The sequence below is a fragment of the Stenotrophomonas sp. FW305-C-20-S1 genome (genome assembly GCF_058783335.1).
This window is the reverse complement of the sequence record NZ_JBYTEK010000040.1, coordinates 1-42,037: the sequence shown is the minus strand read 5'-3', so window position 1 is coordinate 42,037 and position 42,037 is coordinate 1. Positions and strand designations below refer to the sequence as shown.

The window sequence follows — 42,037 nt, the reverse complement described above, 5'->3', positions numbered from 1 at the left end:
CCCCCCCCCCCCCCCCCCCCCCCCCCCCCCCCCCCCCCCCCCCCCCCCCCCCCCCCCCCCCCCCCCACTACCGCAGGGCGGCTAACCGCCCTGCTTTGCCGCATAGTCCTGCGCCTGGCGCATCACCCGCAGCAGGTTGCCGCCCCAGATGGCGGCGATCTGTTGTTCGCTGTACCCCTTGCGCAGCAGCCACGCGGTGATCTTCGGCAGCTGGCTGACATCGGGCAGGTCGCTCAGACCACCACCGCCATCCCAGTCCAGACCGATGCCGACGTGCTCGGGGCCGACCACCTTCAGGATGTGCTCGAAATGGGCGAAGAAGTCGTCCAGGCTGGCGTGGCGCACCGGGTGTTCGTGGTCCAGTGCCTGCTCGGCCTTCTGCAGCGCCACGCCCTGTTCGATGGTCATGCCTTCCCAGCCACCCAGCTGCTTGCTCAGGGCTTCTTCGGCCTGCTTGCGCTCGGGCGACTTGGCGGTGTCGATCAGGTAGCCGCCATACGCGTTCACCTGGATCACCCCGCCAGCCTTGGCCAGCTTGCGCAGGCGCGCGTCATCAAGATTGCGTGGGTGGTCGTAGACCGCCTTGGCCGAGCTGTGCGACAGCACGAACGGCACCGGCATCATCGCCAGCAGATCGTCGAACACGGCATCGGAGGCGTGCGACTGGTCGATGACGATGCCCAGCTTCACCGCCTCGCGCACCAGGTCCTTGCCAGCCGGGCTCAGGCCCTTCCATTCAGCCCCCTTGGGATCGGTGGCCGAATCGGCGAACTCGTTGTTGGCGAAGTGCACGGTGCTGAGCAGGCGCAGGCCCGCACGGTGATAGAACGACAGCAGGCTGGGGTCGGCCACCAGCGGACTGGCGTTCTCCATGCTGATGTAGACCACGCGCTTGCCGGCCACCTTGATCCGCGCCGCGTCATCGGCGGTCAGCGCCAATGCGAAGCGCTCGGGATTGGCGGCCAGCATCTGCCGGATCTCCAGCAACCGCTGCAGGCCGTGGTCGCGCTCGGCCAGATGCGCGGCGGCCGTGCGGTCGCCCTGGTCGGTATAGATCGCCCAGAAGCCGCCATCAAGCGCACCTTCGACCATGCGCGGGTAGTCCACCTGCGAGAGTGCGTTGCGGTCGTGCCGCTGCTCGATGTCGAAGCCGTCGCGGCCGAAGTTGGCCGGCGTATCCAAGTGGCTGTCCAGGGTCAGCAGGCGCTGCTGCAGTGCCTTGGCACGGGCCAGCTCCTGCGTGCTGAAGTCGATGGCATGGGCGGACAGCGGCGCACTCAGCGCCAGGGCGAGCAGCAGGGACAGGCGACGCAACGACGGCATGGGCATCCACCGGCAATGGGAAGGACACGACCATAGCGCCGCGACGGCCAACGCCGGTAGTGCCGTATTGATCCGCCAGCTCCATTACACTCGCCGGCAGCCGATAAATCAGCGTGCAGCACCGCGTGCTGCGTCGACCATGGAATGGAAGCATCGATGTCGAACTCCCAGCCTCCGGCGCTGCCCGTGCAGGGCCAGGCGCCTGTCCCCGCCAACACGGTCACCGTCGAGCAGCTCAAGCGTGATGTGCTGCCAACGTTGTTTGCCGGGCGTACCGACATCGGCCGCTATGGCCCGGCCGACCTGGCCAGCGCCAGCGCCGAGCCGGCCTGGCAGGATGGCAGCGCCAACGCACTGGCCCAGGCGCTTGCCGAACTGGTCAGCCGGCTGTCCGAACACGATCCCAATGCGCTGCTGCAGCGCGCGGGATGGTGGGAGCGGTTCACCGGTGCCGATATCGAAGAACGCCTGCGCCGTCGCATTGCCATGGGCAGCAACGGCGATGTCCTGGCCAGGATCGAGCGCGAAGCCATTGCCGTGCGGGCCAGCGTCGATCGACTGGATGCGCAGCTGCTCGAGCATGACGTGCAGGGGGTGCGACTGCAGGTGTACATCGATGCAGGCGTGCAGTTCCTGCAGGAGCTGCCAGCGGCCGTCGACAGCGACGATGGCGCGCCGGTGCTCGACCGTCCGGTCGAGCGGCTGCAACGCCGCGTAGCCAACCTGACCGCGCTGCTGGCCAGCCATTCGATGAGCCGGATGCAGGTGCAGCTGGCACGCAGCCATGCCATCGACCTGCTGGACCGTTACAGCGAGACGGTGCAGATCCTGCTGCCGATCTGGCGCCAGACCATCCAGGCGCTGCACAACAGCGACAACGCCAGCCCGCAGATGATCGCCAGCGCGGCCCAGGCACAGGACCAGCTGAAACAGGCCCTGCAGCAGTTGCTGCGCACATCGACGGTGCCGGCATGAGCGCGCCGGTACGCGATCCGCTGCAGATCCCGCCGGATCTGCAGGCGCGGGTGGAAGCTGTTCCGGGCCTGCGCGCGTTCTACCGGCGGGCCTCGCTGCTGCGGGTCTTCGGCCTGGCCTGCCTTCCGCTGGCGGCAACGGCGCTGTCCTACATGGCGCTGGCATTTACCGGCACCGAGCTGGGCCCCCCGTCGTGGGCACAGGTGCCGGCCGGCTATGGGTCGAAGGACACGGGCAGGCAGTTGCTCATCCTGCTGGTCATGACCCCCTTGCTGCTGGTGTGGATGTTCTTCGGCGTGCGCGACCTGCTCAGCCGCCATCGCCTTCGCCGCTTCGCCTGGTCATTCGCGCTGGGTTCGATGCTGCTGTGCGGTGCCTGGGGAAGCATGGGCATCACCGCACCCGCCATCGGCCAGGGCGATCGCCTCGACCATCGCCAGCTGGACGCGCTGATCGCCAGTCCAGACTTCAGCGGCTTCAGCCCCCAGTGGCAGGCCTATCTGCGTGCACAGCAGGAGCTTCCCTACGGCGTCGCCTCGTCGGCCGTGGTCGCCACTGCCCGTGCGTTGGCCAATGGCGAAGACATCGGTGTTCCGGTATCGCCGGCAATGCAGTCCCGCTTCGAGAAGGCAGCAGGGCTGCCCCGCTCTGAACGGTCGCAGCGATGGCATCGCCAGCGTCTGCTGGGCTGGCTTCTGTTCGACGTCGGCTGGGTGCTCGCGCTGCTCGCGGTACCGGCGCTGCTTGCATTGGGTGCGGTGGCGATCGTGCTCGGCCACCATCTGCGGCGCAGGTCCGAAGTGATCAACGGGTTGCTGCAGCAGCTGCAGCCGGTTCCTGCGCCGCCACGCGCGCAGCCCTGAGGCTGGCGCGCGGGGGCAGTCTTCGGCGCAGTGTGGGGGAGCCGGGCATCGCCCGGCTCCTCACCCCGTAGGTCAGTCCACCACGCGGCAGAACACGGCCTTCAGGTAACGCGATTCCTGCACGTGGGCCATGAACGGATGGTCCGGGCCGGCGCCGGCCACCTTCAGGATCTGGATGGTGCGGCCGGAGAAGTACGCCGCACGACGCAGCATGTCCAGGAACTGGTCCTCGGCCACCAGGCCGGTGCAGGAGAACGTGGCGAACAGGCCACCGGGCTTGACCACGCCCAGCGCCAGCTTGTTCATGTCCAGGTACTTCTTCAGCGCGGTGATCACCTGGTCGCGGTCGCGGGTCATCTTCGCCGGGTCCAGGATCACCACGTCGTACTGCTCACCGCGGTTGGCCGCATCGCGCAGCCACGGGAAGATGTCGGACTGGACGAACTTCGGGCGCACGTTGTTCAGACGTGAATTGCCCTTGGCGATCTGGATGACGTCCTCATCGATGTCGATGCCGACCACTTCCGATGCACCGCGCGCGGCCGCGTACACGGCGAAACCGCCGGTGTTGCAGCACAGGTCGAGCACGCTCTTGCCTTCCACCTGCTGGCTCAGCCACTCACGGTTCTCGCGCTGGTCGGCGAAGAAACCGGTCTTGTGCGCACCGGCCGGGTCGGCGCGGAACTTGATGCCGTACTCGGTGATCACCGACGCTTCGGTGGTGGTGTTGCCGTGGAAATCGAAGCTTTCCTGCTTCTGCACGTGTTCGTCGGCGAAGCTGTGGAAGCGGCAACCCGGGAACTGTTCACGCAGGGCTTCGTAGATCCATTCGCGGTGGCGGAACATGCCGGCGGCGAAGAACTCCACCACTACCAGGTCGCCGTAGCGGTCGACCACCAGACCGGACAGGCCATCGCCCTCGCTGTGCACCACGCGCCAGGCGTCGGACACCGCATCGAGCTTCAGCACCTCACGACGCAGCGACACCGCCTGGGCGATCTTGCGCGAGAACCAGCCGGCATCCAGCGGGATCTGCGGGTCGGTTTCGAGGATGCGTACGGCAATACGCGAATGCCCGTTGTAGAAGCCACGGCCGATGAACTCGCCATCCACGCCGACGACATCGACGAGGGAGCCGGGCTTGGGCCGGACGGTCGGCTTCTCGACCAGTTTCTGGAAGATCCACGGGTGGCTGGAACGCCACGCGTTCTTGAGGCGGACAACGGGAAGGGGGGTATTCATCCACCTATTGTAAACCGGGCGCCGGGGTCAGATCCCCACAGGGGCTCTGACCCCTTGGTCGTTGTGGGAATGGGGTCGGAGCCCCCTGCGGGGATCCGACCCCGGCCAGCATTTGACGCCGGCCCGGCCAGGCCGCAGAATCGGCGGCAGAAGGGGAGTAGCTCCCAGACGTTGTCGCCGTCAATTCGAGCCCGCAGGCTCCGGTGCAACGGCAGTTCCGGCCCATCGGAACTGCGAGCGAGACCTTCGCCGTACTGGCGAAGCTCTGTCCCTGGATCCCCTCCCGATCCTCCGTTGCAGATCCTCGCCGTCCGGCTTGAGGCATTTTTCATTTCCCAACGGACAAACCCATGCAGACGATCGGTAATTTGTGGTTGTGGGGCGGCTTCGCAGCGGTGGTGGTCATCGCCCTGCTGGTCGACCTCGTATTGATGCGCCACGGTGGCCCGCACAAGGTCACTTTCAAGGAAGCCCTGTGGTGGTCCATCGGCTGGGTCGCGCTGGCGCTGGCCTTCAACGGCGGCCTCTGGTTCTACCTGAACGAGACCGCCGGCCAAGTCGTGGCCAACAAGGTCGGCCTGGAGTTCCTGACCGGCTATCTGGTCGAGAAGGCGCTGGCGGTGGACAACATCTTTGTCTTCCTGATGATCATGAGCTACTTCGCGGTGCCGGAGGAACAGCGCCAGAAGGTGCTGATCATCGGCATCCTGGGTGCGATCGTGCTGCGTACGATCATGATCTTCGCCGGTAGCGTGCTGATCACCCAGTTCCACTGGCTGCTCTATGTATTCGGCGCCTTCCTGCTCTTCACCGGCTGGAAGATGTGGTTCGCCGCGGGCCAGGAGCCTGACCTGGAAGCCAACCCGGCCCTGCGCTGGATGCGCAAGCACCTGCGCCTGCTGCCGGACTACGAAGGCAACGCGATGAGCGTCAAGCGCGACGGCGTGCGCTGGTTCACCCCGCTGTTCGCGGTGCTGATCCTGATCGCGGTGACCGACGTGATCTTCGCGGTGGACAGCATCCCGGCGATCTTCGCGATCACCACCGACCCGTTCATCGTGCTGACCTCCAACGTGTTCGCGGTGCTCGGCCTGCGTGCGATGTTCTTCCTGCTGGCCGGCATGGCCGACCGCTTCCACCTGCTGCCGTACGGCCTGGCCCTGGTGCTGGCCTTCATCGGCATCAAGATGATGATCATCGACCTGTTCAAGATCCCGACCCCGATCTCGCTGGGCGTGGTCGCGGTGATCATCGCCGCCACGGTGGTACTGAGCCTGAAGAACCCGCCGAAGGAAGGCGGCGCCTGATCCTGGCCGATTGAACGCTGCGGCCGGTGGATTGTCCCGCCGGTCGCAGCCACTCTCCCGCGGCGGTGGCCTTGGTTTCGCGCCGGCCACCGCCATTGCTGAGGGTATGAACACGAACGCGCCCCTGCCCGCCGGCGACGCGCCGGCCGCCCGCAACGACCGCACGCGCATCCTGCGCGCCTTCAATGCCAGCCTGGCCGCCGTGCTGGTGCTGGTGGCCGTGTTCGCCCTGCAGGACCATTTCGACTGGCGGCCCTGGGCGGTCGCACCGTTGGAAGCCAAGGGCCTGCTTGGCCTGATCGGCGGACCGCTGCTGCATGGCTCGGTCGAACACATCGCCGCCAACAGCTTCGCCATCCTGATCCTCGGCACCCTGGCCGGCAGCGTCTATCCCAAAGCCACGCTGCGCGCCCTGCCCCTGCTGTGGCTGGGCTCGGGCATCGGTGCGTGGATGCTCGGCAACCCCGGCAGCTTCCATCTCGGCGCCAGTGGCGTCACCCACGGCCTGATGTTCCTGCTGGCCAGCCTTGGCCTGCTGCGCCGCGACCGCGCGGCGATCGCCACCGGGCTGATCGGCATGCTGTTCTACGGCGGCATGTTGATGACCGTGCTGCCGCATGCCGACGGTGTGTCCTGGCAGTCGCACATGGGCGGAGCCTTCGCCGGCATCATCGCCGCGCTGCTGTTCCGCAACGCCGACCCGCTGCCGCCGCGCCCGCGTTACAGCTGGGAGGACGAGGAAGACGAGGTCGAGCCGCTGGCCGATGACGAACTCGAGCCGCCGTCGCCGCAGCGCGTGCCGGTGCTGTGGCAGCCGCGCGAAGGGCAGGACTATGTGGTGATCCCGTTCCGCCGGCCGGAAGACCCGCGCGGTTGATCGGGTGGATACGCCGGGCATGGCCCGGCGCTACCGCTTCTGGATGCCTCTGGTAGCGCCGGGCCATGCCCGGCGGCATTGACGCCGGTCAGTCCGCCGCGTTCGCCGCCGCGCCCATTCCATCCACCGCCTGCCGGCCCAATGCCGGGTCATCGGTGAAGAAGGCATCGATGCCGGTCGCCAGGTAGGCACGCATCTCCGCGATCGACCCCTCCGCGTTGCGCGCATTGTCCGCGCCCTTGCGCAGGTTGCTGGCCTGGAAGTGGTTCTCCGGGCGGAAGGTGTACGGGATCACCATCAGGCCCACCGCATGCGCATCACGCACCAGCGCCGTCGGCGTGCCCAGCGCACCGTTGGCATCCAGCGGGATGATCGAGCGCAGCTCCGGGCCGATGCCGTCGGCATAGGCCGCGATGTCCTTCAGCCCCGCCGGGGTCATCATCTGCGCATAGGTCAGCGCGCCGCCGGCCTTGGCGATGTCGGCCGGCTGGGTATCGCCCTTCCACAGCAGCTGCAACAGGCGGATGTTGCTGCCACGCGGGATCTTGCCGCGCAGGTAGCGCAGGTTGGCCGTCTCGAACGACTGGATGGTGACCGGGCCGACGTTGGTATAGGCGTTGCCGCGCAGCGCGGCCAGCAGCGTGTCTTCCATCGGCAGGCCGATCGACTGGAAGTAGGTCGGGTGCTTGATCTCCGGCACCAGGCCGATGCCACGGTTGGCACGACCGGCCTGCTGGACCAGGAACGCCAGGATCTCGTCCAGGCTGGCAATGCGGAACTGGCCGTCGTAGGCAGTGCTGCGGAACTCCGGCAGGCGCTCGCGGGCGTACAGCGTCTTCAGCTCGGCCAGGGTGAAGTCTTCGGTGAACCAGCCTTCGACCGTCTGCCCGTCGATGACCTTGCGGGTCTTCCGCTTCGCGAATTCCTTGTGCTCGGCCACATCGGTTGTGCCACCGATCTCGTTCTCATGGCGGGCCACCATCACCCCGTCCTTGGTCATCACCAGGTCCGGTTCGATGTAATCGGCACCGTCGGCGATGGCCTGCGCATAGGCCGCCAGCGTGTGCTCGGGCAGCAGCGCGCTTGCACCGCGGTGGCCGTAGACCGACACCTTGTGTGCGGCCGGAGGGGAGGATTCAGCACTCATGGCCACCGATGGTGCCACGGCCAGCGACAACAGCAACGCACGACCCCACGACTTCACTGCGACTTCCCCAAGCGGTTTGTGATGGGCGTCAGTATGCGGCGGGAATGTGACAGGTTGGGGGAGCTGATTTCCCTGGATTGCCGGCCAGCGGCCGGCACTACCAAGGCCTACTTGCCGATGCAGAAGCTGGAGAAAATCCTGCCCAGCAGATCATCGGCACTCATCTGCCCGGTGATTTCGCCCAGCGCGTCGTGCGCCAGACGCAGCTCCTCGGCCGCCAGCTCCAGGTGCTCGTGCACCAGCTCGCCATCCGCCCGCTGCGCGTGTTCCTGTGCGCGTTCGATCGCATCGACGTGGCGGGTGCGTGCGGAGAATTCGCCCTCCACCTGCTCCCCTGCCCCGGCCGAAGCGATCGAACGCAGGCGCGCATGCAGCTCGTCCAGTCCCGCGCCGGTGGCAGCGGAGACGAACACGCGGTCCGGGTCGTCCCGCACCGGCATCGCATCCAACAGATCCGACTTGTTGTGGATGTAGACCTTGTGCGGCACCGCCAGTACCGCTTCGCCGATCGCGGCTTCGCCGGCTGCCGGATCGCGTGCATCCAGCACGATCAACGCCAGGTCGGTGCGCTCGATCTCCGCGCGCGCGCGACGCATGCCTTCGCGTTCGATGGCATCGCCACCGTCGCGCAGGCCGGCGGTATCGACCAGGGTCAGTTCCAGCCCATCCAGGCGGATGGTCTCGCGCAGCGTGTCACGGGTCGTGCCGGCGATGTCGGTGACGATGGCACGCTCGCTACCGGCCAGCGCGTTCAACAGCGAACTCTTGCCGGCATTCGGTGGGCCGATCAGCACCGCATGCAGGCCATCGCGCAGACGACGGCCACGCTCTGCGTCGCGACGCAGCAGGGCCAGATCGCTGCGCGCCTGTTCCAGGCCACGCCGCACCTGTGCACCGCCGAGTGTGTCCAGCGATTCGTCGGCGAAATCGATGGCTGCTTCCACATGGATGCGCAGCAGCACCAGCTGTTCGACCACCGCCTCGATGCGGCGCGAGAACACGCCGTCCAGTGAACGTCGTGCCGCGCGCGCCGCGCGGTTGTCCCCGGCCGCGATCAGATCGGCGATGGCTTCGGCCTGTGCCAGGTCGAGCTTGCCGTTGAGAAACGCGCGCTCACTGAACTCGCCGGGCCGCGCCTGCCGCGCCCCCAATGCGATGCAGCGTGCGACCAGCTGCTGCAGCAGTACCGGGCTGCCATGGCCCTGCAGTTCCACCACTTCTTCGCCGGTGAAGCTGTTCGGCGCCGGGAACCACAGCACGATGCCATCGTCGATCACCTCACCGTCTGCATCGCGCAGGCGCGCGTAGTGCGCATGCCGCGGGCGCAACGTCGGTGCGCCGAGCGCGTTGGAAATCGCTGCGGCGCGTGGGCCTGACAGGCGCAGCAGGCCGACGCCGCCCGCACCGGGTGCGCTGGCAATGGCCACGATGGTTTCGGTGCGCTTCATATCGTTCATCGCTCAGAGCTTCTCCAGCTGCGCGCGGGCCTGCGCCGCACCACTGCCCTGCGGCTGCAGCGCCAGGTAGGTGGTGTAGGCCTGCTTCGCCTTGGCCTTGTCGCCTGCGTGGAAGTACGCGTCACCCAGATTCAGATGGGCCACCGCGCGTGACGGATCGATCTTCAGTGTGTTCTCCAGCCAACGCGCCGCTTCGGCGTAGCGTTGCTGGCGGTAGTAGACGAAGCCGAGGTTGTTGGCCGCCTGGGCAAAATCCGGGCGCAGCTTCAGCGCCTCGGCGAACTGCACGGCGGCTTCGTCGTAGCGCTTCTCGCGGTACAGCTGCAGGCCACGGTCGTTGGCCTGCTGCGAGCGCTGGCGGTCCGAGGCCGGTCCGGCCGTCGGCACCACCAGCTTGGCCTTGCCGCCCTGCAGGTCGGCCACGGTCACTGGCGCTTCACTGTTCTTGGCGTCCTGGGCAGCGTCGACCTTGTTGTTCAGGGCGATCGCATCGGCAGTCAGCTGGCGCGTATCGGCGTTGAGGTATTCCTGGCTGTCCGGCACCTGGAACACGAACTCGCCCCCCTGCGAGCCGGGCAGGCTGCCGAACGCCGGCGTCTGCTGCGACACCGCCGACACCGCCGGCGCCACATAGGCGGCCAGCTCGGTACCGGTGATCAGGCCATCGCCATTGAGATCGCCCTTGCCAGCCAATGCCTGCAGCAACACCCAGGTGAACACCGAGTGGCCGTTCGGGCCGGCATCGGCCACCTGCTGGTCGGCACCGCCGGCGGTCAGCATCTGCCGCGCGCTGCGGCGTGCGTTCTCGCGCAGGAACGACGATGACGACGGGCCGCCGCGGGTCAGGCCCAGACCGCTGTAGCAGGCATCCATCACGAACATCACATGCTTGGCCTGCATGCTCTCGGCGATGTTCTGGATGTCGGTCATCGCGATGGCATCGGTGGCGAATTCCTTCGGGTCCGAATCAACCGGAATGATGTAGCCGAGGTCGCGCCCGGATGCCAGCTGACGGGTAGCACCGTGGCCGGCGAAGAACACGAACACGCGATCATTCCTGCCGGTGCGGTCGTCGGACAGCCGGTCGTGGAAGGCGGCCAGGATGTTGTTGCGGGTGGCCTGCTCGTTCTTCAGCACGATCACCTGCGAGGACGGGAAGCCGAACTGCCCGGTCAGCGTATCGGCCACGGCCTGGGCATCGTGGCTGGCGTATTCCAGCTTCGGCCACTTGGCGTAGTTGTCGATGCCGACCACGATCGCCCACGATTTTTCATAGCCGGTGGTGACGGTGGCATCGCGGTCGCTGCCCTTGCGCGGTCGGGCGACGCTGAAGTCGCGGCCATTCCAGCCGGCGAACTGGTAGCCGTCGGCGATCAGCCGGTCCAGGATCTGCGGCAGTGCCTTCACCGCGCGGTCGTGGATATCGTGGAACAGGATGATGCCGCGCTGCTCCTTGTTCACCTGGTCGAGCACGCGCTGCACGATCGATTCAGGCACCGGGTCGGCCCAGTCCATCGAATCGATGTTCCACATGATCGACTTCAGGCCCGCCTCGTTGAGCAGCTGCAGGCCTTCGGCGTTGCGTGCGCCATACGGGAAGCGGAACAGCGGCGCGCGCTTGCTGTCCACGTCCTTCAGCAGGGTGTCGGTGTCCAGCACCTGCTGGCGCAGCGCATCGCCGGTGGTGCGCGACAGCTGCGCATGGGTCAGGCTGTGGTTGCCGACGGCGTAGCCCTCTTCCATCAGGTTGCGGCTGATCTTCGCCATCGGCCCGAGGCTGACCTTGCCGTCGGTGTCGACCTTGCCCAGGTTGCGACCGACCTCGAAGAACACGCCCGGTACGTCGTAGCGCTTGAGGATGGCCACCACTTCATCGGTATAGGCCTTGTGCGGGCCATCGTCGAAGGTCAGCACCACCGTCTTCGGCGGCAGGTCGCGGCCGAAAATCTCGCGGTCGCTGTCCTTCATCGACATCGGGTACGGCTCGATCACGCCGTAGTCGCGCAGGATCGCTTCGCGGCTGTAGTCCTTGTGCAGGTGCGCGATGTAGTCGTCCCACTTCTCGCGCTTCAGTTCGATGGCACGGGTGCGCTCGAAGCGGCTGAAGATGCGGGTCAGTTCCTGGTTGTAGTTGCGCTCGATCTCGTCCAGCGCCTCCAGATCTTCACCGATGCGCTGGTGCAGCTTCACCGCCGGCAACGAGGAATCGGCGCCGATGCGTTCGTGCAGGTCACGCAGCACCTCGCGGAACGCCAGGCGATCGGCATCGAACAGTTCGGGCGCCGACTCGATGTAATCCAGCACCGTGCCCAGGGTAGCGAAGCGCTGCGGCCTGGTGCCGCGCAGCAGGGTGTCGAACTGCGTGGCAATGGCGCCGCGCTGTTCCAGGCCATCGTGGAACAGCTGCTGGCCGATGCGGGTGGAGGTGGTGCGATCGGCCGCGGACTGCTGTTCCTCATCGGCCAGCAGCACGATGATCCGTCGATAGCCGTCGAGCTGCTTCTGCAATGCGCCCAGCAACGGCGCGGCGGCCGGGTCGGCGGCAGCGGCAGCCTGTGCGCTCGGCTGGGTAACCGCCGCCGGTGCCTGCGCGTCCTTGTCGCCACAGCCAGCCACGAGCAGGGTCAACAGCAGGCTGGGCAGAAACAGGCGGAACGACGGCGCACGCGGCATGGCGGACTCGAACAAAGGGGAATGGTGTGCCGGCGATTCTAACGCCGCATGCGAAAAGCCCGCCTTGCGGCGGGCCTTTGCTGGGTCAGCCGGCCAGCGGCCGGCGCTACCCGTCGGCGCAGACGCGCCTTACTTTTTCTTGGCCGGAGCGGTGGCTGCCGTGGCCGGCACCGGATCGCTGCCGTGGCGCTTGGTCATCCACCACTGCTGCAGCAGGCCCAGGCCACCGTTGACCACCCAGTACAGGACCAGGCCGGACGGCATGAAGGCCATCATGACGCCGAACACCAGCGGCATGAACTGCATCATCTTCTGCTGCATCGGGTCCATGCCCGGTGCCGGCGTCAGCTTCTGGGTGAACCACATCACCGCTACGTTGATTACCGGCAGGATGAAGTACGGGTCACGGGCGGTCAGGTCCTGGATCCAGCCGAACCAGGGCGCCTGGCGCAGTTCGACCGATTCCACCAGCACCCAGTACAGGGCGAAGAAGATCGGCATCTGGATGAGGATCGGCAGACAGCCGCCCATCGGATTGATCTTTTCCTTCTTGTACAGCTCCATCATCGCGGTCTGGAACTTCTGGCGGTCATCGCCATAGCGTTCCTTCAGCTGTGCGATGCGCGGCTGGAAGCGACGCATTTTGGCGCCACTCTTGTACTGCGTCGCCGACAGCGGGTACAGCACGATCTTCAGCAGCACCACCAGGCCGACGATGGCCCAGCCCCAGTTGCCCACCAGCTTGTGCACCTGGTTGAGCACCCAGAACAGGCCCTGGCCGATCACCGCCATCATCGAGAAGCGGCTGTAGTCGACCACACGGTCCAGACCCGGCACGTCTTCCTTGGCGATCAGGTTGACCAGCTTCGGGCCGACCCACAGGCGAGCCTCGGTGCTGGTGGACTGGCCCGGGGCCACGGTGAAGGCCGGGCCACGCGCTTCGATCAGGTCACGACCGGCCACCTGCGACAGCACGTAGTGTGCGGTCTGGTCCTTCTGCGGGATCCAGGCGGTGAAGAAGTGGTGCTGCAGCATCGCCAGCCAGCCGCCGGTGATGTTCTGGTTCAGCGCGCCATCGTCCAGGTAATCCTTGAACGCACGACGCTGGTACTTCTTGTCGTTGTCGTACCAGGTGGCACCGTTGAAGCTGAACGAGTCCGGATTGGTCATGCTCCGCGACAGGATCGTCGGGCTGCGGTCCAGGGTGCGATAGACGTAGCCGTTCCACGGCGCGGCGCCGGCATTGCTGACTTCATCCTTGAAGCGGATCGCATACTCGTTGCGGCCCACGATCAGGGTGCGCTTGATGGTCACGCCGTTGTCGGCGGTCCATACGAACGGAACCTGCAGTTCGTTCTGGCCCTTGGCCAGCACGAAGTCGCGGGTGTCACCGACCAGCTTGAAGCCGTCGGCACCCGGCACCGGGGTGTTCTTGTCTTCGCTGGCCCAGCCGCTGATCGCGCTGTAGGGATGCGCGGGATCTTCGGTCAGCAGGCGCACCGGCGGGCTGCCTTCGTCCTTGCTCTGCGGGAACTGCAGCAGTTCGGCGTCGAGCACGCGGCCGCCATCGAGCTTCAGGCGCAGCACGTCGGTGGTGATGGTCACGGTCTGTGCGGACGGGGTGGCGCTGGCCTGGGCCTGTGCAGCGGCCTGACCCGGGGCACCGGGAACCTGCGCGCTGGGGATGCTGCCCGGGGACGCGCCGGGGACGCTCTGGGCGGCGGCCGGGGCCGAGCTGGTCGTCGGCGCCGGGGTCGGGGCGGACTTCTCACGGCTCCACTCCATCCACAGCAGCACGGCCACCATCAGCCAGGCAAAGATCAGGAAAACACGGGTCTGGTTCATCAGCAGGCAGGCTCAGCGGGGCCGGGACGCGGTGCCGGCTCGGTGACGGAGGAAATGGCAATGCCATCAGGCGGCGGCATTGTGCCGTCCACGCCCGGCGCGGGCAATGCGCGCAGGCGCCGCAGCAGGCGCAGGAAGGCCTGGCGGATATCTTCGTTGCTGGCATGACGCGCAGCAGTACGAGCCACGACGACGAAGTCGCCTGGCTGTATGTCGGTTCGTGTCTGACGCAAGGCGTCGCGCAGGACGCGCTTGATCCGGTTACGCCCAACGGCGTGAGGATCGACCTTGCGGGAAACCGCCAGACCCAGCCTGGCCGGCCGGTCAGCCGGTAGCCAGTGCAGGGTCATCAGCGGATCGGACACACGGCGGGCGCCGTTGAAGACCGTTGAATATTCGGCACGCGTGCGAACCCGCGCAGAGCGAGGGAATCGCTTGCGCGGGTCTGCAGTATTCACTGTCGAATGGATTGCGTCTGCCGCTGGATGCGGCATGGCAATCAGGCGCTCAGGACTTTGCGGCCCTTGGCGCGGCGACGCGACAGGATCTTGCGGCCGTCAGCGGTCTTCATACGGGCACGGAAGCCGTGGTCGCGCTTACGCTTGAGGTTGCTGGGCTGGAAGGTGCGCTTGGTGGCCATGTGGGCCTCTCGTATGAATGGGACGGAAAGAACCGGAAATTTTAGAGAGGTGTCCCCCCTCCCGTCAACCCCTGTCTGCTACGCCAATTCACCGGGCTGTGCAATAGCTGTGGATCTTTTTGTGAATAAGTAGGGGACAAGCATTCCGAAGGCGGGCGCTCGGTGGTAGGCTGAGCCATCCATTTCCCCCCTTTCAGGCCTGTGTTTGGGCGCCTTTTCGCGCCTATGCATCGGCCACCGGACAATTATTGCTGATGGATGCCTGGTCACGTAGTCTCGAGCGACTCGAGGCGGAGTTCCCGCCCGAGGATGTTCACACCTGGTTGAAGCCGCTGCAGGCAGATCTGCGCGCTGACAGCCTGGTGCTGTATGCACCGAATGCCTTCATTGTCGATCAGGTGCGCGAACTGTACCTGCCGCGGATCCGCGAGCTGGTCACCCACTTTGCCGGTTTCGGCGACGTATTTCTTGAAATCGGCTCGCGTCCGCGGCCCGTGGACGCGCAGATCGCGCCGGTTTCCAGCCATTCGGCGCAGGCGCCGGTGCAGCCGCAGGTCCCCTTTGCCGGCAACCTGGACAACCACTACACCTTCGCCAACTTCGTGGAAGGCCGCAGCAACCAGTTGGGCCTGGCCGCAGCATTCCAGGCGGCGCAGAAGCCGGGCGACCGCGCGCACAATCCGCTGCTGCTGTACGGGGGCACAGGCCTGGGCAAGACCCACCTGATGTTCGCCGCCGGCAACGCGATGCGTCAGGCCAATCCGGCCGCCAAGGTGCTGTACCTGCGTTCGGAACAGTTCTTCAGCGCGATGATCCGGGCCTTGCAGGAAAAGACCATGGATCAGTTCAAGCGCCAGTTCCAGCAGGTCGACGCGCTGCTGATCGATGACATCCAGTTCTTCGCCGGCAAGGATCGCACCCAGGAAGAGTTCTTCCACACCTTCAACGCGTTGTTCGATGGCAAGCAGCAGATCATCCTGACCTGCGACCGCTATCCGCGCGAAGTCGAAGGCCTGGAAGCGCGCCTGAAGTCGCGGCTTGCCTGGGGCCTGTCGGTCGCCATCGAGCCGCCGGACTTCGAGACCCGCGCTGCGATCGTGCTGGCCAAGGCCCGCGAGCGTGGTGCCGAGATTCCCGATGACGTTGCGTTCCTGATTGCCAAGAAGATGCGCTCCAATGTGCGCGACCTCGAGGGTGCGCTGAATACCCTGACCGCCCGCGCCAATTTCACCGGCCGTGCGATCACCACCGAATTCGCCCAGGAAACCCTGCGCGACCTGCTGCGCGCTCAGCAGCAGGCGATCAGCATTCCCAACATCCAGAAAACCGTTGCCGATTACTACGGGCTGCAGATCAAGGATCTGCTGTCCAAGCGTCGGACCCGGTCGCTGGCCCGTCCGCGCCAGGTTGCAATGGCGCTGACCAAGGAACTGACCGAACACAGCCTGCCCGAAATCGGCGACGCCTTTGCCGGTCGCGATCACACCACGGTGCTGCATGCCTGCCGGCAGATCCGCACCCTGATGGAAGCCGACGGCAAGCTCCGCGAGGACTGGGACAAGCTGATCCGGAAGCTGAGCGAATGATGCACGTACGCCGATGAGGCGTCACCGCATAAAACGGTGCAGAATCCGGTAGCAAGCGCGGGACAGGGTGTGGATAAAAATGCCGTTGGATTTCCCGGAAGATTTATCCACAGCTTTCCCCACCCCTTGGGGGCTGGTAATGCAGAGGGTTTCGAAGCCTGAAACCCATTTGTTTACAAAGACTTAGCTGTGTTTTCCAGCGATTCTGGCTCTACCAGCACCACCAAGCTTTTGATTTATTCCACATTTTTTTAAAGCATAGGGGCACGGAACCACATGCGTTTCACACTGCAGCGCGAAGCCTTTCTCAAGCCGTTGGCACAGGTCGTCAACGTGGTCGAACGCCGCCAGACCCTTCCGGTTCTGGCCAATTTCCTGGTGCAGGTGCAGAACGGCCAGCTGTCGCTGACCGGTACCGACCTGGAAGTGGAGATGGTGTCGCGGATCGCGGTTGAAGATGCCCAGGACGGCGAAACCACCATTCCCGCCCGCAAGCTGTTCGAGATCATCCGCGCCCTGCCTGATGGCAGCCGGATCACCGTCTCGCAGACCGGTGACAAGATCACCGTGCAGGCAGGACGCAGCCGCTTCACCCTGGCCACCCTGCCCTCCAACGACTTCCCGTCGGTGGACGAAGTGGAAGCCACCGAGCGTGTTGCGATCGGCGAAGCAACCCTGAAGGAGCTGATCGAGCGCACTGCGTTCGCGATGGCCCAGCAGGACGTGCGCTATTACCTCAACGGCCTGCTGTTCGACCTGCGCGGAGATGCGCTGCGCACTGTCGCCACCGACGGTCATCGGCTGGCCCTGTGCGAAACCGATCTGGCCAAGCCCAGCGGTTCCAAGCGCCAGATCATCGTGCCGCGCAAGGGCGTGACCGAGTTGCAGCGCCTGCTGGAAAGCGGTGATCGCGAGATCGAACTGGAAGTCGGCCGTAGCCACGTTCGCGTGAAGCGCGACGATGTGACCTTCACTTCGAAGCTGATCGACGGTCGCTTCCCGGATTACGAGGCAGTGATTCCGATTGGTGCCGACCGCGAGGTGAAGGTTGATCGCGAAGCACTGCGTGCCTCGCTGCAGCGTGCTGCGATCCTGTCCAACGAGAAGTACCGCGGCATCCGCGTGGAAGTTTCGCCGGGCAACCTGAAGATCAGCGCGCACAACCCGGAGCAGGAAGAAGCCCAGGAAGAGATCGAGGCCGACACCACGGTTAGCGACCTGGCCATCGGCTTCAACGTGAACTACCTGCTGGATGCCCTCTCCGCCCTGCGCGACGAAGAAGTGATCATCCAGCTGCGCGATTCCAATTCCTCGGCGCTGGTGCGCGAATCCAGCAGCGAGAAGTCGCGTCATGTGGTGATGCCGTTGCGTCTCTGACAGCTGCGCCGTTCCACGTGGAACACATGGACGCCCGGGATCTCCCGGGCGTCTTTTTTTTGTTCCACGTGGAGCATCGTTGCGAATGCTACCGCCTCCCTCGTCGCTCCTTGCCGATGAGAGCATCCGCGTTGCCCTGATGGGTTGTCGGCGCATGGAACCCACGGTCCCGCGAAGCCAGCTGTGGAATCCACATGCTGAGATGACGAGACACGTTGGATATGAGCGCGCAGCGGGATCCGATCCAGCGGCTTCCGCTTGCGTGCTGACCTCTCTGTCCACAGGCCTCGTTCGTAGGAAGTCGGCGCTTCCCTAGCTTCTAAATCTGGGTATAAATCAAAAGCTTGGTGGTGATGGTAGGGCCAGATTTCATGTAAAAGTAGGCTATGTGTCTGTTTTAAAAAGCTTTTATAGGGTTGAAACCCCCTGTATATAGGCCATCAAGCCTGGGGGGGAACCTGTGGATAGTTTTACAGCCGAGGAAAAGTGCCTTTTTTATCCACAGTTCGCCCACACCTTGTGTATAAGTCATACAGACCCGCTGTGGATTGCGTGGAACTGCCGCTTTGAATTTCTTGAAATCTGTGGAACCTGGCAGGGGCCTTGGTCGCAGATTTCAAGAAATCTGGGGAGCACTGACTGCAATTTCGGTGTGGAGTCAGGCCATGAGCCGGGGAAACCGTCTTCGGAATGGCGAAATCTGGACGCCTTGAGCCTTGGCTTCCTGCCGGATTTGAACGATTTCGGCCACTGTCTCCGGCCGCCTGCATGCCGACAGGCCTCCGCCACGTGGAACCCGTGTTCTCCAAGGCTGCAACGCCCCGCTGATGCCGGTCCACGTCCGATCCACGCTGGCTGGCTTGACCAATGCAGTAAGCTGGGTGATTCCCCGCCCCTCTACCGCCATGTGCGGATGGTCTGTCGCATCCCATGCAGATTCGTCGTCTTGCCCTCCACCACTTGCGTCGTTTCGATGCGGTGGAGCTGTCGCCCCAGCCAGGGGTGAATCTGCTGACCGGTGACAACGGCGCTGGCAAGACCAGCGTCCTGGAAGCGTTGCATCTGATGGCCTATGGGCGGAGTTTCCGCGGGCGGGTACGCGATGGCTTGGTGCGTCAGGGCCATGAAGCCCTGGAAGTCTTCGTGGAATGGGACGAGCAACGCGGTGATCTGCCCGTGCAGAGGCGAAAAGCCGGGTTGCGGCATAGCGGGCAGGAGTGGAAGGGGCGGCTGGATGGCGAAGACGTCGCCCAACTCGGAAACCTGTGTGCCGCCCTGGCTGTGGTGACCTTTGAACCGGGCAGTCACGCCTTGGTGAGTGGTGGTGGCGAGCCGCGTCGGCGCTTTCTGGATTGGGGCCTGTTCCACGTGGAACCAGACTTCCTATCCTTGTGGCGGCGCTACTCGCGCGCGTTGAAGCAGCGCAATGCCCTGCTCAAGCAGGGCGGGCCGTCGCGGATGCTCGATACCTGGGATCACGAGCTGGCCGAGGCGGGAGAACCGCTGACCAGTCGTCGGCAGCACTACCTGGAGCGGCTGCAGTCCCGAACCATCGCCCTGGCCGAGGCACTGGCTCCGCAACTGGGAATCGTGGGCCTGAATCTGAATCCCGGCTGGCGCCGGCACGAGGTTCCGCTGGCAGATGCCCTTCTGCTGGCGCGCGATCGCGACCGTCAGGCGGGTTACACCTCGCTGGGCCCACACCGGGCGGACTGGAGCGTGGCGTTCCAGAGCATCCCGGGGCGCGATGCGCTGTCACGCGGCCAGGCCAAGCTCACCGCCCTCGCCTGTCTACTGGCCCAGGCGGAGGATTACGCCGAGCAGCGTGGCGAGTGGCCCGTCATCGCGCTCGACGATCTGGCCTCGGAGCTGGATCGCACACACCAGGCCCGGGTACTGCACCGCCTGTTGTCGGCACCGGCGCAGATATTCATCACTTCAACAGAAACGCCTGCAGCACTGGAGACTCTGAGCAACATCACCCGGTTCCACGTGGAACATGCACAGATCGTGGCTGTGCCATAGTGGGCACGGCAAGGCCGCTCAGCCCCGGCTGGTATAATTCAGGCTGCTATCCCTTCATTCTCGGCACATCGCTCAAAGCGGTGTCCGACCTGCGGAGCCTACGGCAAGCGCAATGACCGACGAACAGAACACCCCGGCAAACAACGGCAACTACGACGCCAACAGCATTACGGCCCTGGAAGGCCTGGAGGCTGTCCGCAAGCGCCCAGGTATGTACATCGGCGACGTCCATGACGGCACCGGCCTGCATCACATGGTGTTCGAGGTCGTCGACAACTCGATCGACGAAGCCCTCGCCGGCCATGCCGACCACGTGTCGGTGACGATCCATGCCGACGGCTCGGTCGGAGTGTCCGACAACGGTCGCGGCATTCCGACGGGCAAGCACGAGCAGATGAGCAAGAAGCTCGACCGCGACGTGTCTGCAGCCGAAGTCGTGATGACGGTCCTGCACGCAGGCGGCAAGTTCGACGACAACAGCTACAAGGTTTCCGGCGGCCTGCATGGCGTGGGCGTCAGCGTGGTCAACGCGCTGTCGCAGAAGCTGGTCCTGGATATCTACCAGGGCGGTTTCCACTACCAGCAGGAATACGCCGACGGCGCAGCACTGCATCCGCTCAAGCAGGTCGGTCCCAGCACCAAGCGCGGTACCACCCTGCGCTTCTGGCCGTCGGTAAAGGCTTTCCACGACAACGTGGAATTCCACTACGACATCCTGGCCCGTCGCCTGCGCGAACTGTCCTTCCTCAATTCCGGCGTCAAGATTGTGCTGGTGGACGAGCGTGGTGATGGCCGCCGCGACGACTTCCATTACGAGGGCGGCATCCGCAGCTTCGTGGAGCATCTGGCGCAGTTGAAGACGCCGTTGCACCCGAACGTGATCTCGGTAACCGGCGAATCCAACGGCATCACCGTGGAAGTGGCGCTGCAGTGGACCGACTCCTACCAGGAGACGATGTACTGCTTCACCAACAACATTCCGCAGAAGGACGGCGGTACGCACCTGGCCGGCTTCCGTGGCGCGTTGACCCGTGTGCTCAACAACTACATCGAGCAGAACGGCATCGCCAAGCAGGCCAAGATCAACCTGACCGGCGATGACATGCGCGAAGGCATGATCGCGGTGCTGTCGGTGAAGGTGCCGGACCCGAGCTTCTCCAGCCAGACCAAGGAAAAGCTGGTCAGCTCGGATGTGCGTCCGGCCGTGGAAAGCGCATTCGGCCAGCGCCTGGAAGAGTTCCTGCAGGAAAACCCGAACGAAGCCAAGGCCATCGCCGGCAAGATCGTCGACGCTGCCCGTGCCCGCGAAGCCGCGCGCAAGGCCCGCGACCTGACCCGCCGCAAGGGTGCGCTGGATATCGCCGGCCTGCCGGGCAAGCTGGCCGACTGCCAGGAAAAGGATCCGGCGCTGTCCGAACTGTTCATCGTCGAGGGTGACTCGGCAGGTGGTTCGGCCAAGCAGGGTCGTAACCGCAAGAACCAGGCGGTGCTGCCGCTGCGCGGCAAGATCCTCAACGTGGAACGTGCACGCTTCGACCGCATGCTGGCGTCCGACCAGGTGGGTACGCTGATCACCGCGCTGGGCACCGGCATCGGTCGCGACGAGTACAACCCGGACAAGCTGCGTTACCACAAGATCATCATCATGACCGACGCCGACGTCGACGGCGCGCACATCCGCACCCTGCTGCTGACGTTCTTCTACCGTCAGATGCCGGAGCTGATCGAGCGTGGTTATGTCTATATCGGCCTGCCGCCGTTGTACAAGATCAAGCAGGGCAAGCAGGAGCTGTACCTGAAGGACGATCCGGCGCTGGACAGCTATCTGGCCAGCAGCGCAGTGGAGAACGCGGGGCTGGTGCCGGCCAGCGGCGAGCCGCCGATCGATGGCGTGGCGCTGGAAAAGCTGCTGCTTGCCTACGCTGCCGCGCAGGACACGATCAACCGCAATACCCATCGTTACGACCGCAACCTGCTCGAAGCGCTGGTCGACTTCATGCCGTTGGAGCTGGAAAACCTGCGCAACGCAGGTCCCGGCGAAGGCCTGGACGCGCTGGCCAAGCACCTCAACCAGGGCAACCTCGGCAGCGCCCGTTTCACCCTGGAACTGCAGGAACCCAACGAGCAGCGTCCGGCTGCGGTGCTGGTCACGCGCAGCCACATGGGCGAACAGCACATCCAGGTGCTGCCGCTGTCCGCGCTTGAAAGCGGCGAGCTGCGTGGCATCCACCAGGCAGCGCAGCTGCTGCACGGTCTGGTCCGCGAAGGCGCGGTCATCACCCGTGGCGCCAAGTCGATCGAGATCGAGTCGTTCGCGCAGGCCCGCAACTGGCTGCTGGACGAAGCCAAGCGCGGCCGTCAGATCCAGCGATTCAAGGGTCTGGGCGAAATGAATCCGGAACAGCTGTGGGACACCACCGTCAATCCCGATACCCGTCGCCTGCTGCAGGTGCGTATCGAAGATGCGGTGGCCGCTGACCAGATCTTCAGCACCCTGATGGGTGATGTGGTCGAACCGCGCCGCGACTTCATCGAAGACAACGCGCTGAAGGTCGCCAACCTGGATATCTGACACAATCGGATGGTGGCCGGCGCGCGGGGAGGCGCGCCGGCTTTTGTCCCTTGATCGCAGGTAATCGATGTCCGCTTCCGCCCCGGTTTCCGCTCCGCCGCCGGTTCCACCGGCTACTGTCACGCCCCGCGCCTCCTCGCCGCTGGCGGGCTTCTTCATCGATCTGGGAATCGCGACAGTCGCCTTGTTCGGTCTGAGTGTCGTCTGCGGGGCGATATGGGGGCTCTACCGCAGCCTGCAGATCAGCGCGGCCAATGCGCAAGGCGCTGCCGCCGGTACTATCGCCTCTGTTGGCCAACCCGGTGCGCTGGGGCAGATCCTGATGGCATTGATCGCCACCGGTGGTGCGGCCCTGCTGGTCTATTTCTGGCGTCGCCCTGCCAATGCCGCCGAGCGCCAGCATTCGCGCCAGGCTCTGCAGCGACCTTCCACTTGGGGCTGGACTCTGCTGGTCGCCTTGCTGATCGTGCTGGGAAGCAACGGCATTGCCTTCCTTGCCAAGCAGATGGGCATCGAGCCGGTTCCCACCAATCTCGAACTGATGCAGAACGCGATTGCGCGTTTCCCTGTATTCCTGGCGCTGTTTGCAATCGTGCTGGCACCCGCCTACGAGGAACTGCTGTTCCGTCGCGTCCTGTTCGGGCGCCTCTGGCAGGCCGGGCGTCCATGGCTTGGCATTGTCCTCAGCAGCCTGGCCTTTGCCTTGGTCCATGAAGTGCCCGGGGTCAGCAAGAACTCCCTGCTCGGTACTGCCCAGCTATGGCTGGTCTATGGCGGCATGGGCGCCGCGTTCTGCTGGCTGTACCGCCGCACCGGCACCTTGTGGGCGGCGATCGCCGCCCATGCACTGAACAATGCCGTGGCGCTTGCGGCCCTGGTGTTTTTCGGGGCAACGTAAGGCTCTGTCCGCTTGACGAAAGATTAAGCAGACCCGTTACACACTGGGCTTCTGAACACGGGGGTGGGTCCATGAAACAACTGCTGCTGGCCATCGTCATCACCACTCTGGTCAGCGCCTGCGCGACCACCACTTCACCCACCGGCCGTCGGCAGATGGTGGGCGGTGTGTCGCAGGCGCAGCTGGACCAGCTGGGGGCGCAGGCGTTCGCCGAAACCAAGCAGAAAGAGAAGATCAGCAGCGACGGCCGCCAGAACGGCTACGTGCAATGCGTGGTCAACGCGCTCGTCGCACAACTGCCGCCTCAGTACCGTGGCGTACGGTGGGAAACGGCGGTGTTCGTCGACAAGGAACCAAACGCCTTCGCCCTGCCCGGCGGCAAGGTCGGGGTCAACACCGGCATCTTCAGCGTTGCCAAGAACCAGGATCAGCTGGCAGCGGTGATCGGCCATGAAATCGGCCACGTGATCGCCCGCCACCACGAAGAACGCATCACCCGGCAGATGGGCGCGCAGACCGGATTGGCGGTGCTGGGGGCGCTGGCCGGCGCCTATGGCGGCGAAGGCGCAGCCAGTACGGTCAACCAGCTGGGCGGGATGGGGGCGCAGACCGCGTTCCTGTTGCCCGGCTCACGCACCCAGGAGAGCGAGGCTGACGTGATCGGTCAGCGGTTGATGGCCGAGGCCGGATTCAACCCCGCCCAGGCCGTCGATCTGTGGCAGAACATGATGGCCGCCAGTGGCGGTCGCAGCCCGCAATGGTTGTCGACCCATCCCGATCCAGCCAATCGGATCAGGGAGTTGCAGCGTGATGTGCCGGCGCTCGGCCCCGTCTACCAGCAGGCGCAGGCGGCCGGACGCCGGCCAAAGTGTGGCTGAGTGCGCAGATTCATGCTGTATTGCAGCACATAAAACGATTTCTCACGCCATCTGTTTCTGATACGTTTGGCGGCTCAGATTTTTCTGACAGTCCGACTTTGCCGCTACCGGCGGTTCGATCGAGGTGAACGATGATTTTCCGTAACCACAAAGCTGTGCTTTCCGTCCTCATCGCCACTGCCCTGACCGGCGCCGTGGTCACCGACGCGTTCGCGCAGTCCTCGCGTTCGTCCGAGCGTGGCAACCGTGGCGGCAAGCAGGCCAAGGCCGAAGTGCTGTTCCCGAACGCGACCCGCCAGGAACCGGCAGCGAAGTCGTCGGCCAAGCTGGGCAGCAAGCTTCAGAAGATGATTGACAGCTACAACAAGGAAAAGTTCCCGGAGACCCGCACGCTGGCCGACGAGATCTTGGCCACCGACGGCGCCAACGAGTACGACAAGTCGCTGGCCGCGCAGCTGGCATCGCAGGCCGCCTACCAGACCGACGACACCGCAGCCGCCATCGCCTACCTCAAGCAGGTGCTGCAGTTCAACGGCCTCGACAACAACGGCCACTTCCAGTCGATGCTGATGCTGGGCCAGCTGCAGATCCAGGAAGACCAGACCGCTGAAGGCCTGGCGACCCTGGACAAGTACTTCGCCGAGAGCAAGTCGACCAAGCCGGAAGAGCTGATCATCAAGGGCCAGGCGCTGTACCAGCTGGAGCGCTACCAGGAAGCGATCCCGGTGCTGAAGCAGGCCATTGCCGGCGCTGCCGAGCCGAAGGACAACTGGAACCAGCTGCTGATGGCCGCACTGTCCGAAGCGGGCCAGACCGGTGAGGCCGTGCAGGCCGCCGAAGCGCTGGCGGCCAAGAACCCGAACGACAAGAAAGCGCAGCTGAACCTGGCCAACATGTACATGCAGGCCGACCAGATGCCGAAGGCCGCCGCGGTGATGGACAAGCTGCGCAGCAGCGGCCAGCTCACCGAAGAGCGCGAGTACAAGCAGCTGTACTCGATCTATGCCAACACCGAGAACAAGGAAAAGGACGTCATCGCGGTCATCAACGAGGGGTTGCAGAAGGGCATCCTGAAGCCGGATTACCAGGTCTACCTGGCACTGGCCCAGTCCTACTACTACTCCGACCAGGTGCCGCAGGCGATCGATGCGTGGCAGAAGGCCGCCCCGCTCTCCAAGGACGGTGAGACCTACCTGAATCTGGCACGCGTTTTGCACAGTGAAGGTCGTGTCCCGGAGGCCAAGCAGGCCGCCCAGCAGGCGCTGGCGAAGGGCGTGAAGAACCAGGCGGATGCCAAGAAAATCATCAACCTGAAGTAAGTAGGAATAACGCCTGAACGCCTGCCCAGTTGATGCGCAAGCGCTCAGGATTGGTATAAGCTTGGAGGTTCCTGCGGTGTCATGCACCGCTGATCAGGGATCCCGCCCCCGGGATTCCGGCCCCACTATTGAGCTCTTGGCGCATGACGGAACAACTAGTCGTTCACCGGTACGAACAACCCGATGACAAGGGGCTGAGCTGGCCTCGCATCGTCGGTATCGCGTTTGTAATCGCCCTGCATCTGGCCGCCTTCATGATGCTCCTGATTCCTGCCGTGGCTCCCAAGGCCGTGGCGGAGAAGGAGCGCAACGTCATGGTGACCATCGTCGACGCACCGCCGCCGCCGCCACCGCCGCCGCCGCCGCCGCCGCCGCAGGACACCCCGCCGCCGCCGGTGAAGAATCTGTCGCCGCCGAAGCCGTCGCCCGTCCCGCCGCCGCCGCAGGCGCCGGTCGTCGACGTGCCGGAACCGCGCCCGAACGATATCGTCACCCCGCCGTCGCCGCCGTCGCCGCCGGCACCGCCGACCTCGATCGAGGCCAGCGTGGACATCTCGTCGAAGGCCATGAATCCGCCGCGCTATCCGCCGGCCGCCTTCCGCGCTGGTATCCAGGGCGAAGTGATCCTGATCATTGATGTCGATGCCAGCGGCAACGTCACCAATGTCACGGTGGAAAAGTCCAGCCGTAACCGCGATCTGGACCGTGCTGCGATGGAAGCTGCCCGCAAGTGGCGTTTCAACGCCGCCGAAGCTGGCGGTAAGAAGGCTGCTGGCCGCGTCCGCGTCCCGGTCAACTTTGCGCTGAACTGATGCGCCCGGGTGGCCGCCTGGCCACCCTCGCCTCCAGTTCGATTGTTTAGCTTAGCTACACCCTTTATCACCACACACAACAAAGGTAAGCGTCATGCTGCAGGAAATTTTCATCGCCGCTGCTGCCGGGGGCAATCCGTCCAACGCCCTGTCGCAGATGGGCTTCGAGCATCTGATCCACGAAATGACCACCAAGCCGGGTGATTTCGCGGTTTCCTGGGTCGTGCTGCTGACCCTGGTCGTCATGTCCGCCATGTCCTGGTACTGGACCGTCATCAACATCTTCCGTGCTACCCGCCTGAAGAGCGCCGCTGATCGCGTCGTCAGCCTGTTCTGGGATACCCCGAACGCGCAGGACGCCATCCGTGCAATGGAAGAGCAGCCGGCTTCGGAGCCGTTCTCGAAGATCGCACTGGACGCTGCACAGGCTGCTGCGCACCACCAGCGTGCTGAAGGCGGCGCTGTCGGCGGCGTGGGTGAGAACCTGAGCCGTTCGGAGTTCGTCGACCGCGCTCTGCGCCAGGCCGTGACCCGCGAAAGCAACAAGCTGCAGTCGGGCATGACCCTGCTGGCCACCGTCGGTGCAACCGCTCCGTTCGTCGGTCTGCTGGGTACCGTGTGGGGCATCTACGGCGCGCTGATCAAGATCGGTGCCACCGGCTCCGCTTCGATCGACGCCGTTGCCGGCCCGGTGGGTGAAGCACTGATCATGACCGCCATCGGTCTGTTCGTCGCGATCCCGGCCGTGTTCGCCTTCAACTTCTTCAGCAAGATCAACAGCGCGACCATCAGCAAGTTCGATACCTTCGCGCACGACCTGCACGACTTCTTCGCCACCGGTTCGCGCGTCCGCTAATTGCGACGCGCTGTACCCGCGAGAACGTAGTCACCAAGATCTAGACGGAGCCCGTTATGGCTTTCAGTAGTGGTAACAGCGGCGGCCCCATGGCCGACATCAACGTTACGCCCCTCGTGGACGTGATGCTGGTGCTGCTGATCATCTTCATCATCACGGCGCCGCTGATGTCCCACAAGGTCAAGGTGGATCTGCCGGAGGCCAATCTGGTCCAGAAGCCGGACGACACCAACGACCGCAAGGGTCCCATCACCCTGGCAGTCAAGGAAGACGGTTCGATCTACTGGAACGACGAAGAGATCGACAAGCAGACCCTCGAGTCGCGCTTGGCGACCGCCGCCCAGCAGACCCCGCAGCCGCCGTTGAACCTGCGTGGTGACCGCACCACCAAGATGCGTGTCATCAACGAGATGACCAAGGTCGCGCAGGAACAGGGCATGCTGGACGTCGGCTTCGTGGCGACCAAAGAGAAGGGGCAATAAGCCATGGCATTCAGTAGTGGTGGTGGCAAAGGCCCCATGGCAGACATCAACGTCACGCCCCTCGTGGACGTGATGCTGGTGCTGCTGATCATCTTCATCGTGACCGCGCCGATCATGACGTACCCGATCGCCGTGGACCTGCCGCAGCGCGTGCTCAACCCACCGCCGCAGCTGGTCGAACCGCCGCCGCCGATCGAGCTGAAGATCGACGCCAGCAACCAGGTCTCGTGGAACAACAGCCCGATCGGTACGCACGAACTGCAGCAGCGGATGGAGCAGGAGGTCCAGCGTGACCCGACCAACCAGCCGGAACTGCGGATCGATGCCAGCCCGGATTCGGAGTACGACGTGATGGCCAAGGTTCTGGCCGCCGCGAAGAATGCTCAGATGAAGAAGATCGGCTTCGTGCAGCAGTAAATCGCTATACCGCAATACATCAGTCATGACGCGACTGCAGGCGCCCCTGGAAACAGGGGCGTCTTTTTTTTGTGCGTGCAGGCGTCTTCCCGGCAACGCCGTTGGCAATGAATGCCTCTGACCGGTGCCTGTCCCCGCTATGATCGGCGGATGCTCGCCCTCTTCGATTCCGTGCGCCATTGGCTTGATGGCATCGCCCACCTGGGAACGATCCTGGCGGTGGCCTATCTGCTGTATCTGCTGGCGTTGACGGGCTGGATCATGCTGCAGAAGCGCGAGCCGGTGGCCACGCTGAGCTGGATCCTGTCGCTGGCGCTGCTGCCCTACCTCGGCCTCTTCATCTACTACCTGCTGGGCCCACAGAAGGTGAAGCGGCAACGGCTGCGGCGCGGTCGCGCGCGCTCGGGCATGGAGCACTACAGCGATGTCTGCCCGCCCGATGCCGACTGCACCGAACTGGCCAAGATCGCGCAGGCGACCACCGGGCTGGCGCCAAGCACGGCCACCGAAGTGACCTGGCTGGTCGACGGCGCGGCCACCTACGCCGCGCTGCTGGAAGCGGTGGCACAGGCGCAGGACCATGTGCATCTGGAGTACTACATCTTCAATCCCGACCACGCCGGCACCGCGTTGCGGGATACGTTGGTGGAACGGGCCAGCGCCGGCGTGCAGGTGCGGCTGCTGCTGGATGCGGTAGGTTCTTCGGCCGTGCGTCAGCGCTTCCTGCAGCCGCTGTTGAACGCCGGCGCTGAGGTGATCTGGTTCCATCCGCGGCAGTTGCTGAAGCCGTTCAAGCGACCCTGGTTGAACCTGCGTACGCACCGCAAGCTGGTGATCGTCGATGGCCGGCTGGCGTTCACCGGCGGCATCAACATCACCGACGACGAAGACGAAAGCCGCAACCCGGATGCTTACCGCGATCTGCACATGCGCCTGCGCGGGCACGTGGTGCGCAGCCTGCAGCTGGTGTTCGCCGAGGACTGGTTGTACGCCAGCGGCCAGGACCACTCGCGGTTCGATATCGCCCGGCTATGGCCCAGCGACATGCCCCTGCGCGGCGACGGCGCGATCAACGCGCAGGTGCTGGTGTCCGGCCCGGATTCGGGATGGGAGACCATCCATCGCCTGCACGTGGCCGCCATCCAGGAAGCACGTGAGCGGGTCTGGCTGGTCACCCCTTACTTCGTACCCGGTGAGGCGGCGCGGATGGCGCTGACCTCGGCCGCACTCGGTGGCCTGGACGTGCGCCTGCTGGTGCCGAAGATGAGCGACTCCTGGTTCGTGACCCAAGCCGCACGTTCCTATTTCGACGAACTGCTGCATGCGGGAGTGAAGATCTACGAGTACGGTCCACGCATGCTGCATACCAAGGCGTTCATCGCCGACGACGACGTCTGCATCGTCGGCAGCGCCAACTTCGATCACCGCAGCTTCCGCCTGAATTTCGAGCTGTCGATGATGATCAGCGATCGTGGCCGGGTGGCGGAACTGTCCACGTTGCTGCAGTCCGAATTCGAGCGTGCCAGCCGCGTGCACGACCAGGCAGGACGCTCGCTGTGGCTGCACCGGCTGCCCGAAGCCTTCGCGCGATTGGCCTCGCCGCTGCTGTGAGGCAGCGCTACACTGCGGCGGTGGCCCGGGGAGACTGACAATGTACTGGCTGTACCTGCTGCTGGCGCTGGGCTGCTTCGCCTTTGCGCTGAAAACGCCGAACATGGGCCTGATGTCGCTGGCCCTGCTGGGCACCCTCGCCTTCCTGCTGGCATGGGTGCGTGGGAGATACGCCGCACGCTTCGGCGACCTTCAGCGTGATCCGGCGACACTGGTGGACAGCGATGAACTCAGGCGTCTGCGCGAGCAGGCCAAGGTTGCTCCGGCCGACGGCAGCGACCCTCCCTCTCACTCCCCGTAGTCCCGTTCCATGACCCAGCTCAGCGTCAACGTCAACAAGATCGCCGTCCTGCGCAATTCGCGTGGCGGTGCCGAACCGGACGTGGTGCGTGCCGCCCAGGCCTGCCTGGATGCCGGCGCGCATGGCATTACCGTGCACCCGCGGCCCGACCGCCGCCACATCACCGCCGAGGACGTGCTGGCGCTGTCGGCGCTGACCCGTGCCCGTGGTGTGGAGTTCAACATCGAAGGCAACCCGTTCGCGCCGCCGCGTGAGGGCTACCCCGGGTTGCTGCCGCTGTGCGCGCAGACGCGCCCGGCGCAGGCCACGCTGGTTCCCGATGGCGATGGCCAGATCACCTCCGACCATGGCTTCGACTTCGAACGCGATGCGCAGCGGTTGCGCCCGCTGGTGGCCGAGCTGAAAGCGATGGGATGCCGGGTGAGCCTGTTCGTGGATGCCGGCAACCCGCTGCTGGAGCAGGCCGCCGATGTCGGCGCCGACCGCGTCGAGCTGTACACCGGCCCGTATGCCGAGGCCCATGCCGCCGGCGACGCCCGCGCCATGCTGGAACTGTTCGCCACCGCCGCGCGCCGTGCACAGGCCGTCGGCCTCGGTGTGAATGCCGGGCACGATCTGTCGCAGGACAACCTGCGTGACTTCCTGGCCGCCGTGCCGGAGGTGCTGGAGGTGTCGATCGGCCACGCGCTGATCGGCGAGGCGCTGTACGACGGCCTCGATGCCACGGTGAAGGGCTACCTGGCACTGCTTTAGCAGTGCGTGGGACTTCCCCGCTGGGTTGAAGCCCGAAGACGTGCGGCAGGTCCCCGTGTTCCGGCCTGGCAAGCGCCCCTGTAGCCGATGTTCCCATTGCAGCTGCTGAGACACCCGTGGCCCATGCTGGCCTGCCGCGGCGATGGCGCGTGCCCGGTCCCAAGCCATGCAACCCTGTGGACAAGTCTGGGGTCAACGTATCGCCCCAGGCGCCTGCACGCCTACAGCTACGTGAATCCTGGCCGCTTGCGCCGCCTGTGGTTAGCAATAATACTAATAGCCCGTAACGGCCGGAGGGCAATATGCAGCACCCCCCTCGCAACGCCCAGGCCGCCATCAAGGGCCGGGGTTCCACGTCCCATCTTGCGGGGCGTTTTGAAAGCACCGTCAGCGAAGCGGTGGACGACGGCTGGGCAGTGGACGACAGCGAGGAGTTCCTCGCCCCGCGCCTGCGCACCGAAGTACGCGCGGAGACCGCTCGCAGCATCATCAGCCGCAACACCTCCCCGGACGTCGGCTTCAGCCAATCGGTGAATCCGTATCGCGGCTGCGAGCATGGCTGCTCCTACTGCTTCGCCCGCCCCTCGCATGCCTATCTGAACCTGTCGCCTGGCCTGGACTTCGAGACCAAGCTGTTTGCCAAGACCAACGCGCCACAGCTGCTGCGCAAGGAACTGTCGAAACCCGGCTACGTGCCGCAGCCGATCGCGCTGGGCATCAACACCGACGCCTACCAGCCGATTGAACGCAAGTTCAAGCTGACCCGCCAGCTGATCGAAGTGATGCTGGAGACGAAGCATCCGTTCTCGCTGATCACCAAGAACGCACTGGTCGAGCGCGACATCGATCTGCTCGCACCACTGGCGGCGGAGAACCTGGTCAGCGTGCATTTCTCGGTGACATCGCTGGATCCGCATCTGTCGGCGAAGCTGGAGCCGCGCGCCTCGGCACCCCATGCGCGGCTGCGTGCGATGAAGCGCCTGCACGAGGCGGGCATTCCGGTGGGCGTGATGGTTGCGCCGGTGATTCCGTGGATCAACGACAGCGAACTGGAAGCCGTGCTGGAGGCTGCGCATGATTCCGGCGCCAGCACTGCAGGCTACGTGCTGCTGCGCCTGCCGCTGGAAGTTGCACCGCTGTTCCGCGATTGGCTGGACACCCATCATCCCGATCGCGCCGCGCATGTGATGAGCACCATCCAGCAGCTGCGCGGCGGCAAGGATTACGACAGTCAGTTCGGCACGCGCATGCGCGGCCAGGGTGTTTACGCAGAGCTGCTGAACAACCGCTTCAAGCTGGCGCGCAAACGCCTGGGCTTCAACGCGCAGAACAGCCATTGGCCGAAGCTGGATTGCAGCCGGTTCGAGAAGCCGTTGCCGCCGAAAGTGGATACGCCGCAGGGGAGTTTGTTCTAGGTCGTCGTGGTCGCGGTCGCGGTCGCGGTCGCGCCGTGGTGCTGTGCCTCAACCCCCACCAAACAACTTCTGCGCGCTCTGGAACAGGATCCAGCTGGTGGCGATGAACTTGTCGCCGCCCTGCGGCCGGTTGCCGCGATGGGTATGGGTGAACGCAGTCGGCGCGATCAGCAGACTGCCGGTACGCGGTGCGATCTTCCGCCCCTGGAACAGGAACTCGGTTTCGCCCTCTTCGAAGTCGTCGTTGAGGTACAGCGTCCACAGCACATGCCGGTGCAGGGTCTCGGCCTGCGCGTCCTTCGGGTACAGCTCGCAGTGCCAGTACGGGTAACCGCCCTCGCCCGCCGCATACCACTGCAGATTGATCGCGCCCGGGCGCAGGCAGGTGCGCGCCAGATCCGCCAGCTGCTCCGGCGCCATGTCGGGGAAATCCTCGGCCGACAGGCGTCGCGGTTGGCCGTTGCTGTCCTGGATCTGCAACATCAACGGCGCGATCAATGCCTGTGGATAACGGCGTAGATAAGTCTGTAGACCCGCAAATACCGCCTGTTGCAGCTGCTGGTCCACATCCTGCCAGCCATCCACGCCGCTGATCCGCAGATCCTTGCTGTGCTTGAGTTCCGGGAACACACCGCTGCCCACTGCGCCTGGTTTCAGGCTCTGGCTTGCACGCATGCGCGCGACGATCGCAGCGCACACGTCGCTGGGGACGGCGTTGTGGATGACCTCGATGAAATCGACAGGGCCCGGCTCGTGCATGCGTGCATTCCTTCGACGGCAAGGGCTTGATGGTGCCGTTTGCAGCTGCTGCTGTCACCCTGCGGTCATGTCATCAATCTGCCATGACCGCTGTAGGGATGGCCGCTGTCAGACTCTCTTTGCGTCATGCTCCTGGTGATAACGCACGGCCTCGGCGACCTCTTCGCGCGAACCGAGGAACACCGGCACGCGCTGGTGCAGCTGGTCGGGTTGCACATCGATGATGCGCTCGCGACCGGTCCAGGCAGCGCCGCCCGCCTGCTCCACCAGCAGGCCCATCGGGTTGGCTTCGTACATCAGGCGCAGCTTGCCGGCCTTGCCCGGTTCCTTCTTGTCCCACGGGTAGATGAAGATGCCGCCGCGGGTCAGGATGCGATGCACGTCGGCGACCATGCTGGCGATCCAGCGCATGTTGAAGTTCTTGCCGCGCGGGCCTTCCTTGCCGGCCAGCAGATCTTCCACGTAGGCCTGCATCGGCGCTTCCCAGTGCCGCTGGTTGGACATGTTGATGGCGAACTCCTGGGTGGCCGCCGGGATCTGCATGTTCTCGGTGGTCAGCAGGAACTCGCCGGTTTCGCGGTCGAGGGTGAAGGCGTGGGTACCGTGGCCGACGGTCAGCACCAGCTGCGTGCTGGGCCCGTAGATGCAGTAGCCGGCGGCGATCTGCTTGCTGCCCGGCTGCAGGAAGGCGTCATCGCCGGGCAGTTCGACGTTGGTCGGGCAACGAAGCACCGAGAAGATGGTGCCGACGGAGACGTTGACGTCGATGTTGGAGCTGCCATCGAGGGGATCGAACAGCAGCAGGAAATCGCCACGCGGGTAGATGTCCGGCACCGGCTGGCTGTGGTCCATCTCCTCCGACGCGCAGGCGGCGAGGTGGCCGCCCCAGGCGTTGGCTTCCAGCAGGATCTCGTTGCTGATGACATCCAGCTTCTTCTGCGCTTCGCCCTGCACGTTGCCGGTACCGGCCTCGCCGAGCACGCCACCGAGGGCGCCCTTGCTGACGGCGATGGAGATGCTGGTGCAGGCGCGGGCGACGACCGCGATCAGCTGGCGCAGGTCGGCGTTGATGCGGCCGGCGTGCTGCTGCTGGATCAGGAAGCGGGTCAACGAGGTACGGGACATGGGCGGGCAGGTCTCGGCAACGGGAAAACGCCTATTGTCGCTGGTCTGACTTGCGCGTGGGTGAGCGGGGGGAGGCGTAATCGTTTCCAGAGGCGTTGCGGTCGTGGCGGCTTCCCTTCGTCGAGGCGCGCGGGAGGGGGAGACAATGCAGGACACGCTGCAAGTACGTCCATGTAAGCTCGATGGCGCCTTGCTCGTGTGCGCTGTCCTGCGCACACGGCAAGACCGGGGTTGGGCATCCTGCCCAACCCGCCCGAGGCATGCCTCGCGCCCATGGCGCCAACGGTCCTGCATTGCCTCCCCCTCCCGCGCGCTTCAGGGTTGGCCGCGAGCGCGAAGGGTGTGGCAAGGCAGGAGCAAAAACAAAGGCGCCTTGCGGCGCCTTTGTTTTCAAACCACTGGAGTGGTGCTTCAGCCCTTGGCGACGGTGGCCACGGCCTTGGCGACGTATTCCAGGTTGTTCTGGTTCAGCGCGGCCACGCAGATGCGGCCGGTGCCGACGGCGTAGATGCCGAACTCGTCGCGCAGGCGCTCGACCTGTTCGCGGCTCAGGCCGGAGTACGAGAACATGCCCGCCTGTTCGTTGATGAAGCCGAACTGCGGGGCGCCGGCGGCGGCCAGCTTCTCGACCAGGCCCTGGCGCAGGGCGTGGATGCGCTCGCGCATCTCGGTCAGCTCCTGCTCCCACATCGCGCGCAGCTCCGGATTGGTCAGTACGCCGGCAACCAGTGCTGCACCGTGGGTGGAGGGGCTGGAGTAGATCGTGCGGATCACGCGCTTGACCTGCGACTGCACGGCCTTGGCGTCAGCGGCGGTCGGCGCGACCATCGACAGCGCACCCACGCGCTCGCCATACAGCGAGAACGACTTGGAGTACGAGTTGGCGACGATGAAGCTGTCGATGCCGGCCTCGGCGATGATGCGCACCGCGGCACCGTCCTGCTCGATGCCCTTGTCGAAGCCCTGGTAGGCCATGTCGATGAAGGGGAACAGTTGGCGGTCCTTCAGCAGCTGTGCGACCTGCTTCCACTGGCTGACGGTGAGGTCGGCGCCGGTGGGGTTGTGGCAGCAGGCGTGCAGCAGCACCACGGTGCCCGCTTCCAGCTTGCCCAGGTCGGCCAGCAGGCCGTCGAAGTTGACGCCATGGGTGGTCGGGTCGAAGTAGGTGTAATCGACCACCTCGAAACCAGCGGCGCTGAACACGGCGCGGTGGTTTTCCCAGCTCGGGTTGCTGAGTGCGACGGTGGCGTGCGGCAGCAGCTTCTTCAGCACGTCGGCACCGACGCGCAGCGCACCGCTGCCACCGACAGTCTGGGCGGTGGTGACACGGCCGGCGGCCAGCAGCGGCGAGTCCTTGCCGAACACCAGCTCACGGGTGGCCTGGGTGTACGCCGGCAGGCCATCGATCGGCAGGTAGCCGCGCGGTTTGGCTTCGTTGGCGAGCTGCTGCTCGATCTGCTTGACGGCGCGCAGCAGCGGAATGCGGCCGCTCTCGTCGTAGTAGATGCCCACACCCAGGTTGACCTTGGTCGGGCGGCTGTCGGCGTTGTACGCCTCGGTCAGGCCCAGGATCGGGTCGCCTGGGACCAGTTCCACGTTTGCAAAGAAGGACACGGCGGTACTCGTTCGGTAGACGGAAAGGGGGAGGAATTGCGCCACGCGGCTTGCGGCCTGTCGGCCGAAACCGACCCATCGTAACAAAGCCTGCCGGGGCTGGCCGCCGCCATCGTCATCCGCTTGCCCGTACCATGGCGTGCGTTGCCGCCCGATCCATCAACCTGAATCATGAATCCCAGCGCACGACGCCAATGCCTGCCGCTTTCCGCCCTGCTGCTGCTGCCTTTGGCGGTGACGGCCGAGCCATTGCCGACCGCCCTGCCGACGGTGCAGGTGCAGGCCGCGCGGGTGCCCGGCGTCGACCCCTTCGCCCTGCCCGCCAGCCTGGATACGGTGTGGATCGACGCCGACCGTACCGGCCCGGGCACGCAGCTGTCCGAGGCGCTGGGCGGAGTGCCGGGCCTGCTGGCCCGGGACCGGCAGAACTTCGCGCAGGACACCCAGCTGTCGATCCGTGGCTTCGGCGCCCGTTCGACCTTTGGCGTGCGCGGGGTGCGGGTGCTGATCGATGGGGTGCCGGCGACCATGCCCGATGGTCAGGGCCAGCTGTCGCACGCCAGCCTGCTCGGTGCCGAGCGCATCGAGGTGCTGCGCGGGCCGTTCTCGGCCCTGTATGGAAATTCGTCCGGGGGCGTGCTGCAGGTGTGGAGCGCGCAGGGCCAGGCCGGTGACCCGTGGCGGCTGCGGGTGAATGCCGGTGCCGACAACACGCTCAGCGTCGGCGCGCAGCTGCGCGGGGCGGGCCCTGGCGTCGACTACAACGTGGCCGCCAACCATTTCAGCACCGATGGCTGGCGTGCCCACAGCCGCGCGCGGCGTGAATCGCTCAACGCGCGCCTTGGCACCGAGCTCGCTGGCGGCCGCCTGGAGCTGCTGCTCAATGCGCTGCACGCGCCCAACGCGCAGGACCCGCTGGGCCTGACCCGCGCGCAGGTGGCGGCCGATCCACGCCAGGCCACGGCGGTGGCTGAGCAGTACAACACCCGCAAATCGGTGCGCCAGCAGCAGGCAGGCCTGCGTTGGACCCGTGAAGCCGGTGCGCAGCGCTGGCAGCTGATGGGCTATGCCGGGCAGCGCGCGGTGACCCAGTACCTGCCGATTCCGCCGGGACCGCAGGCCAACCCATTGCATGCCGGTGGCGTGATCGACCTGGACGGCGGTTATGGCGGGTTGGACGCGCGCTGGGGCTGGAACGGCGATCTGTGGGGGCGCCCGCTGGACCTGGTGGTGGGCGTGAATGCCGATCGCCAGCGCCAGCACCGCACCGGCTACGAGAACTTCGTCGGCACCACCGTGGGGGTACGCGGCCGCCTGCGTCGCGACCAGATCGACATCGTGCAGAACGTGGACCAGTTCGCCCAGGCGTGGTGGCAATGGAGCCCGCGCTGGTCGCTGCTGGCCGGGGTGCGCCACAGCGCGGTGCGCTTCGAATCGGATGATCGCTACATCGTCGGGCGCAACCCGGACGACAGTGGTCGCCGTCGCTACCAGGCCACCACGCCAGTGGCGGGTGTCAGCTTCGAGGCAAGCCCGCAGTGGCGCCTGCACGCGGCGATCGGGCGTGGCTTTGAAACCCCGACGTTCAACGAGCTGGGCTACCGCGCCGACGGCCAGGCCGGGCTGGCGCTGGATCTGGCGGCCGCCCGCAGCCGCAGCGTGGAAGTGGGCAGCAAATGGCATGCGCAGGATGGAAGACAGCTCGATATCAGCCTGTTCCGTGCAGATACCGACGATGAGCTGGCCGTTGCCAGCAACACCAACGGCCGCAGCACGTACCGCAACATCGGCCGTACCCGCCGCCAGGGTGTGGAGCTGCAGTACCGGCAGCCGTTGGCCGAGCAGCTGGAGCTGCAGCTGGCCTGGACCTGGCTGCAGGCGCAGGTGCGTTCGCCCTATCTGGCCTGTGCGGCCAGCAACTGCGCAGTGCCCGACACCGTGGTTGCCGCTGGCAGCCGCCTGCCCGGCGTGCCCCGGCAGCAGGCGTATGCCCGCCTGCAGTGGTCGCCGGGGCAGTGGCAGTGGGGGTTGGAAGCTGCCGCCAGCAGCGATGTGGTGGTGAACGACATCGCCACCGAGCGCGCACCGGGATACGCGCTGCTGAACCTGGAAGCCGGTCGCCGCTGGACGCTGCAGTCGGGTGACCTGCGCGCATTCGCACGTATCGACAACGTGCTGGACCAGCGCTACATCGGCTCGGTGATCGTCAATGACGGTAACGGCCGGTTCTTTGAACCGGGGCCGGACCGCCGCGCCAGCGTTGGCCTGCAGTGGTCATGGCGTTAGGCGGGCCCCGGTAGCGCCGGCCCATGCCCGGCGAGCGCGCAGCGCGGACGTGACGGATCTGCCGGGCATGGCCCGGCGCTACCGATCAATCCGGGGCCTTGGCGGGCACGAACGGCGAGGTGGGATCGCTGGCCGGGAAGGTCTCTTCCAGCGCCTCGTCCTGGTTGTCGCTGGCGTGCTGCTTGCGCTCGCGCCGCTTCAGCGGACTTTCCTGGCCACCGCGATTGCGGTCACCGCAGTCCTTGCGGTCCTGTGCGGCCTGTTCAGGCCGGCGCACGACGGGCAGTACGCCCTCGTCCGGTGTCGACATGCCGGCGCCACGGTCCTCGGCGTCGGCCAGATCGTGTTTGCCGCGCTGCTCGCCCGGCTCGGGGGTGTGGTTCTCACGCAGGGGGTCACGGGTGGTGGTCATGGGGCGTTCCTCCGGTAGGCCTCCACTAGAGCGCGGACGAAGTAAAGCCACTGCGAACCTGGCGTCATGAACATCTTTGTCACGACTGGATAACGGCGGCGCGCGTATTCCTGCCCACCCGCCCTGCTGCAGGAGCCGGCCATGCCCCGTCTTGAACGCCCCGCCCCGTCCGTGTTCAACGCCCTGCTGGATCCGCTTGGCCAGCGCAGCACGCAGCGCCGGACGCGCCGCCTGGAGGATCCGCAGGCGGTGGCGCAGGATTACCTGCAGTACATGCTGAGCGACTACGAGGAACGCCGCGGGCAGGGGCATCGCAACTGGCGCGATCTGTGCCCGGTGTACGCTTTCGCGCTGACCACCCACGCCGCTGACTGGCCGCGTGGCGGCGAGGCCGATACCAGTGGCGAACTGGCCGAGCACTGGGACCAGATGCGCGGACAGTCGCGCCTGAACTGGGCACAGGCGCAGCCGGTGGTGGAAGATGCCTGGCGCGCGCTGGACCATATCCCCGCCGCTGCGGTGAGGCCGCTGCTGCAGTAGTGCCGGTCGCTGGCACGCATCGCCAGGATTCAAGGAGCTGCCGGCCAGCGGCCGGCACTACCGCATGGTCTGCACGTGGCCGACACGGTTGTTTCACGGTAGCCGGCTGAAGCTGGCTACCCCTGCTGAAACACAGGTGCGCATCATGGCCCGCCCGATCTGGACCGGTACGCTTTCCTTCGGCCTGCTCAACGTACCGGTCTCGCTGATGTCCGGCGAGCGCAAGGTCGACCTGCACTTCCGCATGCTGGATTCGCGCGATCGCAAACCGATCCGCTTCGAACGGGTCAACGCCGACACCGGCGAGGAAGTGCCGTGGAAGGACATCGTCAAAGCCTACGAGTACGACAAGGGCAGCTATGTCGTGCTGGAGGAAGACGATATCCGTTCGGCGGCGCCGGAAAGCCATGAAACGGTGGAGGTGGAAACCTTTGTCGACGCCAGCCAGATCGACCCGCGATACTACGAGAAGCCCTATCTGCTGGTGCCGGGTAAAAAGGCCGAGAAGGGCTACGTGCTGCTGCGGGAAACGCTGCGCAGCACTGGCAAGGTCGGTATCGCCCGGGTGGTGGTGCGCACGCGCGAGTACCTGTGCGCGGTGATGCCCAACGATGACGCGCTGGTGCTGATGATCCTGCGCTATCCGCAGGAACTGGTCGAGCCTGACGACTACAAGCTGCCCAGTGGAAAGCTTGCCGATTACCGCATCACCAGCAAGGAAACGGCGATGGCCGAGCAGTTGATCGAGTCGATGGCCGGTGACTGGGATCCTTCGCAGTACCACGATGAGTTCCGCGAACGCCTGCAGCAGGTGCTGAACAAGCGCATCAAGTCCAAGGGCGGCACCACCCAGGTGGAGGACGAGCCGGCACCGCGCGAGGACGCAACCACCAACGTGGTGGACTTCATGGCGCTGCTGCAGAAGAGCCTGGATGCCAACAAGCGCACGCCGGCGAAGAAGGCGGCCGCGCGCAAGGCTCCAGCCAAGAAGGCAGCGGCGAAGAAGGCACCGGCAAAAAAGGCCGCCAAGAAGGCGGCAAAGAAAACCCCTGCGCGACGCAAGGCAGGTTGAGCCATGTCGTTGCATCAGTACCGCCGCAAGCGTCGGCTGGGCGGGGGGAGCGGACAGACCCCGGAGCCGGACGATGCACCGGCACGAGGCAATCCGAAGCGGCGGCCGATCTTCGTGGTCCAACTGCACCACGCCAGCAGCCGCCACTACGATTTCCGCCTGGAAATGGATGGCGTGCTGAAAAGCTGGGCGGTGCCGAAGGGGCCGTCGCTGCGGGTGGGTGAGAAGCGCCTGGCGGTGGAGGTGGAAGACCACCCTCTGTCCTATGCCGGCTTCGAAGGTGATATTCCGCAAGGCCACTACGGCGCCGGCCACGTCGATGTGTTCGACCACGGCAGCTGGGCCTGCGAAGGTGATCCGCTGCAAGCACTGGCGGCGGGCAAGATCGACTTCTTGCTGCACGGGCAGCGCCTGGCCGGTGGCTGGAAACTGGTACGCACGGCGATGAAGGGCCGCCAGGTGCAGTGGCTGCTGATCAAGCGCGATGACGCGCAGGCACGGGATGCGGAGGCGGACGATCTGCTGCACACGCCAGCACTGAAATCCGCGAAGAGGTCCCGGGTTTCAGCGAAGAAGACGCCTCCAGCGCCACGTGCCGCACACTCACGCAAGGCCGATGCACGCTGGCATGCGCGCGCGCTGCAGCTGGACGAGGCGCGCGACAGAAGCTACCCGCACCAGTTCAAGCCACAGCTCACCGATCACCGCGACACCGCGCCCGATGGCGAGCGTTGGCTGCATGAGATCAAGTGGGATGGTTACCGGTTGCTGGCCGATCTGCACGAAGGTGAGGTGACGCTGCGCTCGCGCAATGGCCTGGACTGGACTGCCGATTTTCCCGAAGTGGTGCAGGCGCTGCAGGCGCTGCCGGTGCGCGATGCGCGTCTGGACGGGGAACTGGTGGTGCTGGACGACAACGGCCGCAGCGACTTCGCCGCGCTGCAGCGGGTGATCGACGGCAGCTCGAAACAACCGCTGCGCTACATCGTGTTCGACCTGCCGGGCGTGGCCGGGGTCGACATCAGCCGCGCGCCGTTGCTGCAACGCAAGGCACTGCTGAAGGAACTGATCGGCGATGCAGTTGGCACGTTGGCCTTCAGCGAGCACGTCATCGACCACGGCCCTGCCGTGTTCGAAGCCAGCGGCAAGGCGGGCTTCGAAGGCATCGTCAGCAAGCAGGTCGATGCGCCTTACGTGAACACCCGCGCACGCAGCTGGGTGAAAGTGAAGCACGAGGACACCGATGAATTCCTGATCATCGGCCACACCGCACCCAAAGGCTCGCGGGTGGGATTTGGTTCGCTGCTGCTGGCCACGCCGGACAAGGGCGGCCTGCGCTATGTCGGCCGCGTCGGTACCGGCTTCGACGATGAGGGGCTGCGCGCGCTGGCGGCCACGCTCGCGCCGCTGGTGGTGAAGGAGGCGGTGCTGGAGCTGCCGGCGCACGTGCCGTTGCGTGCGGCGAGCGTGCGCTGGGTCAAGCCGGTAACGGTGGCCGAGGTCGCGTTCCGCGGCTGGGGCAAGGAAGGGTTGCTGCGCCAGGCCAGCTTCAAGCGGCTGCGCAGTGACAAGCAGAAGGAGGACCTGGCGATGAGTGCAACACCGGCCGATGACGGCGACGACGTTGCCATCACCCATCCCGAGCGCGTGGTGTTTGCGAAGAAGAAGCTCAGCAAGGGTGACGTCGCCGACTACTACCGGCAGATGGCACGCTGGATCCTGCCGGAAATCAGTGGGCGACCGCTGTCGCTGCTGCGCTGTCCCGACGGCGTAGGCAAGGCGTGTTTCTTCCAGAAGCACCATGGCCAGGGCCTGGGTGATGCGGTGCATGCGGTGCCGCTGCAGCAGAAGAGCGGGCGCGAGGACTACGTCTATATCGATGACGAACGCGGCCTGCTGCAGCTGGTGCAGATGAACACCCTGGAACTGCATCCGTGGGGCGCGACGGTGGCCGATCCCGAACATCCCGACCGGTTGGTGTTCGATCTTGATCCGGGTGAGGGCGTGAGCTGGGCCGACGTGAAGCGCGGCGCGCGCGATGTGCGCGATCGACTGCAGCAAACCGGGCTGCAGAGCTTCGTGCGGCTGTCGGGCGGCAAGGGCGTGCATGTGGTGGTACCCCTGCAACCCGCAGCCGACTGGGACGACGCGAAAGCGTTCTGCGAAGCGTTCGCGCAGGCGATGGCCGAACAGGCGCCGGATCGCTACGTGGCGACGATGAGCAAGGCCAAACGCAGCGGGGTGATCTTCATCGACTGGCTGCGCAATACACGGGGAGCGACCAGCGTGTGCTCGTGGTCGCTGCGCGCGCGGGAGAGCGCGGGAGTCGCGGTGCCGCTGCGCTGGGAAGAACTGGCGCGCGTGAGCGCGGCCGATGCGTTTCCGATGGACAAGGCGTTGGCACGGGCGAAGCGCTTGAAGGCGGATCCGTGGCAGGGCATCGACGCGCTGAAGCAGACGCTGCCGACGCTGCAGCGGTAGTGCCGGCCGCTGGCCGGCAACTGCAGGTTTGCTGGGC

Annotated in this window: 35 protein-coding genes; 23 read left to right on the top strand and 12 right to left on the bottom strand. The window is 65.5% G+C overall.

From position 1 onward, the window contains the following. Positions 1–81 precede the first annotated feature (81 nt). Positions 82–1,323, bottom strand: coding sequence for a dipeptidase (locus tag AC3WTC_RS17555; protein ID WP_154881291.1), 1,242 nt, complete (start codon positions 1,321–1,323; stop codon positions 82–84). 156 nt (positions 1,324–1,479) lie between these two features. On the opposite strand from AC3WTC_RS17555, the gene AC3WTC_RS17550 reads away from it, so the two are divergent. Both AC3WTC_RS17550 and AC3WTC_RS17545 read left to right on the top strand, forming a co-directional pair. Beyond that, positions 1,480–2,298, top strand: a complete 819-nt coding sequence (locus AC3WTC_RS17550; RefSeq protein WP_492712089.1) for a protein klaA — start codon at positions 1,480–1,482, stop codon at positions 2,296–2,298. Continuing rightward, a complete protein-coding gene (locus AC3WTC_RS17545) occupies positions 2,295–3,161 on the top strand; it encodes a hypothetical protein (protein ID WP_218788219.1) in 867 nt (288 codons plus the stop codon). The genes AC3WTC_RS17550 and AC3WTC_RS17545 overlap by 4 nt, the downstream gene beginning before the upstream one ends. A 72-nt stretch (positions 3,162–3,233) precedes the next feature. Here AC3WTC_RS17545 and AC3WTC_RS17540 read toward each other — a convergent pair whose 3' ends face one another. After that, the gene (locus AC3WTC_RS17540) at positions 3,234–4,403 is read right to left on the bottom strand and encodes a class I SAM-dependent rRNA methyltransferase (RefSeq protein WP_059065710.1); all 1,170 of its coding nucleotides are present in this window, start codon (positions 4,401–4,403) and stop codon (positions 3,234–3,236) included. 350 nt (positions 4,404–4,753) lie between these two features. Between AC3WTC_RS17540 and AC3WTC_RS17535 the strand changes: the two genes are divergently transcribed. Continuing rightward, positions 4,754–5,710, top strand: coding sequence for a TerC family protein (locus AC3WTC_RS17535; RefSeq protein WP_025875596.1), 957 nt, complete (start codon positions 4,754–4,756; stop codon positions 5,708–5,710). Between the two features lie 106 nt (positions 5,711–5,816). After that, positions 5,817–6,587, top strand: coding sequence for a rhomboid family intramembrane serine protease (locus tag AC3WTC_RS17530; protein WP_025875594.1), 771 nt, complete (start codon positions 5,817–5,819; stop codon positions 6,585–6,587). A gap of 88 nt (positions 6,588–6,675) precedes the next feature. Here AC3WTC_RS17530 and AC3WTC_RS17525 read toward each other — a convergent pair whose 3' ends face one another. The 6 genes from AC3WTC_RS17525 to rpmH all read right to left on the bottom strand — a co-directional run bounded on the left by AC3WTC_RS17525 (position 6,676) and on the right by rpmH (position 14,409). Next, complete coding sequence (locus AC3WTC_RS17525; RefSeq protein WP_025875592.1) at positions 6,676–7,791, bottom strand: glycerophosphodiester phosphodiesterase; 1,116 nt, start codon at positions 7,789–7,791, stop codon at positions 6,676–6,678. Positions 7,792–7,901: 110 nt separating this feature from the next. Beyond that, positions 7,902–9,251: a tRNA uridine-5-carboxymethylaminomethyl(34) synthesis GTPase MnmE gene (gene mnmE / locus AC3WTC_RS17520; protein WP_492712085.1), complete on the bottom strand. Its 1,350-nt coding sequence runs from the start codon at positions 9,249–9,251 to the stop codon at positions 7,902–7,904. A gap of 3 nt (positions 9,252–9,254) precedes the next feature. Beyond that, on the bottom strand, positions 9,255–11,924 hold the full coding sequence (locus tag AC3WTC_RS17515) for a polysaccharide deacetylase family protein (protein WP_492712084.1): 2,670 nt from the start codon (positions 11,922–11,924) through the stop codon (positions 9,255–9,257). A 129-nt stretch (positions 11,925–12,053) separates the two neighbouring features. Next, positions 12,054–13,769, bottom strand: coding sequence for a membrane protein insertase YidC (gene yidC, locus AC3WTC_RS17510; protein WP_025875582.1), 1,716 nt, complete (start codon positions 13,767–13,769; stop codon positions 12,054–12,056). After that, positions 13,769–14,263 (bottom strand): ribonuclease P protein component, encoded by a 495-nt coding sequence (gene rnpA / locus AC3WTC_RS17505; RefSeq protein WP_025875580.1) that lies wholly within the window; start codon positions 14,261–14,263, stop codon positions 13,769–13,771. Before rnpA ends, yidC begins: the two co-directional genes overlap by 1 nt. A gap of 5 nt (positions 14,264–14,268) precedes the next feature. Continuing rightward, positions 14,269–14,409 carry a 50S ribosomal protein L34 gene (gene rpmH, locus AC3WTC_RS17500; RefSeq protein ID WP_006404565.1) on the bottom strand — a complete coding sequence of 47 codons (141 nt, stop codon included), beginning with the start codon at positions 14,407–14,409 and terminating at the stop codon, positions 14,269–14,271. Positions 14,410–14,663: 254 nt separating this feature from the next. On the opposite strand from rpmH, the gene dnaA reads away from it, so the two are divergent. From dnaA to AC3WTC_RS17425, 15 genes are all read left to right on the top strand, one after another. Continuing rightward, on the top strand, positions 14,664–15,995 hold the full coding sequence (dnaA, locus tag AC3WTC_RS17495) for a chromosomal replication initiator protein DnaA (RefSeq protein WP_025875573.1): 1,332 nt from the start codon (positions 14,664–14,666) through the stop codon (positions 15,993–15,995). A gap of 276 nt (positions 15,996–16,271) precedes the next feature. Continuing rightward, positions 16,272–17,372 carry a DNA polymerase III subunit beta gene (gene dnaN, locus AC3WTC_RS17490; RefSeq protein ID WP_005411731.1) on the top strand — a complete coding sequence of 367 codons (1,101 nt, stop codon included), beginning with the start codon at positions 16,272–16,274 and terminating at the stop codon, positions 17,370–17,372. A 930-nt stretch (positions 17,373–18,302) separates the two neighbouring features. Next, entirely contained in the window at positions 18,303–19,397 is a 1,095-nt protein-coding gene (recF, locus tag AC3WTC_RS17485; RefSeq protein WP_492712082.1) for a DNA replication/repair protein RecF, read from the top strand. 112 nt (positions 19,398–19,509) lie between these two features. Beyond that, complete coding sequence (gene gyrB / locus AC3WTC_RS17480) at positions 19,510–21,969, top strand: DNA topoisomerase (ATP-hydrolyzing) subunit B (RefSeq protein ID WP_032978484.1); 2,460 nt, start codon at positions 19,510–19,512, stop codon at positions 21,967–21,969. A 67-nt stretch (positions 21,970–22,036) separates the two neighbouring features. Then, complete coding sequence (locus AC3WTC_RS17475; protein WP_025875556.1) at positions 22,037–22,867, top strand: CPBP family intramembrane glutamic endopeptidase; 831 nt, start codon at positions 22,037–22,039, stop codon at positions 22,865–22,867. 71 nt (positions 22,868–22,938) lie between these two features. Then, positions 22,939–23,745 (top strand): M48 family metallopeptidase, encoded by an 807-nt coding sequence (locus tag AC3WTC_RS17470; protein WP_025875555.1) that lies wholly within the window; start codon positions 22,939–22,941, stop codon positions 23,743–23,745. Between the two features lie 131 nt (positions 23,746–23,876). Then, a complete protein-coding gene (locus AC3WTC_RS17465; protein ID WP_025875554.1) occupies positions 23,877–25,064 on the top strand; it encodes a tetratricopeptide repeat protein in 1,188 nt (395 codons plus the stop codon). A 143-nt stretch (positions 25,065–25,207) separates the two neighbouring features. Continuing rightward, positions 25,208–25,876: an energy transducer TonB gene (locus AC3WTC_RS17460; RefSeq protein ID WP_032951834.1), complete on the top strand. Its 669-nt coding sequence runs from the start codon at positions 25,208–25,210 to the stop codon at positions 25,874–25,876. A 94-nt stretch (positions 25,877–25,970) separates the two neighbouring features. Continuing rightward, positions 25,971–26,732 carry a TonB-system energizer ExbB gene (gene exbB, locus AC3WTC_RS17455; protein ID WP_025875552.1) on the top strand — a complete coding sequence of 254 codons (762 nt, stop codon included), beginning with the start codon at positions 25,971–25,973 and terminating at the stop codon, positions 26,730–26,732. Positions 26,733–26,788: 56 nt separating this feature from the next. After that, a complete protein-coding gene (locus AC3WTC_RS17450) occupies positions 26,789–27,214 on the top strand; it encodes an ExbD/TolR family protein (protein ID WP_025875550.1) in 426 nt (141 codons plus the stop codon). A gap of 3 nt (positions 27,215–27,217) precedes the next feature. Next, the gene (locus AC3WTC_RS17445) at positions 27,218–27,631 is read left to right on the top strand and encodes an ExbD/TolR family protein (RefSeq protein WP_025875547.1); all 414 of its coding nucleotides are present in this window, start codon (positions 27,218–27,220) and stop codon (positions 27,629–27,631) included. 150 nt (positions 27,632–27,781) lie between these two features. Beyond that, positions 27,782–29,242, top strand: coding sequence for a cardiolipin synthase (cls, locus tag AC3WTC_RS17440; RefSeq protein ID WP_492712079.1), 1,461 nt, complete (start codon positions 27,782–27,784; stop codon positions 29,240–29,242). 40 nt (positions 29,243–29,282) lie between these two features. Beyond that, entirely contained in the window at positions 29,283–29,543 is a 261-nt protein-coding gene (locus tag AC3WTC_RS17435; RefSeq protein WP_025875543.1) for a membrane protein, read from the top strand. A 9-nt stretch (positions 29,544–29,552) separates the two neighbouring features. After that, the gene (locus AC3WTC_RS17430; protein ID WP_025875542.1) at positions 29,553–30,296 is read left to right on the top strand and encodes a pyridoxine 5'-phosphate synthase; all 744 of its coding nucleotides are present in this window, start codon (positions 29,553–29,555) and stop codon (positions 30,294–30,296) included. 302 nt (positions 30,297–30,598) lie between these two features. Continuing rightward, positions 30,599–31,711: a PA0069 family radical SAM protein gene (locus AC3WTC_RS17425; protein WP_140228108.1), complete on the top strand. Its 1,113-nt coding sequence runs from the start codon at positions 30,599–30,601 to the stop codon at positions 31,709–31,711. 48 nt (positions 31,712–31,759) lie between these two features. Here the strand turns inward: AC3WTC_RS17425 and AC3WTC_RS17420 are convergent, their stop codons facing one another. The 3 genes from AC3WTC_RS17420 to AC3WTC_RS17410 form a co-directional block, all read right to left on the bottom strand. Next, complete coding sequence (locus AC3WTC_RS17420; protein WP_140228109.1) at positions 31,760–32,470, bottom strand: 2OG-Fe(II) oxygenase; 711 nt, start codon at positions 32,468–32,470, stop codon at positions 31,760–31,762. Positions 32,471–32,578: 108 nt separating this feature from the next. Then, positions 32,579–33,595, bottom strand: coding sequence for a class 1 fructose-bisphosphatase (locus tag AC3WTC_RS17415; protein ID WP_492712076.1), 1,017 nt, complete (start codon positions 33,593–33,595; stop codon positions 32,579–32,581). A 411-nt stretch (positions 33,596–34,006) separates the two neighbouring features. Next, positions 34,007–35,209, bottom strand: a complete 1,203-nt coding sequence (locus AC3WTC_RS17410; RefSeq protein WP_025875527.1) for an amino acid aminotransferase — start codon at positions 35,207–35,209, stop codon at positions 34,007–34,009. A 171-nt stretch (positions 35,210–35,380) separates the two neighbouring features. On the opposite strand from AC3WTC_RS17410, the gene AC3WTC_RS17405 reads away from it, so the two are divergent. Beyond that, a complete protein-coding gene (locus AC3WTC_RS17405) occupies positions 35,381–37,495 on the top strand; it encodes a TonB-dependent receptor family protein (protein ID WP_492712074.1) in 2,115 nt (704 codons plus the stop codon). Positions 37,496–37,580: 85 nt separating this feature from the next. Here the strand turns inward: AC3WTC_RS17405 and AC3WTC_RS17400 are convergent, their stop codons facing one another. Further along, entirely contained in the window at positions 37,581–37,907 is a 327-nt protein-coding gene (locus AC3WTC_RS17400) for a hypothetical protein (protein ID WP_025875523.1), read from the bottom strand. A gap of 141 nt (positions 37,908–38,048) precedes the next feature. On the opposite strand from AC3WTC_RS17400, the gene AC3WTC_RS17395 reads away from it, so the two are divergent. From AC3WTC_RS17395 to ligD, 3 genes are all read left to right on the top strand, one after another. Beyond that, complete coding sequence (locus AC3WTC_RS17395; protein ID WP_025875521.1) at positions 38,049–38,447, top strand: hypothetical protein; 399 nt, start codon at positions 38,049–38,051, stop codon at positions 38,445–38,447. Positions 38,448–38,592: 145 nt separating this feature from the next. Continuing rightward, complete coding sequence (gene ku, locus AC3WTC_RS17390) at positions 38,593–39,519, top strand: non-homologous end joining protein Ku (protein WP_025875519.1); 927 nt, start codon at positions 38,593–38,595, stop codon at positions 39,517–39,519. 3 nt (positions 39,520–39,522) lie between these two features. Next, entirely contained in the window at positions 39,523–42,000 is a 2,478-nt protein-coding gene (ligD, locus tag AC3WTC_RS17385; protein WP_492712072.1) for a DNA ligase D, read from the top strand. The last annotated feature ends 37 nt before the right edge of the window (positions 42,001–42,037 follow it).

Coding starts and splice junctions, on each gene's coding strand:
- AC3WTC_RS17400 (WP_025875523.1), bottom strand. CDS start 37,907: ATGACCACCACCCGTGACCCCCTGCGTGAGAACCACACCCCCGAGCCG.
- AC3WTC_RS17550 (WP_492712089.1), top strand. CDS start 1,480: ATGTCGAACTCCCAGCCTCCGGCGCTGCCCGTGCAGGGCCAGGCGCCT.
- AC3WTC_RS17475 (WP_025875556.1), top strand. CDS start 22,037: ATGTCCGCTTCCGCCCCGGTTTCCGCTCCGCCGCCGGTTCCACCGGCT.
- AC3WTC_RS17450 (WP_025875550.1), top strand. CDS start 26,789: ATGGCTTTCAGTAGTGGTAACAGCGGCGGCCCCATGGCCGACATCAAC.
- ku (WP_025875519.1), top strand. CDS start 38,593: ATGGCCCGCCCGATCTGGACCGGTACGCTTTCCTTCGGCCTGCTCAAC.
- AC3WTC_RS17425 (WP_140228108.1), top strand. CDS start 30,599: ATGCAGCACCCCCCTCGCAACGCCCAGGCCGCCATCAAGGGCCGGGGT.
- AC3WTC_RS17515 (WP_492712084.1), bottom strand. CDS start 11,924: ATGCCGCGTGCGCCGTCGTTCCGCCTGTTTCTGCCCAGCCTGCTGTTG.
- rnpA (WP_025875580.1), bottom strand. CDS start 14,263: ATGCCGCATCCAGCGGCAGACGCAATCCATTCGACAGTGAATACTGCA.
- AC3WTC_RS17555 (WP_154881291.1), bottom strand. CDS start 1,323: ATGCCGTCGTTGCGTCGCCTGTCCCTGCTGCTCGCCCTGGCGCTGAGT.
- AC3WTC_RS17405 (WP_492712074.1), top strand. CDS start 35,381: ATGAATCCCAGCGCACGACGCCAATGCCTGCCGCTTTCCGCCCTGCTG.
- AC3WTC_RS17435 (WP_025875543.1), top strand. CDS start 29,283: ATGTACTGGCTGTACCTGCTGCTGGCGCTGGGCTGCTTCGCCTTTGCG.
- AC3WTC_RS17470 (WP_025875555.1), top strand. CDS start 22,939: ATGAAACAACTGCTGCTGGCCATCGTCATCACCACTCTGGTCAGCGCC.
- AC3WTC_RS17545 (WP_218788219.1), top strand. CDS start 2,295: ATGAGCGCGCCGGTACGCGATCCGCTGCAGATCCCGCCGGATCTGCAG.
- recF (WP_492712082.1), top strand. CDS start 18,303: ATGCAGATTCGTCGTCTTGCCCTCCACCACTTGCGTCGTTTCGATGCG.
- cls (WP_492712079.1), top strand. CDS start 27,782: ATGCTCGCCCTCTTCGATTCCGTGCGCCATTGGCTTGATGGCATCGCC.
- AC3WTC_RS17465 (WP_025875554.1), top strand. CDS start 23,877: ATGATTTTCCGTAACCACAAAGCTGTGCTTTCCGTCCTCATCGCCACT.
- mnmE (WP_492712085.1), bottom strand. CDS start 9,251: ATGAACGATATGAAGCGCACCGAAACCATCGTGGCCATTGCCAGCGCA.
- AC3WTC_RS17445 (WP_025875547.1), top strand. CDS start 27,218: ATGGCATTCAGTAGTGGTGGTGGCAAAGGCCCCATGGCAGACATCAAC.
- AC3WTC_RS17415 (WP_492712076.1), bottom strand. CDS start 33,595: ATGTCCCGTACCTCGTTGACCCGCTTCCTGATCCAGCAGCAGCACGCC.
- AC3WTC_RS17535 (WP_025875596.1), top strand. CDS start 4,754: ATGCAGACGATCGGTAATTTGTGGTTGTGGGGCGGCTTCGCAGCGGTG.
- yidC (WP_025875582.1), bottom strand. CDS start 13,769: ATGAACCAGACCCGTGTTTTCCTGATCTTTGCCTGGCTGATGGTGGCC.
- AC3WTC_RS17420 (WP_140228109.1), bottom strand. CDS start 32,470: ATGCACGAGCCGGGCCCTGTCGATTTCATCGAGGTCATCCACAACGCC.
- rpmH (WP_006404565.1), bottom strand. CDS start 14,409: ATGGCCACCAAGCGCACCTTCCAGCCCAGCAACCTCAAGCGTAAGCGC.
- dnaN (WP_005411731.1), top strand. CDS start 16,272: ATGCGTTTCACACTGCAGCGCGAAGCCTTTCTCAAGCCGTTGGCACAG.
- ligD (WP_492712072.1), top strand. CDS start 39,523: ATGTCGTTGCATCAGTACCGCCGCAAGCGTCGGCTGGGCGGGGGGAGC.
- AC3WTC_RS17430 (WP_025875542.1), top strand. CDS start 29,553: ATGACCCAGCTCAGCGTCAACGTCAACAAGATCGCCGTCCTGCGCAAT.
- AC3WTC_RS17460 (WP_032951834.1), top strand. CDS start 25,208: ATGACGGAACAACTAGTCGTTCACCGGTACGAACAACCCGATGACAAG.
- AC3WTC_RS17530 (WP_025875594.1), top strand. CDS start 5,817: ATGAACACGAACGCGCCCCTGCCCGCCGGCGACGCGCCGGCCGCCCGC.
- AC3WTC_RS17540 (WP_059065710.1), bottom strand. CDS start 4,403: ATGAATACCCCCCTTCCCGTTGTCCGCCTCAAGAACGCGTGGCGTTCC.
- gyrB (WP_032978484.1), top strand. CDS start 19,510: ATGACCGACGAACAGAACACCCCGGCAAACAACGGCAACTACGACGCC.
- AC3WTC_RS17395 (WP_025875521.1), top strand. CDS start 38,049: ATGCCCCGTCTTGAACGCCCCGCCCCGTCCGTGTTCAACGCCCTGCTG.
- dnaA (WP_025875573.1), top strand. CDS start 14,664: ATGGATGCCTGGTCACGTAGTCTCGAGCGACTCGAGGCGGAGTTCCCG.
- exbB (WP_025875552.1), top strand. CDS start 25,971: ATGCTGCAGGAAATTTTCATCGCCGCTGCTGCCGGGGGCAATCCGTCC.